The sequence below is a fragment of the Flavobacterium daemonense genome (assembly GCF_007341385.1).
GTDB classification, from domain to species: domain Bacteria; phylum Bacteroidota; class Bacteroidia; order Flavobacteriales; family Flavobacteriaceae; genus Flavobacterium; species Flavobacterium daemonense.
On record NZ_VJYD01000002.1, the window covers coordinates 115343 to 173013 of the forward strand.

A 57671-nucleotide genomic window follows, 5' to 3' on the forward strand; every position below is an offset into this window, starting at 1 on the left:
GACTGGAGGAACTTTCACAATCACTAACGGTGGTGTATTCGGAAGTATGTTATCTACTCCAATCATCAACCCTCCTCAATCAGGAATTTTAGGAATGCACAACATCATCGAACGTCCAATCGCTGTAAACGGTAAAGTGGAAATTCACCCAATGATGTACGTTGCTCTTTCTTACGATCACAGAATCATCGACGGACGTGAGTCTGTTGGTTTCTTGGTTGCTGTTAAAGAAGCTTTAGAAAATCCAGTAGAATTATTGATGAATGGCGACGCTAAACGTGCTTTAGAGTTGTAATTTCAAGTAATTTTTAACCATATAAAAGGCCTGTTCTCTCAAAGGAACAGGTTTTTTTTTGCTTAAAATTAACTTAAGATTGACTTAAGATGTTAATTTTTTGAATTAATCAAAATTTTAACCACTAAAAAATAATTTATTTAGAATAAATAAAAATAGTTTGTATAGCTGGCGATCAAGACATAAATTTGCGTTATTCAAATCAATTCTAAATAAAAATGAAATATAAATTTACCATTTCGCTCTTGGCTTTGTTTTTTGTTTTGTTTTCAAGCACATCAGCTTGGGCACAACAAAAAGCAACAATTAAAGGTCAAATCAACTTAGCTAATAATCAAGCTGCAGACAACGTTTCAATTGTACTAAAAGGAACAAAAATTGGAACCAACACCGACAGCAACGGTAATTACGAAATCAAAAACATAAAACCAGGGAACTATACTCTTAGAGTTTCTTCGGTTGGTCATACTTCAAAAGAAAAAAACATCACACTTAATAGTGGCGATGAAATTATCGAAAACTTCACGATTACTTCAAATTCTGAGCAATTAGACGAAATCGTAATAAGTGGAAACGGTAAAAAAAATCCTTTAGCGCGTAAAGAAACACAACAAGTATCAAGATTGCCACTTAAAAATCTTGAAAATCCGCAAGTTTATACTACAATCACAAGTGAACTTTTAAAAGAGCAAGTTGTTACAAATTTTGACGACGCTCTTAAAAACGCTCCAGGACTAACACCGCTTTGGGCTTCAACTGGACGTGGTGGCGATGGTGCAGGTTATTTCTCTTTAAGAGGATTTGCTGTTCAGCCCACTATGATTAATGGATTGCCAGGATTAACAAACGGAAGCTTAGATCCTGCAAACATCGACAAAATCGAAGTAATCAAAGGACCATCTGGAACTTTATTCGGAAGCAGCCTAATTTCGTACGGTGGTTTAATTAATATCACTACTAAAAAACCTTACGACCACTTTGGTGGCGAGGTAAACTATACTGCCGGAAGCTACGGCTTAAACCGAGTTACTGTTGATGTTAACACTCCATTGGACGAAGAGCACAAAGTAAACTTTCGCTTAAATACGGCTTACCACACTGAAAACAGTTTTCAGGATGCTGGATTCAGAAAATCATTTTTCTTTGCTCCATCTTTATCTTACCAAGTAAGCGATAAACTTTCGTTTTTCATCAATACAGAATTCATGAGCAACGAAGCAACAAATCCTACTATGTTGTTTTTAGACAGAGGCGCACCGCTTAGAGTTCACAATATTGACGAATTAGGTTATGACAACAAACGTTCGTACACTAGCAACGAATTGTCAATCAAAACTCCATCATACAACCTTCAAGGACAAATGATGTATAAATTCAATGATCAATGGACTTCACAAACTGTTGTTTCTAGAGGTTCATCAAAATCAGATGGATATTACTCTTACTTATACGAAGGAACACAATCCTATCCTGGAATTACCGAAGGAATTGTTTTAGGTCGTTATATGAATTACCAAAACTCGACTACGCTTACAACTGATATTCAACAAAACTTTATTGGTGATTTTGTTATCGGAAACATGAGAAACAGAATCGTTGCTGGTCTAGATTATTTCAACAGAGGCGGTATTGATAATGGTTCAAGTTATGTTTCAAATGGAGGAATTTACATTGGAAACCTTGACACAAAAACAGTAAACGAAGAAGTTTTCGGAATTACTGATCCTGCAAAATACATCACAAACGGAGATAGCGGAAAATTAACAAAAGCTGGATCTGATGCACTTTTAGCTGATGCAACTATGACAAACGCTAAAACAAAACAAGAAGTTTATAGCGCGTATTTCTCTGATGTAATCAACTTTACTCCTGCTTTATCTGCAATGGCAAGTTTACGTGTTGACCGTTTTATGACTGCTGGTGATCTTTCTACAAAAGATGATGATTTTAACCAAACTGCATTTTCTCCAAAATTCGGATTGGTTTACCAGCCAATTATCGACAAAGTATCGATTTTTGCCAATTACATGGATGGTTTTGCAAACTCTGCTCCTGTTACAGAAATCTTATCTGATGGAAGCAGACGTCCAAGAACTTTTAAACCAGAGCATGCTAATCAGTTTGAAGTTGGAACTAAATTAAACATATTTAAAGACAAACTTTACGCTACATTCAGCTACTATGATATTCAAGTAAAAGATCAGGTTTATATCGTTTATACAGCTACAACTCAAACAGCGTTTCAAGATGGAGCACAAAGAAACAAAGGTTTTGAAGCAGAATTTATTGCAAATCCAATTGACGGTTTAAACATTGTTGCAGGATACAGCTATGTTGATGCAATTTTAAATGCAGGTGATCCTTCTTTCGTAGGACATAGACCTGAGAGTTCGGGACCAAGAAACTTAGTAAACTTCTGGGCTAGTTATAAATTCCCAGAAGGAGACTTGAACGGTTTTGGTTTAGGTTTTGGAGGAAACTATGCTGACAAGAACTTAATTATGAACAGAAATGTAGTTGGTCAATTTACAATTCCATCTTACACTGTTTTAAATTCTTCGATTTTCTACGGAACAGAAAAATTCACATTGACGCTGAAACTTGACAATATTGCAAACGTTGACACTTATGATGGTTGGTCTACAATCCACCCAAGAAACATGAGAAGCGCAGCAGCAAGTTTCTCTTATAGATTCTAATAAACAAAAAACACCTTTCTGCTAAACCAGAAAGGTGTTTTTAAATTCTATAAATTATGATAACAATAGCCAGCCTTATCGTTTTTTTAGCTTTTTACACCTTGTATTACACTTCAAAAAGAGCCGTTTTATCTTATGATCTTGGGTTTGAAAAATGGATGAAGAAAAATCCAAAACAAACCAAAATCACAGGATTAATCCTGCTTGCATCTGCATATGCAATGTGGCTTTTTACAAAATCTTTGGGTTGTGGCACTTTGATGTTTTTCATTCAGCTGATGACCGTTGGAAGTTTGATAATTATTCTGACTCCATTAAAAAAAGTAAACAGTAAAGCACTTTTAGCACTGCTTGTTTTTATCGCAATTTTGGAATTCTACTACAACTAAACCAGTCTACATTACGCTATGCCAGCAAATCCAAAATATTTGACACCTGCCTTTTGGCCTCGTTTTTCCAAAATTACAGCTGCTATTTTAGGAGGCTATTTTGTAACAATAAGTTTTCATTTGGCTTTAGCCGCTTGGTTCAATCGTGCTGATGTCTTGATTACAATGGCTTTCAGCGGATTTATTCTTTGGACAGCATTAATGATAATAGCTTTTTTAGCAAAAAGCGGCTGGAAAATCTGGGGTATCTACATTTTATTGAGTCTACTTTTTTGTCTTTTTATCTACTTAGGTCAAACCTATAATCAAACGGCGCATTAATTTATGAACAACCGTAATTATAATATCTATTTTCATACGCATACTGTTAGTGGCATTGTCATAAGTGTAGCTCTTTTTGTGATTTTCTTCGCTGGGTCTTTTTCTTTTTTTAGAGATGAAATCATCAATTGGGAAAGAAGTGAATCTACAGCTTTAACAAAAGAAATTCAGCTAGATTACAACAATGCACTACAGCATCTTGACAAAAAATATATTTTACACGGAAGAAATATTACGATCTCAAAACCTTCAATCGAAGATAGAGTTGCCGTTAGTATGGAAGGAACCAAAGATACTTTGGCTCCAGCCAAACAAAAAGAAGGACAGTTTTTTTATCTGAATAACAAAAATTACAAATCATATACTTATGAAGAATCTTATTCATTAGGTGAATTGTTATATCGTCTGCATTTTTTTGCTCAAATTCCATATCCTATTGGCTACTATCTTTCAGGATTTACGGCTTTATTTTTCTTATTTGCCATCATAACAGGAGTTTTGCTCCATTGGAACAAAATTGTATCGAACTTTTATATGTTTCGTCCAAAAGAAAAATTAAAAACACTTTGGACAGATGCACATACGGCTTTAGGAATGATTGATCTTCCTTTTCAATTTGTTTATGCGGTTACGGGAGCTTTTTTTATGATTAAACTTTTGATTGTTGCGCCGGCCGTGATGGCATTGTACGGAGGCGATCAAAACAAATTATATAAGGAACTTGAATATATTGATGCCGACTATAAATTTGAAAACAAAAAACTAGCAAATCCTTTTAATGTAAACGAACTTGTAGCAAAAGCAAAAAGCAATTGGGCCGATTTTGAAATTACACGTGTTTTCATCCAAAATTATGGCGATGCGAATATGCATGTTATGGTCGAAGGCGAAATGCTGAATCACAAAAAATTTACGGAAATAGGAAAAATTGATTTTCGTGTTGCCGATGGAAAAGTAATTGCCAAAAAAGATCCTGTTTCACAAACCAGCTATTTGGATATTGTGAAAAATGTTTTGTACCGAATTCACTTTGGTGATTACGGCGGTTATGCATTAAAAATCATCAGTTTTATTTTAGGAATTATAACTTGTTTTGTCATCATTTCAGGCGTTATGATTTGGTTGGTTGCTAGACAAAAAAACAATCTTCCGGAAAAGAAAAGACGTTTCAATGCAGTCGTTGTCCGAATATATTTGGCCATTTGTTTGAGTATGTATCCTATCACCGCTTTGGCTTTTATTGGAAGCAAAATATTTTATCCTTTAAGTCAATCTAATCTATTTACGCTTTATTTTGGTGGATGGTTGTTGCTTATAATCTTCTTTATCATCAAAAAAGATGATTCTTTTACCAATAAATTCTGCCTAATTTCAGGTAGTATTTTAGGTTTTTTAATTCCTGTTACAAACGGAATTGTAACTGGAAACTGGTTTTGGAATTCGTTCATGCAAAACAAAATTCAGATTTTCTTTATTGATGTTTTCTGGATCTTCCTGGCTTCCATATCGTTATACGTTGCTTATCATTTAAAACCAAAAAATTCGAATTAGCCGTTAAAAAATTCCTTTTTACTTTATTTCATTTTTTTTTAAATAGTCTCAAAATTACAATTGGTCATATAAACTATTAGTCTTACTTTTGCCTAATCAATATTTATTCTAAATAAAAATGAAGGGAAAGTTTGCAATAGCATTAATTAGTTTTTGCTTTATATTTTTTGCACAAACATCAGTTTTCGCACAACAAAAAACAGTTATCAAAGGAACCATTTCGTCTGCAAATGGCGAACCTTTAGAAAATGTTTCAGTACAATTAAGAGGAACTAAAATTGGTGCTCTTACAGACAGCCAAGGTTTATACGAAATAAAAAATATCAGCGAAGGAAGTTATACACTTCGCGTTTCGGCAGTTGGTCATACTTCAAAAGAAAAGAAAATTATTGTTAGTGGTGAACCTGAAATCATTGAAAATTTCACAATTTCTACCAATACTGAAGAACTTGAAGAAGTTTATGTTAAAGGAAATATCAATAAATACAACAAATCTGAGAGCCCTTTTGTAGCTAGAATGCCGATTAATAATCTTGAAAATTCGCAAGTTTATAGCGTTGTTCCTAAAAGTTTGATGAGAGATCAATTGGTTATCAACCAAGATGATGCTTTAAAAAATGTACCTGGATTGTATCAACTTTGGGCTGCGAGCGGAAAAGTTGGTGATGGAGGTTCTTATTTTGCATCGCGCGGATTTGTAACGCAGAGTTTATTAAGAGATGGAATCGCAGGAAAAATCACTAACACTGTTGACGCGGCAAACTTAGAAAGAATCGAAAGTATTAAAGGACCTTCGGCAACGCTTTTTGGAAGTATCTTAACTTCTTATGGTGGATTAATCAATAGAGTTACCAAAAAACCAACAGAAAATTTTGGAGGAGATATCAGTTATCAATCAGGAAGTTATGGTTTAAATCGATTATCAGCCGATTTTAATACTCCTTTAAATGAAGAAAAAACAGCTTTGTTAAGAATTAATGCGGCTTATAACGACGCAAATACGTTTCAGGATTACGGAAAAAACAGAAGCTACTTTTTTGCTCCCTCTTTTTTATATAAAATAAATGACAAACTGACGATTTCGATCGATGCCGAATTATCATCGGTTAATTCATCATCGCCAGCATTTACTTATATTCCGTACGGACAAACTCCAAAAAGCATTAATTTATACAATGCAAATGATATTGCTAGAGACTGGAAAAGATCTTTTACTGGTGGTGAATTCATGATGGATACTAAAACTGCCAATGTTTTTGCGCAAGCGCATTATCAAATCAATGACAACTGGAAATCACAGACTATTTTCAGTTCAAGCGCCAATCAATCAGACGGACCTCAGGCTTGGTTCTATTTGTTAGGAAACAACAAAATGTCAAGAAATGCCTGGAATATGGTTGGGAAAGACAATATTGTTGAGTTCCAGCAAAACTTTAATGGCCAAACAGAACTTTTTGGAATGAAACATCGATTGCTTTTTGGCGGTGATATTTTGAGATCTGAAACTAACAGCAGTATTGGATATCTTGGTGGCGACCCGAATAATCCATTCAAAACAGATTATGATATTGTAGATTATTCTGCTGCAAATTCTAATTATTACAATTTCAACCCAAATAATATTGAGCCATTATTTGTAAATGGTTATCAATACAGAACCATTACTTCTTTGACAACGTACAGTTTGTATGCTGCTGATGTTATCAATATTACTGATCAATTAATTTTATCGGCTGCTTTGCGTTTTGATAATTATAAGAATAACGGAACGTACGATCCTTCTACAAATATTAATTCTGGTGCTTTTTCGCAAAATACTTTTTCACCAAAACTTGGGCTTGTTTATCAAATCATAAAAGACAAAGTTTCTGTTTTTGGAAACTACCAAAATAGTTTTAAAAACATTGGATATCTATTTGCAAACGTAAATGGAAATCCGGAATTAAAACAATTTGATCCTGAAAAAGCAAATCAGTTTGAAGCTGGTTTGAAATTAAATATCCTGAAAGACAAATTGAGCGCGAATTTAAGCTACTATAATATTGATGTAAAAAATATTGTTCGTGCCGGACAAGTGGTCAACACAAACGTTCAAGACGGTAATCAAACAAGCAAAGGTTTTGAAGCTGAAGTTACTGCAAATCCGTTTTCTGGCTTAAACCTTATTTTTGGATATGCTAATAACAACAGCAAACTAAACAACGCAAATGCTGATGTAAATGGTTTAAGACCTGAAACGGCTGGTCCTGAAAATTTAATTAATTATTGGATTAGCTATAGTTTGCAGACTTCTAAATTAAGAGGATTAGGTTTTGGTGTTGGAGGAAATTACGGCAGCGAAACTTTTGTTTACAATAGAAATCCATCAGGTTCAGGAAATCCTGCAGATGTTGAAACTTTCATCTTGCCATCTTATTCAATTGTAAATGCTACATTTTATTACGATCAACCAAAATACAGACTTTCGTTAAAAGTTGACAACCTTACAGATGAACTTTATTTTAATGGTTATACCACTGTAAATGTGCAAGCGCCAAGAACTTTTATGGGAAGTATAACTTATAAATTTTAAGTTTAATCCTTTTGGTGAAATTAATTTAAACACATAGTCCCGAAGCCTCGGGATAGATTTGGAATGCTTAAAAAGGCGTTTCACTTGTTTTAAACAAACATAGTTAGCTATGTGTTAGAAACTAGTTTCTTTTTTAGCATCTTTTCTAGAAATAAAATCTATGTTTCTATGTGTTGAATAAAAAATTTATGAATTACACTCAACGAGCTAAGTTTAATACCTTTTAGTGGTATTTTTGCCGGACAAAAGATTTCTTTTTAAAAATGAGTTTCAAAACGAAAATACGTTTTCTGCATAAATGGCTCGGATTAATTTCCGGGCTTATTGTTTTTATTGTCTGTATTACAGGCTGTATTTTCTGTTTTCACGATGAAATAAAAGATATTACTAGAAAAGAATGGCGATTGGTAGAACCTCAGAATAAGCCATTTTTGCTGCCATCGGTTTTAAAAGAAAAAGCACAAGAAATTGTTCCAAAAAACAAAATAAGCATGATCGCTTATTACGGAAAAAACCGCTCTGCAATTGTTTACACCTATTCTGATACGGAGAATTTATATCTTTATTTTAATCCCTACACAGGTCAATATTTAAAAACCGAAAATCCCAAAACCGATTTTTTCATCATTGTTGAATACATTCATTTGTATTTGCTTTTGCCAGATTATATAGGAAAACATATTATTGGCGGCGCGACAATCATTTTTATTTTACTATTGATTTCCGGAATTATTCAATGGTGGCCAAAAAGAAAAAGTGATATCAGAAGAAGTTTCACCATTAAATGGAATGCCAAATGGCGTCGTGTAAATTATGACTGGCACAATACTTCTGGATTTTATATTGCATTGATTGCGCTGGTTCTTGCCGTTACTGGTTTAACTTTTACCTACGAATGGGTTGGCGACGGAATTTACAAATCTTTCAATTTGGGCGGAGACAAAACAGTCGAAACAAAATTACCTGTAATTGATACCACTAAATTCAAATCAATTTCTGTTAACGCGATTGACAAAGCTTTTGTCCAAACACTGCAACTCCAGCCAAAAGCTGAAATGTATTTTGTCATGGTGCCGCAACAAAAAAATGCCATTGTGAGTACGGGCGCCTATCCGCATACGCTGCGATACGACCAACAGAGTAATTATTACTTTCATCCTTCTGATGGAAAATTAATGAAAAGCCAGCCTTTTGATAAAAAAACCCTTGGATTACAAGTTGTCGAAATGAATTATGGAATTCACACCGGACAAGTTTTAGATTTGCCTGGAAAGATTATCGCTTTTGTAATCAGTTTGCTTGCTTCTGCTTTGCCAGTTACTGGTTTTGTAATTTGGTATGGAAGAAGAAAAAAATCTAAAAAAAAGAAGGCATAAAAAAACCGTCCCCTTTTTTAACGGGACGGTTTTTTTATAATTTGTCGAAATCAATTAATTTCTGTTTGCTAAAGCATTTTTCTGTAAATTTTTCACTGAGCTAACTTTACTGTCAACATAAGCTACTTCTTTTAGACCTTCTTCATTAAAGAAAATCCAATTTCCAGTTTTTACTCCGTCTGTGTATTCTCCAACGGCTTTTTTATTTCCTTTTTCGTCATAAGATACCCAAACACCATCTAGTTTACCATCCTTAAAAAAGCCTTCTTGCTGTACTTTACCATTTTCATAGTAATAAGTAGCTTTTACCTTGTTTCCAACGGCTTCTAATTCAGGTTTAGTTTCTTGCGCAAACATCATTCCAGAGAACAACAACGCAGCTAAAATCACACTCTTTTTCATATCTGTAGGTATTAATGTTAAGAAATCTTTATCAAATATAATCAAATGTTTACATTAAAAAAACTTTTGCTTAACAATTTGGTAACATTGTGTAAAAACTTAACATTGGAAATCTTTTAAAAATAAAAAAACCAGCGCTCAGGCACTGGTTTTATTGACATTTTATAAAAATTCAAATGTTACGATAACGTTATCGATTCTGTAAATAATTTAGTTCAATAATGCATTCAACTGTTTATCCAACTCAGGATCAGAAGGTCTTGGCGCATCCGATTTTACAATATTACCCTTTGGGTCTACAATTATAAATCTCGGAATTCCTGTTACACCATAGTTAACAACAAACTCAGATTCCCGGTCTTTATCAGCAAATAATTGAACTCCTCCCAATTTTTTGTCAGTAACAAATTTCTTCCATTTTTCATTGTCTTTTGCCTTATCAATAGAAATGCTTACAAATTCAATATTTTTTCCGTGATATTTTTCTTCCATCTCTTGGAGATAAGGAATCTCAGCTCTACAAGGTGCACACCAAGTTGCCCAAAGGTCAATGTAAACATATTTTCCTTTTAAATCAGAAAGTTTTGTTTTTCCTCCGTTATAGTTTTCATAGTCAAATTCAGGCGAAGGTTTTCCGTTAAGCTTACTTGCCTTATAGGCACTTTCATAACGCTCAAGGGAGAATTGAGTAAAGTTCTTAAAATTACCAAGCATTGCAGTTACAAAAGCTGGATCAAATCTTCCTTTCTCTAAACTTTCATTATCAGCTTTTTTCTTCGCTTCCAATAACACTTGAAATTCTGCTGGTTCTTTAGAAAAAGCCTCGTTTTCAAAATTTTCATTTCTCAAGGCTTGTTGCGCCAAAAAATTACTTTCATTTACACCTTTTCCACTGTAAACAATCGTTTCATCAAATTCTTTGGCATTCATAGTCAAATTTACCTCCGAATTAGGTTTTAAATACAATCTAGAAGATTCGGTCCCGTCAGAAAAAACATAAAATCCTTGAGGAGCATCAAAAGTTGCAGCAAAAACCTCTTTATTATTAATCGGAATAACTTGTTTAAAATTATCTTTTCCTTTTATAACTAAAGTGTCGCTATTTCTATTGGCGATTTTAGCTGTAAACTTTACTGAATTTTTGCTTTGACCAATGATATTTAAAGCATTAAAAAGTACTAAACCTGCAACAAAAAGTTTCTTCATAATAGCGTAAGATTTGTTTTTAGCATATCAAATCTAAAGAATTAGAACTGCAAAATTTAACAATTAACAAAAAATTTAGCATCATCTATGACTTATTTTAATAAAGTCGCGAGTTGTGATTGAAGTGATAGTGAAGCTGGCTCCCAAGCATCAGTTTCTAAAATATAACCTTTTGGATCTATTAATACGTATTCAGGAACTTCTTTAATATTGCACTTTGTAATAAAATCAGATTTGAATCCGTGATCTGAAAAAAGCTGAATTCCGTCTAATTTCTTCTCATTTATATACTTTTTCCATGAATCATGTTCATACTGTTCGTCTATTGAAACACTCACAAATACAATATTCTTGTCTTTATATTTGTCTACAATTGTTCTTATATACTTATATTCCTCCAAATATTTATCGTTCCAAAATGTCCAAAAAATTATATAGACATATTTTCCTCTAAAATCTGATAGTTTTGTTTTTCCACCTTTATGATTTTCGTATTCAAATTCGCTGGCACCTTTATTATTTAACTCACGTAATTTTGATCCATCTTCATATTCTTTCGATAATTCATTATAAAATGCCTCAAACACCTTTGTCATTGTATCTTTAAAACCTGAATCATAATTTCCGTTATTAATACCTTGTAAATCTGCTTTCTTCTCCTTTTCTACAAGAGATACAAAATCAAGACGTTCTTTTTTTAAAGCTTCGTCTTTAAATTTTTCGTTTTTTAAAGCATATTTTGCCAAGAAGTTATTTTCATTTACCTCTTTTCCTTCATAAAGAATGGTTTTCGAAATATCTTTTCCATCAAATGTTAGATTTATTTCAGCATTTGGTTTCAGATATAAATGCAGATAATTATTCCCATCAAATAAATCATAAAATCCTTTTACTACTTCGAAATTGGCTTCAAAAGATCCTTTTTTATTAATTAAAATCACTTTTTTAAAATTATCTGCTCCAGTCAAAACTAAACTGTCACTATTTCTATTTGAAATATTTGCGGTAAATTTTACTTTACCTTCAGATTGATTGCAACTGCTCAGAATACTAAAAATCATTAAGGCTAAAACAAAGCATTTATTCATATTTATTAATTTTTGGTTTTTGGTAAATTCAAATCTAAAGAAATAACGATTCAAATTTTAACATTTGATAAAATATTTCAAATTTATGAGCAGCAACTTAGCAGTTTACTATATTATTTTATTTTTTGTGTTTACTTTTGCAATCTAAAATTTAGATTATGTATAGAAGTCATAATTGCGGCGAATTAAACGCTTCAAATATCAATACCGAAGTTACGCTTGCGGGCTGGGTTCAAAAATCACGCGATAAAGGATTTATGAATTGGGTCGATTTACGCGACCGTTACGGAATTACACAACTTATTTTCGACGAAAGTCGTACCGATAAAACTGTTTTTGAATTAGCCAAAACTCTTGGTCGTGAATTTGTAATTCAAGTAAAAGGAACTGTTATTGAGCGTGAAGCCAAAAACAAAAATATCCCAACGGGTGAAATCGAAATTTTAGTTTCTGAATTGACGATTCTAAATTCGGCATTAACTCCTCCATTTACAATTGAAGATGAAACGGACGGTGGCGAAGATATCAGAATGAAATATCGTTATTTGGATATCAGAAGAAATCCGGTAAAAAACAGTTTATTGTTCCGTCACAAAGTAGCGATGGAAGTTCGTAAATATCTATCTGATTTAGATTTCTGCGAAGTTGAAACTCCTTATTTAATCAAATCAACTCCAGAAGGAGCAAGAGATTTCGTTGTACCAAGCCGTATGAACGAAGGACAATTTTATGCATTACCACAATCTCCACAAACTTTCAAACAATTATTGATGGTGGGCGGAATGGATAAATATTTCCAAATCGTGAAATGTTTCCGTGACGAAGATTTACGTGCAGATCGTCAGCCAGAGTTTACTCAAATCGACTGCGAAATGGCATTTGTTGAACAAGAAGACATTTTGAATGTTTTTGAAGGTTTGACAAGACACTTATTAAAAGAAATTAAAGGCATTGAAGTAGAGAAATTCCCAAGAATTACCTACGATTATGCTATGAAAACATACGGAAATGACAAACCAGACATTCGTTTTGGGATGAAATTTGGTGAATTAAACGAATTTGCGCAACATAAAGAATTCCCTGTATTTAATGCAGCCGAATTAGTTGTCGGAATCGCAGTCCCTGGAGCTGGAAATTACACTCGTAAAGAAATCGACGGATTGATTGACTGGGTTAAGCGTCCGCAAGTTGGCGCATCTGGAATGGTTTACGTAAAATGCAACGAAGATGGAACATACAAATCATCTGTAGATAAATTCTACGATAATGATGATTTAGCAAACTGGGCAAAAGCAACAGAAGCAAATCCTGGTGATATGATTTTTGTACTTTCTGGTCCGGCAAATAAAACTCGTGCACAATTATCTGCACTTCGTATGGAATTAGCAACTCGTTTAGGATTACGTAATCCTGAAGAATTTGCTCCATTATGGGTTGTTGATTTCCCATTATTAGAGTTAGACGAAGAAAGTGGCCGTTATCACGCAATGCACCACCCGTTTACATCTCCAAAACCAGAAGATATGGCTTTGCTTGAAACAGAGCCAGGAAAAGTTCGCGCAAACGCTTACGACATGGTTTTAAACGGAAACGAAATCGGTGGAGGTTCAATTCGTATTCACGATAAAGCTACGCAACAATTAATGTTCAAATATTTAGGATTTACGGAAGAAGAAGCAAAAGCTCAATTTGGTTTCTTAATGGACGCTTTCCAATTTGGAGCACCACCTCACGGAGGATTAGCTTTTGGTCTAGATAGATTAGTTGCTATCTTAGGAGGTCAGGAAACTATTAGAGATTTTATCGCATTCCCTAAAAACAATTCAGGACGCGATGTAATGATCGATGCTCCTGCAGCAATAGATGATGCACAGTTAAAAGAATTGCACATTAAAATTGATGCTATTTAAGACTTTAAAATTTAAATTATACCAAAAAAGCAACTGAAAATTTCAGTTGCTTTTTTTTATTTTAAAAACTTTAAGAATAATTGCAAATTTCACACTTATAAGAATAAAAAATTCTTACAATTCTACTTTTTCATTTTACTGCATTTAATGATTCTCAAATTATGGTAATCTAGATGAAAATTGATGCAGTAAACCACGTAAAAACACTGTAAATCAATAATTTTTACAAAAAATTAACACGTACATGTCTTTTGTATTAGTTAATATGTTACATTTGCTTTATTATAAATTATTATTACAATTACAATGCGTACAGGTACAGTAAAATTTTTCAATGAATCTAAAGGTTATGGATTCATTACAGACGAAGAAACAGGAAAGGACATCTTCGTTCACGCTTCAGGAATTAACGCGGAAGAATTACGCGAAGGTGACCGTGTAAGCTATGAAGAAGAAGAAGGAAGAAAAGGGAAAGTTGCTGCTAAAGTAGCAGTAATCTAAGAAAAATATAGCAATTTATTTTTTTTGCCTCTGAATGGTTTTAAAAACGTTTCGATTAATTTCGAGACGTTTTTTTTTGTCCAATTCTTAAAAAAATACTAAAAAAACCAATCCTTATTTATAATCAATAAAAATTACACACAAACAAGGTTTCATGGCATACTTATATCCCCCTTTAGTTTGTGATTTACATACCTGAAAGTTATCTTTGTGGCTTATTCTTTAAGTAAAAATCACAAGTTTATGCAATCTGATCAATACAGTTACATTCCTATTTTAATGCAGTTCATTCTGGCTGTTGGTTTTGTGGTAGGAACTATTATAATTTCTGGAAAATTAGGCCCAAGAAGAACCTCTGAAGTTAAAGACAAAAACTTTGAGTGCGGTATCGAATCTGTTGGTAATGCCCGTATTCCTTTTTCTGTAAAATATTTCTTGGTAGCCATTTTGTTTGTATTGTTTGATGTAGAGGTAATTTTCCTTTATCCTTGGGCAGTAAACTTTAAAGATCTTGGCATTGAAGGAATGCTGAAAATGATTGTTTTCATGGCTTTGCTTTTAGTTGGTTTTTTCTATATCATCAAAAAAAGAGCTCTAGACTGGGAATAATCTCGATTTTAGATTTTAGATTTCAGATTACACTTCTGGAATTAAAATTTAAACTCAAATGAATTTAATACTGATTTAAAAAATTGATTTTACTTTTTACGATTTCAAAAAATCTAAAATCTAAAATCAGAAATCTAAAATAAAAATGAGCGATTCAAATGTAAAAATGGTTGCGCCACCTGAGGGAGTTGTAGGAGAAGGTTTCTTTGCTACAAAACTAAATGATGTTGTTGGTCTGGCACGCGCGAATTCTCTTTGGCCATTGCCTTTTGCTACATCTTGCTGCGGAATTGAGTTTATGGCAACAATGGCTTCACATTACGATTTGGCACGATTTGGTTCTGAGCGTGTGAGTTTCTCTCCTCGTCAGGCAGATATGTTGTTAGTAATGGGAACTATTTCTAAAAAAATGGCTCCAATTTTAAGACAAGTTTACGAACAAATGTCTGAGCCACGCTGGGTAATCGCTGTTGGAGCTTGTGCTTCTTCTGGCGGTATTTTCGACACTTACTCGGTTCTTCAAGGAATTGATAAAGTAATCCCTGTTGACGTTTATGTTCCAGGATGTCCTCCAAGACCAGAACAAATCGTAGACGGTGTAATGAGATTACAAGATTTGGTAAAAAGTGAATCTGTTAGACGCAGAAGCTCTCCAGAATACCAAGAATTATTAGCTTCCTATAACATTTCATAAGATGGCTTTAGAAAATACCCTGATTCAAGATAAACTTATTGAAACATTTGATACTAATGTTTTCAATTTCCAGCAAGAAAGAGATATCTTTTCTATAGAAACTACTGCTGATAAAATCACAGCTTTAATTCTGTTTTTAAAAAATGATGCAGATCTGCAATTTAACTTTTTGACAGATTTATGCGGCATTCACTATCCAGATAACGAACTAGATCGTCAATTTGCTGTAGTGTATCACATGCACAACTGGATCGAAAACAAACGCATCAGAATAAAAGTTTATTTAGATGGTGAAAAGCCAGAAATCAAAACTATTTCAAATATTTTCCTGAGTTCAAACTGGATGGAAAGAGAAACATACGACTTCTTCGGAATCAATTTTATTGGCCACCCGCAATTGAAACGTATTTTGAATATGGATGAAATGGTGTCTTTCCCAATGAGAAAAGAATTCCCAATGGAAGACAGCGGAAGAACTGATAAAGACGACAGATTCTTTGGAAGAACAACAACAAATTGCTAAAAAATAATTCAACATTATAAAATGTCAGAACTATTATTACCACCAGAGCATCGTTATGCTAAAATAATTAAAGAGAAACTAAACGAAGACGGAAGCGAGCTTTCGGTACTGAATTTAGGTCCAACTCACCCTGCGACTCACGGTATTTTTCAAAATATCCTATTAATGGATGGTGAAAGAATTCTAGAGGCTGAACCAACTATTGGTTACATCCACAGAGCTTTCGAAAAAATCGCCGAAAATCGTCCTTTCTATCAAATCACACCTCTTACAGACCGTATGAACTATTGCTCCTCTCCTATTAATAATATGGGATGGTGGATGACTTTAGAGAAATTATTAGGTGTTGAAGTTCCAAAAAGAGCACAATATTTAAGAGTTATTGTAATGGAGCTTGCTCGTATTACAGACCACTTGATTTGTAACTCGATTCTTGGGGTTGATACTGGTGCGTATACTGGTTTCTTATACGTTTTTCAATTTAGAGAAAAAATCTACGAAATCTACGAAGAAATTTGTGGAGCTCGTTTGACTACAAATATGGGAAGAATTGGTGGTTTTGAAAGAGACTGGTCTCCAGAGGCTTTCAAAAAACTAGATACTTTCCTTGAAGAATTTCCAGTTGCTTGGAAAGAATTCGAAAACTTATTCGAAAGAAATAGAATTTTCCTTGATAGAACTGTAAACGTGGGTGCAATTTCAGCAGAAAAAGCAATGGCTTACGGATTTACAGGTCCAAACTTGCGTGCTGCCGGAGTCGATTACGACGTTCGTGTTGCACAACCTTACTCATCTTACGAAGATTTTGATTTTATTGTTCCTGTTGGAAAATCAGGTGATACTTATGATCGTTTCTGTGTTCGTAACGCTGAAGTTTGGGAAAGTTTAAGCATCATTCGTCAAGCGTTGGATAAAATGCCTCCAGGAAACGAATACCATGCTGAAGTTCCTGATTATTATCTTCCTCCAAAAGAAGATGTATATAATTCAATGGAATCTCTAATCTATCACTTCAAAATTGTAATGGGAGAAGTTCCTGTTCCAGTTGCCGAAATTTACCATCCTGTTGAAGGAGGAAATGGAGAGATAGGTTTTTATTTGGTTACTGACGGAAGTAGAACTCCATATAGATTACATTTCAGAAGGCCTTGCTTTATTTATTACCAAGCATATCCGGAAATGATTAAAGGTGCGCTTCTTTCTGATGCAATTGTGATTTTATCAAGTTTAAATGTAATTGCAGGAGAATTAGACGCCTAAAAAATTTTAGATTGAAGATTTTAGATTTTAGATTGCAGAATGGCATATCTAAATTTTAGATTGAAAATCTAAACTTATATAGAATTGAAGAATTCAGATTGAAAAATCTAAAACTAAAACAAAGATTGCAGAATACGGATTCTAGATAAAGATTTGAAAAAATCTAAAATCTAAAATCTAAAATCTAAAATAAAAATGGAACGTAAACATTACAAACAAGAAATAAACATGACCGAGGCATTGATGAACCGCATCAATGAATTGATTAGTCATTATCCTGAAGGCAAACAAAAATCGGCTTTATTGCCTGTTTTACATGAGGTTCAGGATGCACACAACAACTGGTTAAGTATTGAACTACAAGATAAAGTTGCCGAAATTCTTCAGATAAAACCAATCGAGGTTTATGAAGTGGTGACTTTTTATACCATGTTCAACCAAAAACCGATTGGTAAATACATGTTTGAGTTTTGCCAGACTTCTTGTTGCTGTTTAAGCGGTGCCGAAAATTTAATGGATTATACTTCTAAAAAATTAGGCATTAAAATGGGTGAAACAACTCCAGACGGAATGTTCACTATTGCTGGAGTAGAATGTTTAGGTGCATGTGGATATGCTCCAATGATGCAGTTGGGAGATTTCTATAAAGAGAAATTGACAGAAGAAAAAATCGATCAGTTAATTGCTGATTGTCGAGATGATAAAATAATATTACACGATAAATAAGATGTCACAAAAAATATTATTAGATAAAATCAATATTCCTGGAATTAAAACCTACGAAGTATATCGCCAAAATGGTGGTTATGCTTCTGTAGAAAAAGCTTTAAAAACACTTACACCAGATGAAGTTACTGAGGAAGTAAAAAAATCAGGTCTTCGTGGTCGTGGTGGCGCGGGTTTCCCTGCCGGAATGAAATGGAGCTTTATTGATAAAAAATCAGGAAAACCAAGACACTTAGTTTGTAACGCCGACGAATCGGAGCCAGGAACTTTCAAAGATCGTTATTTGATGGAATATATTCCTCACTTATTGATCGAGGGAATGATTACTTCAAGCTACGCTTTGGGAGCTAACCTTTCATACATCTACATTCGTGGAGAATATATGTGGGTTTTCAAAATTTTAGAAAGAGCAATCGCCGAGGCTAAAGCTGCTGGATGGTTAGGAAAAAATATATTAGGAACAGGTTACGATTTAGAGCTACACGTTCACTGTGGAGCTGGGGCTTATATTTGTGGAGAAGAAACTGCACTTATTGAGTCTCTAGAAGGCAAAAGAGGAAATCCTCGTATTAAACCACCTTTCCCAGCTGTTTCTGGTCTTTGGGCAAACCCAACCGTAGTAAACAATGTTGAAACTATTGCAACGGTACCATGGATTGTTAACAATTCTGGTGATGATTATGCTAAAATTGGTGTTGGCCGTTCTACTGGAACTAAATTAATTTCTGCTTCAGGAAACATCAAAAATCCTGGCGTTTACGAAATTGAATTAGGTTTAAGTGTAGATGAATTCATGAATTCTGATGAATATTTGGGAGGAATGTCTTCAAGCCGTCCATTAAAAGCATTTGTTCCTGGAGGTTCTTCAGTGCCAATTTTACCAGCTGAATTGATTTTCAAAACAGCAAATGGCGAAGATCGTCTGATGACTTACGAATCTTTAAGTGATGGTGGTTTTGCAACCGGATCTATGCTAGGTTCTGGAGGATTTATCGTTTATGATGACACTGCTTGTATCGTTAGAAACACTTGGAACTTTGCTCGTTTTTACCACCACGAATCTTGCGGACAATGTACACCTTGTCGTGAAGGAACTGGATGGTTGGAAAAAATCTTATGGAGAATCGAAAACGGTCAAGGCCGTGAAGAAGATATCGAATTATTGTGGAGTATTCAAAGTAAAATTGAAGGAAACACAATTTGTCCACTTGGTGACGCCGCTTCTTGGCCAGTAGCTGCTGCGATTCGTCACTTTAGAGACGAATTCGAATATCACGTTCGTTTCCCTGAAAAAATAAAAAATAGAGATCACTTTGTTGCTGAACCTTTTTCACAAGTGAAGCATCTAGTAGGCGGTAAAGTAATCGTATAAAAATAAAAAGCAGAAAGTTATAAAGTTCATAATATTAAAAGGACAGCAATTCTTTAAAATATTCCGACTTTCAACAAAAAAGTTTAAAATAGTTTAAAGTTTCAAGTTTTTTTAGTTTTAATACCGATAGCTATCGGCACTGAAACATGAAACCTGAAACTAAAAAAACAAAATAAAGAGATGAAAGTAACCATAGACGGTCAAAGTATAGACGTAGAGCCAGGAACAACGATCCTGCAGGCTGCACGTATGATTGGTGGAGATTTGGTACCGCCAGCCATGTGCTATTACTCAAAATTAAAAGGCAGCGGCGGAAAATGTCGTTGTTGTTTAGTTGAAGTTTCTAAAGGTAGTGAAGCTGATCCAAGACCAATGCCAAAACTAATGGCATCTTGTGTAACAGGATGCATGGACGGAATGGAAGTAAACAGTAAATCTTCTGACAGAGTAACGGAAGCTCGTAAATCCGTTACAGAATTTTTATTGATCAACCACCCATTAGACTGTCCAATTTGTGATCAAGCTGGTGAATGTGATCTTCAAAATTTAAGTTTTGAGCACGGAAATCCGAAATCACGTTTTATTGAAGAAAAAAGAACATTTGAACCAGAAGATATTGGTCCAAATATTCAACTACATATGAACCGTTGTATTTTATGTCAAAGATGTGTACAAGTTGCAGATCAATTGACAGACAACAGAGTTCACGGAGTATTAGATCGTGGTGATCACGCTAATATTTCAACTGGAATTTCTAAAGCAATCGACAACGAGTTTTCTGGAAACATGATTGACGTTTGTCCAGTTGGAGCTTTAACAGACAAAACTTTCCGTTTTAAATCAAGAGTATGGTTTAATAAACCTTATAACGCACATAGAGAATGTACAACTCCAGGATGTTGCGGTAAAACTACTGTTTGGATGTTTGGTGGAGAAATTCAGCGTGTAACTGGTCGTAAAGACGAGTACCATGAAGTTGAAGAATTCATTTGCAACAGCTGTCGTTTTGATCATAAAAATGTGAATGACTGGGTTATTGAAGGACCGAGAGAATTTGAAAAAGATTCTGTTATCAACCAAAATAACTACACTCAAAAATTAGAGAAAGTACAAATCGATACTGAAAAGAATATTCTTATGGGTAGAGATATTGACCGTAAAAAAATTAGTATGGCTGAAATTCCATTAAACACTAATAACAAAAATTCTTAATGATGGTAGATGGTGCGTTTATTATAGAAAAAAGTGTTGTAATTGTTGTTGTTTTTGCTGTAACTATGATTATGGCGATGTACTCCACTTGGGCAGAACGTAAAGTTGCTGCTTTCCTTCAGGATCGTGTTGGACCAAACCGTGCTGGATGGGGAGGTTTATTGCAACCGCTTGCCGATGGTATGAAATTATTCTCTAAAGAAGAATTTTTCCCAAATACTCCAAACAGATTTTTATTTGTTGTAGGACCGGCAATTGCAATGAGTACTGCTTTAATGACCAGTGCAGTTATTCCGTGGGGGGACAGACTTCATGTTTTTGGAAGAGATGTAATTCTGCAAGCTACTGATGTGAACATTGCTTTATTATATGTTTTTGGAGTTATTTCTGTTGGAGTTTACGGCATCATGATTGGTGGATGGGCTTCTAACAATAAATTCTCATTAATGGGGGCTGTTCGTGCTGCTTCACAAATGGTTTCATATGAGGTTGCTATGGGATTATCAATGATCGCTTTGTTGATGATGACAGGAACTTTAAGCTTAAAAGAAATCTCTGAGCAACAAGCAGGAATGAACTGGAATGTTTTTTATCAGCCTTTATCTTTCCTGATTTTCTTGATTTGTGCCTTTGCTGAAACAAATAGAACTCCTTTTGACTTGGCAGAATGTGAGTCTGAGTTAATTGGTGGTTATCACACCGAATATTCATCAATGAAAATGGGATTCTATTTATTTGCTGAATACGCTAACATGTTTATCTCTGCTACAATTATTTCTGTTTTATTCTTTGGAGGATATAACTATCCAGGAATGCAATGGATGGTTGAAAATATTGGAGTTAACAGCGCTAATCTTTTGGGTATTGCCGTATTGTTTGTAAAAATATGTTTCTTCATATTTTTCTATATGTGGGTACGTTGGACAATACCAAGATTTAGATATGACCAATTAATGAATTTAGGGTGGAGAATTTTGATTCCGCTTTCAATTCTTAATATTATGATTACGGGTGCTGTTATATTAAGACACGATATCGCAGCTTTCTTAGGATTTTAAGAACGATTCATTAGCAATCCTACTATTATTTAGGAAGCTTCAAATAAAAATAAAATAGATTTTGAATTTGATTCACTTTAAATTGAAAATCATAAATCATAGATTAAAAAATGTCAATAGAAACTATATCATTATCGGGTAGAAAAAAAGTGGTGTCAAACAAGGACATGACTTTTTTAGAACGATTGTATCTTGTGGCGATTGTAAAAGGTTTGGCTATTACGCTAAAACACCTTTTCAGAAAAAAAGTTACGATTCATTATCCTGAACAGGTGCGACAAATGAGTCCTGTTTATCGCGGTCAGCATATGCTGAAACGCGACGAACAAGGTCGTGAAAACTGTACTGCATGCGGATTGTGTGCATTATCTTGCCCTGCGGAAGCTATTACTATGAAAGCTGCAGAACGCAAACCAGATGAAAAGCACTTGTACCGCGAAGAGAAATATGCTGAAATATATGAGATCAATATGCTTCGTTGTATTTTCTGCGGTTTGTGTGAAGAGGCTTGTCCAAAAGACGCGATCTACTTGACACAATCTAAAGTTTTAGTTCCTGCAAGTTATGAAAGAGAAGATTTCATTTTTGGAAAGGATAAATTGGTGATGCCTTTAGAAATGGCTATCAAAAACGCTCAACTTAATAACGCTAACTAATGATACATATTCCTGATTTTGCACACGCGACAACTGTACAAGTTATTTTTTGTTTCTTAGCGTTTATCACGGTAATTACCGCTTTCTTGACCATTTTTAGCCGAAACCCAATTCACTCTGCTATTTATTTAGTGATTTGTTTCTTTTCAATTGCTGGTCATTACTTACTATTAAATTCTCAATTTTTAGCAATTGTACATATAATAGTCTACTCCGGAGCCATCATGATTTTGTTCCTGTTTACGATTATGCTTATGAATTTGAATGAACAAAAGGACGTTCACCGACCTAGAATTACTCGTTTGGGAGCCATTGTTTCATTCTGTTTGATTCTAATTGTTTTGATTACAATCTTCATTAACTCTAAACCAATTGTTGGTGAATATGATTCAACGGGTGAAGATTTCCAATCTATTAAAGTATTAGGTAAAATATTATTGAACGAATATATGGTACCATTTGAATTTGCTTCGATTTTACTTTTGGTTGCAATGATTGGAACTGTATTATTGTCTAAAAAAGAAAAATTAAATAAATAATGGGTAATATATTAAATCAAATAGGTATTGAAAATTACATCTTTTTAAGTGTTGTACTTTTTTGTATTGGTGTTTTTGGTGTATTGTACAGAAGAAATGCTATTATCGTTTTCATGTCTATCGAAATCATGCTTAATGCTGTAAACCTTTTATTTGTAGCATTTTCAACTTATCATCAAGATGCTCAAGGACAGGTTTTCGTATTCTTTTCGATGGCTGTAGCTGCTGCAGAAGTAGCAGTTGGATTAGCAATTTTAGTTTCTATTTTTAGAAACATTGGCTCAATTAGTATCGATAACTTAAAAAACTTAAAAGGATAAATAGAAATGGATACCAATTTAGCTTTACTTTTAGTATTAACTCCTTTTTTAGGATTTTTAATCAATGTTTTCTTTGGAAAAAGCTTAGGGAAAACAGTTTCTGGAGCAATCGGAACTGTTGCTGTAGCAATTTCTTTTATAGTTACGCTTGTTCTTTTTAATCAAATTACTTCAACTGGAAAAGCAATTGAAGTTACTTTATTTGATTGGATTCAAATTAGCAATCTAAAAATCAATCTTGGATTTTTATTAGATCAATTGTCTGTTCTTTGGTTGCTTTTCGTAACCGGAATTGGATCTTTGATTCACTTATACTCTATCAGTTATATGCATGATGATGAAAATATGCACAAGTTTTTTGCGTATTTGAATCTGTTTGTATTCTTTATGATTACGCTTGTAATTGGAAGCAACTTATTAGTTCTTTTCATTGGTTGGGAAGGTGTTGGACTATGCTCTTATTTATTAATCGGATTTTGGCACAAAAACCAAGATTACAACGATGCTGCAAAAAAGGCTTTCATTATGAACAGAATTGGAGATTTAGGTCTTTTAATTGGAATGTTCATCATTGGTTCAATGTTCTCAACTTTAGATTATGCAACTTTAAAAACTGCAATTGCTGGAGCTTCAAACTTAAATGTTTCAATGCTTTCGTTAGCAGCTTTATGTTTGTTTATTGGAGCTTGTGGTAAATCTGCACAAATTCCATTGTACACTTGGCTACCAGACGCGATGGCTGGACCAACTCCAGTTTCTGCATTGATTCACGCTGCAACAATGGTTACGGCTGGTATCTTTATGGTAACAAGATTAAACTTTGTTTTTGATTTAGCGGTTGATGTGCAAATGGTAATTGCTATTATTGGAGCAATCACTTCATTAGTAGCAGCTACAATTGGTTTAGTTCAAAACGATATCAAAAAAGTATTGGCTTATTCTACAGTTTCTCAATTAGGATTAATGTTTTTAGCATTAGGATTCGGAGCTTATGAAGTAGCTGTTTTCCACGTAATCACACACGCTTTCTTTAAAGCTTGTTTATTCTTAGGTTCTGGATCTGTAATTCACGGATTGCATGGAGAACAAGACATGCGTAATATGGGCGGATTGCGTAAAGCGATGCCAATTACATTCTGGACAATGTTGATTTCTTCATTAGCAATTTCTGGAGTTCCGTTTTTCTCAGGTTTCTTCTCTAAAGATGAAATTTTATTGACAGCTTTCCACCATAGTATTCCTTTATACGTTGTTGGATCTATTGCTTCAATCATGACGGCTTTCTATATGTTCCGATTAATGTTCTTGACTTTCTTCAAAGAGTTTAGAGGAACTGAAGAACAAAAACATCATTTACACGAAAGTGGTGCCTTAATTACAATTCCGTTAATCATCTTAGCAATTTTAGCAACTTTTGGCGGATTAATCAGTTTGCCAGGAAACAGCTGGTTAAATGAATATTTAGCGCCTCTTTTCACAAAAGTAGCTGGCGAAGAACACCATTTAGGAACTACAGAATATACTTTAATGGGTGTTGCTGTTTTAGGCGGGTTATTAGGAATTCTAATTGCTTACATTAAATATTTCAAACAAGATAATGTTCCTGAAGCAGATGAAAACATTACAGGTGTAGCAAAAGTTTTATATAACAAATATTATGTTGATGAAGCTTACGACGCAATTTTTGTTCGTTCGGTAAACGGATTATCTAGATTCTTTAGAGACTATATTGAAACTGGTTTATCTGCTCTTGTTTTCGGATTAGGAAAAATAACAAATGAATTAGCTTTTCAAGGCAAAAAACTACAAAGTGGAAGTATCGGATTATACCTTTTTGCTTTCGTTATTGGTCTTTGCGCGATTGTTTCTTATATATTTTTAGCTCAATAATTTTATAACTATGAACGTTTCTCTTATATTAATTATTCTTTTAGTTGGTGCATTTGTCACTTATTTTGCTGGTGACAAACTCGCTTCAAAAGTAGCTTTGTTCTTTAGTTTGGCAGCTTTGGGCTGTTCGGTTGTATTGTTGAATCATTTTAATGCTGGTGAAAACATCAGCTTAGTAAATGCTTGGATTAATCAGCCTAAAATTTCATTCGCTTTAAACGCTGATGGATTAGCAATTGCAATGCTTTTATTGACCACAGCTTTGACTCCAATTATTATATTTTCTTCTTTCGGAAATGAATATAAAAATGCTAAAGGTTTTTATGCTTTAATTTTATTTATGGCGTTTGCAATGACAGGAACTTTCCTTGCTGCAGATGGTCTATTATATTATATTTTCTGGGAATTGGCACTTATTCCAATTTACTTTATTGCACTTATCTGGGGTAATGGTGATGCTGAAGAACGCAGAAAAGCAGTTGTAAAATTCTTTATTTACACACTTGCTGGTTCGTTATTCATGTTAACTGCTTTCATTTATTTGTATACAAAAGCACACAGTTTCTTGATTGAAGATTTATACAAATTAAATCTTTCTGCTGATGAACAGCTTTGGATTTTCTTGGCATTCTTCTTGGCTTACGCTATTAAAATTCCAATTATTCCTTTCCATACATGGCAAGCAAATGTGTACCAAAAAGCTCCAACTGTTGGAACAATGCTTTTATCTGGTATCATGTTAAAAATGGGATTGTACAGCGTTATTCGTTGGCAATTGCCAATTGCACCTCTTGCTGCAAAAGAATACATGAATATTTTTATTGCTTTAGGAATTGCTGGGGTTATCTACGGATCAATTGTAGCATTAAGACAAAAAGATTTAAAGAAATTATTAGCATATTCATCTCTAGCTCACGTTGGATTAATTGCAGCTGGAACATATACTTTGACAGTTGATGGTTTCCGCGGAGCAGTTTTACAAATGATCGCTCACGGTTTTGTAGTTGTCGGATTATTCTATACTGCAGAAATCATTTACAGAAGATTTGAAACAAGAGAAATTGCTGCATTAGGAGGAATTCGTACGCAATCTCCAAAATTTACTTCAATGTTTTTAATTTTGGTTCTAGCTTCTGTTGCTTTGCCAACTACTTTTAACTTTGTTGGAGAATTTACAGTATTATATAGTTTATCTCAAATCAACATTTGGTTTGCTGTTTTAGGTGGAACAACTATTATTTTAGGTGCTTACTATATGTTGAAAATGTTCCAAAATGTAATGTTGGGTGAAACGAATTCTAAAACTTTTGCAGATGTTTCTGTTAATGAAGGAATTTCTATGGTAGCGATTATTGCTGTTTTGATTTTCTTTGGATTCTATCCAAAACCAATAACAGATTTGATTACACCAAGTTTAGAAACGATACTAAACGTTATCAATAAAAATTAATATTTTAAATAAAAATAAATTAGGGCGTTTTAGATTTCCTAAATCAAAAAAACAAAAATGAATACATTAATAGCTATAACAGGATTGGGTATTTTTTGCCTATTGTTTGAAATTCTAAATTTTAGAAAAGGCATTGTCCCATTTACCATTTTAGGTTTATTGGGTGTTTTGGCACTTAACTATTATGAATTTGGATCAACGGCAAGTTATTACAATAATATGATTACAGTGAGCAAATTTTCAACTGCTTTTTCATCATTATTTATTATTTTGACCATTTTCCTTGTAGCATTAAGCCACAATTTTTACGAAAATCATCAAACAAAAATCTCTGATTATGTTGCTATAAAAGTATTTTTATTAGCTGGAGCAGTTGCGATGGTTTCTTTTGGAAACTTAGCAATGTTTTTCCTTGGCATCGAAATTCTTTCTATCGCATTATATGTTCTTGCAGCGAGTGATCGTTTGAATATTAAAAGCAACGAGGCTGGTATGAAATATTTCTTGATGGGATCTTTTGCTTCTGGAATTATTTTATTCGGTATTTGTTTGATTTACGGAGCAATGGGAACTTTTGATGTTACCGAAATTTACGAAAGCTCTTTATCTGCCGAATTGCCGATCTGGTTCCCAATCGGAATGATTTTAATGACAATCGGAATGTTTTTCAAAATTGCAGCCGTGCCATTTCATTTCTGGGCTCCAGACGTTTATGAAGGTTCTCCAGCTTTGACAACAGCTTTAATGAGTACATTGGCTAAAATTGTTGCAATGGCAACGCTTTATAAATTAGTTTCAGGCTTAAACTTAATTCCTTCTTTAGAAAATCAAGATCTTTTAGGTACATTTGAACATATTATTGTAATTATTTCGATTGCTTCTATGACAGTTGGTAATATAATGGCTTTGCGTCAGGTAAATGTAAAACGTATGTTGGCTTTTTCTGGAATCTCTCACGCAGGTTTCATGTTAATGACATTCTTGACGATTGCAACTTCAGCAGGTGTTTTATTGTATTATGCTGCTGCTTACGCATTAGCCGGAATCGCTGCATTTAGTGTTATTTTATATGTTTGCAAAAATCAAGACAACGAAGATATCACAAACTTCCACGGTTTAGGAAAAACAAATCCGCTTTTGGCTGCGATTTTAACGGGTTCATTATTATCAATGGCCGGAATTCCGATTTTCTCTGGATTTTTTGCTAAATTATTTTTATTCAACCAAACTATTCAATCAGGTTATATCGCTCTAGTTATTGTTGCGGTTATCAACTCAATCATAAGTGTTGGTTATTATTTCAAACTTATTTTGGCAATGTATTCTAAAGAGCCTAACGAAGTTCGCACAGGAAAACCATTCCTTATTTATGCAGTTGCAATAGTTTCAATCACTTTAAATATTGTTTTAGGTCTATTCCCTTCTTTGGTTTTAGATTTATTGAGCTAAAAAAAAAGAATTATATACAGAAAAACCATTCGTCAATTCGGATGGTTTTTTTGTTTAAATACGTTTTATTTAGAAGAAAAAATCATGTTAAAAATTTAACTCAAATTGTTTCACATCAAAAAAACTCCATATATTTGAGTTCACTAAAAGCATAAAAATTATGGCCTTCAATTCAAAAAATCCATTTTTAAGCAGCAAACGTTTTTCATCAAATGCTGTTTCAAAAGCTGAAGAAGTACACGAAGCGCAAATTATTGATTACAATCAAGAAATGACTTTGTCAGGTACAATCAATAAAGCAGCTATTTTATTTTTAATCTTATCTGCCGGAGCAATGATCACATGGTGGATGGCATTTAACGGAATGAACCCAATTTTACCAGCTTTCGGCGGTGCAATTGTTGGTTTAATTCTTGTTTTGATTGCCTCTTTCAGACCACAGTCTTCTCCATACTTAGCTCCTGGCTATGCCTTTTTTGAAGGTTTGTTTATTGGAGGAATTTCTGCAATATTTGAGATAAAATTCCCAGGAATTGTAATAAATGCTGTTGGAGCAACATTAGTAACTTTTTTAGTATGCCTTAGTTTATACAAATTCAAAATTGTAAAAGTAACTGAACAATTCAGATCAGTTGTTATTGCTGCAACTTTAGCAATTGCAACGTATTATTTAATTTCTTGGTTGTTCTCATTATTTACAAGCTGGACTCCAGTTCATTACGGAAACTCAATGATGAGTATTGGAATCAGTGTTTTTGTAATTATTGTAGCAGCTTTAAACTTATTCTTAGATTTTGATCAAATCGAAAGAGGCGTTCAAGAGAGAATGCCAAAATTCATGGAATGGTTTGGTGCAATGGGATTAATGATCACATTGGTTTGGTTATACATTGAATTCTTAAGATTGTTATCTAAAGTATCAAGCAATAAATAAATCCTTTTCTTAAAATATACATTAGCCTTTCTGATTATTTCAGAAAGGCTTTTTTATTTCTATAAGCCGAAAAAAGCGCTCTAAAAACGTACATAAAGGTTTCACTTACTTTCAAAACTTTCTTCTCAATAAATTAGTCAATTAAAAATCACCATTTTAATTCTTCTCTTAATGCTAAAAAGAAACTAAAAACTAGTTTATTGTAAACAAAAATTCTCAACCTTATTTTTAAAAGTAGTCTATTTCTTATTTAATTGAAAATTGTGAAAAATTTTAAAAATTTCAACAACTTTTAATTTTCTACAGCCACTTTATCAATTTACGAAACTAAAAAACGTAGTAAAAATAAGACTTAACAAATATTTTTTGTATTATGTAATAAATTACAATTTATGCAATTTATTACATAATAACTACTTTTTATCTTATAATTTTAAATAATACATTTTTTATTAATCAAATATTTACGAATATTAAAAATTTATATATTTTTGTGTAATCGATTACAATTAACCAATGTAAAAGATAATTAAAAACCACAATTTACTATTACTAACTTTTTAACCTAAACAATTATGAAAAAAAACCTACTTTTCGTTTTCGTTTTACTTGCGAGTGTTCAAATGTGGGCACAACAAGTTTCAATTACAGAAGCATCGGGCTGGCTTGAGTCTGCTTTTGTAAAATGGCAGCCTGTAAGTGGCGCACAGACTTACAATGTCTATTATTCTGGAAATGGAATAACAGACCAAAAAATTGACGACCAACTTATCAGAAGTTACGGAAGTTATTTTCGTGCTGACATTCCTGGATTAAAAGCTGGATCTTACACGATCAAAGTAAAACCAGTTATTTCCGGAACTGAGGGATCTGGATCAACGACAAGCGCGCTAACAGTTGCAGCACAAGACCGAAACGGATTTGCATTTGAAAGCGGAAGAGTTCCTGGTGGCTATAAAGCAGATGGAACTCCAAAAGACAATGCGGTAATTCTCTACATCACTCAAAATACAAAAAACACTATTTCAATGAATATTACGGGAGCAAGCGCAAATCCATGCGTGGGACTTCAAAATATTTTGTACGCAATCAAAAAAGGAAAAGATACACGTCCGTTTATCATTCGATTAATTGGAAATATTACTGATATGACAGTTATGGAAGGTGGCGATGTCGTTATCGAAAACTCAAATAATGCATCTAGCTATGTTACAATAGAAGGTGTTGGAAACGATGCCGTTGCAAATGGTTGGGGTGTTCGTCTTAAGTCGGCTTCAAATATTGAAGTAAGCAATTTAGGATTTATGAACTGCAACAGTACAGCGGGAGATAATGTTGGAATGCAACAAGATAATGATCACATCTGGGTTCACAACTGCGATTTATTTTATGGAAATGCGGGAAGCGATGCCGACCAAATAAAAGGTGACGGAGCATTAGACAATAAATCTTCAACCTATATTACTTTATCGTACAACCACTTTTGGGACAACGGAAAAGCGAGTCTTTTAGGTTTAAGCGAAGGAACTACAACTGGTTTATATGTTACCTACCACCACAACTGGTTTGATCACTCTGACTCTCGTCATCCACGCGTTCGATACTATTCTGCACATATTTACAACAATTATTACGACGGAAATGCAAAATATGGTGCTGGATCAACAATGGGTTCTTCGCTTTTTGTTGAAGGAAATTATTTCAGAAACAGCAAACATCCAATGTTGACTTCATTACAAGGAACAGATATTTGGGATGAAGCCAATCAAGTTAATAATGCTGGAACTATGGGAACATTTTCTGGCGAAGCGGGCGGATTCATAAAAGCTTACAACAACACTTTTGATGCTTCAAACGGAACAAATAATATGCGTTTTGTAGCCTACAATGATCCAAATCCGTTATACAATATTTCAGGAAAAATAAGTTCAACAACCGATTTTGATGCATATTTGGCAACATCAAGAGGCGAAATTGTAAGCAGTTCCATCAAATCGAAATCGGGCGCGAATTCCTATAACAATTTTGACACAGACGCTTCTTTATACGTAAAAAATCTAGTAATTGATCAGCCTGCAACAGCAAAAACAAAGGTGACTCAATATGCTGGACGTGTTTCTGGAGGAGATTTAAAATGGACATTCGACAATAGTGTTGATGATACTTCGTCACTTGTAATTGCAGCTCTTAAGACAACGCTTACCAATTATACAGGAACTTTAGTTGCTATTCAAGGCGAGGGAAATCCGCCGACAAGTTCTCAGACACTGACTTCAACAGGAAATGAAAACCAAACCGTAGCAAGTGGAACAGCAATTGCTTCGATAGTATTTACTTGGGGCGGAGACGCAACCGATGCAACCGTAACGGGTTTACCTGCATCAGGATTAAGTTTTGTAAAAAATGCAACAGCAAAAACAATAACCATTACAGGAACACCAACTGCAACAGTTTCATATTCAATTGCTACTACTGGAACAGGAACGCCAGCAACAGCTTCAGGAACAATAACTGTTACTCCAGCTGGGTCTCAGACTTTGACTTCAACCGGAAATAACAATCAAACAGTTGCAAGCGGAACAGCGATTAATTCGATTGTTTTCACTTGGGGAGGTACTGCAACAGATGCATCCGTAACTGGCTTGCCAGCATCTGGAATTAGTTTTGTAAAAAATACTACGGCAAAAACAATTACGATTACTGGAACACCGACTGCAACAGTTTCTTATTCTATTGCAACTTCAGGAACAGGCACAGTCGCAACTGGTTCAGGGACTATTACAGTAACAACAGGAACTTCAAGCGGTGATGAAATTCATAATTTTACAACTTCAGGAAAAACAAGTTCGTTTTATACTATTACCGGAAACTTGAATTCTACTGACGGTTCTGTAACATATAACGGACTTACCTTAACGAAACGTTTAAAAATTGAAACGAGCACGACAATAACCTATACCACAACAAGTGCCTCAACATTGACTTTAGTGTTTGATTCCAATTTTACAGGAACAATCAAAGTTGACAATGTTTCGTATACTGCGTCTGCAGGAATTGCAACTGCTTCAATTGCTGCCGGTTCTCATACAATTACAAAAGGTGCAGTTGCAAATTTATTTTACATCAGTACACAATATAATTCGGGAGGTACTTTGAAAATGGCAAAAATCGCTGACGTAGCTGCCGAGCCTGAAACCGCGACAATTCTCTTATATCCAAATCCTGTAACTGATGTTTTATATTTCTCAAAATCAACTCAAACAATAGAAGAAGTTTTAGTTTATAATATGTCCGGAACATTAGTAAAAAGTGCCGGAAAAAATACTGAAAGCATCGATTTGAGTAATTTAATATCTGGAACTTATTTAGTGAAAGTAAAAACTAGCGATGGTTCTTTCAATCAAACTATTCTGAAAAAATAAAATAAACAAACCTAACTCAACTAACTTAATTCTAAATGCAAAAGGCTTCCATTTCTGGAAGCCTTTGCTGTTTGTAATATAATGCAGAAATATTACAAATCGAATTTAATTCCTTGTGCCAATGGCAGATTGGTTGTATAATTAATTGTATTTGTCTGACGTCTCATATAAATTTTCCAAGCATCGGAACCGGATTCACGGCCTCCGCCAGTTTCTTTTTCACCACCAAAAGCTCCACCAATTTCCGCTCCAGAAGTTCCGATATTAACGTTTGCAATTCCGCAGTCAGAACCAGTCACTGATAAAAATCTTTCAGCTTCGCGTAGATTATTTGTCATAATTGCAGAAGATAATCCCTGCGCAACTCCATTTTGAAGTTCGATTGCATTATCAACATCTCCAGAATATTTAATTAAATATAAAACCGGAGCAAATGTTTCGTGCTGTACGATTGCAAATGAGTTTTCGGCCTCGGCAATTGCAGGCTTTACATAACAACCACTTTCATAACCTTCGCCAGAAAGAACACCGCCTTCAACTAAAACTTTTCCGCCTTCGGCAACTACTTTGTTTAAAGCTACAGCGTATTGTTCAACAGCATGCAAGTCAATAAGCGGTCCAACATGATTGTTTTCGTCAAGCGGATTTCCGATTCTTAATTGCTTATATGCAGCAACCAAAGCTTCTTTTACTTTATCATAAATACTCTCATGAATAATTAATCTTCGGGTTGAAGTACAACGCTGTCCAGCAGTTCCAACAGCTCCAAAAACAGCTCCAATCACGGTCATTTTAATATCGGCATCAGGAGTTACAATGATAGCATTATTTCCGCCTAACTCTAATAAAGATTTTCCTAATCTTGCAGCAACTGCTTGCGCCACAATTTTTCCCATTCTTGTAGAACCTGTTGCAGAGATTAACGGAATTCGAGTGTCTTTTGTCAACAACTCTCCTATTTTGTAATCACCATTTAATAGGCATGAAATTCCTTCGGGAAGATTATTTTCTTTGATAACTTGAGCAATTATATTTTGACAGGCAATACCGCAAAGAGGTGTTTTTTCAGAAGGTTTCCATACGCACACATCTCCAGAAATCCATGCTAAAGCCGTGTTCCAAGACCAAACTGCTACCGGAAAATTAAATGCCGAAATAATTCCGACAATTCCTAACGGATGATATTGTTCGTACATTCTATGTCCAGGTCTTTCAGAATGCATTGTTAACCCATGCAACTGGCGCGATAAACCAACGGCAAAGTCACAGATATCAATCATTTCTTGAACTTCTCCATAACCTTCCTGCAACGATTTTCCCATTTCATATGAAACCAATTTCCCTAAAGCTTCTTTATTCTGGCGTAATTTTTCTCCAAACTGACGCACAATTTCGCCACGCTGCGGTGCCGGAATTAGTCTAAAGGTTTTAAAAGCTTCAGTTGCCGAACGCATTACTTTCTCATAATCTTCAAGTGTTGAAGTTTTTACCGAAGCAATTAATTTTCCATCAACAGGAGAAAAACTATCTAAAATTTCACCTGATGAAAAGTTCTCCGTACCAGTTGAAGTTCCATCATTAACCAGCTTAATACCCAGTTTTTCAAGCGCTTCATTCATGCCAAATTGTGATGCTATTGTTGTCATTGTAACTTTTTTAGTTAAAATTGTTATATTTTTTTATGTAAAGATATTCTTTTAGAATTAATTTCAAAACCGAAAACATCATCTTAAGGGAGAGTAAATTTAAGATTATTTAATACTAATAACTGGTTTTAAGCCCTATTTATTGGATTTATTTAATGAAATTTGCATTTCTAATACTCGTAAAATATGATCAAATTTAGTCGGCTATTGTTTTGTTTTGTATTAATTTCATTTAATGCGTTTTCTCAAAAGGAACAAAAATCATCTTTTCAGGTTGTTCCTTTGGGAATAAAAGGTGGGATTGACGAAAAAAATCTTTCGGCTTATTTATTGGCTCCTTCTAACACTAAAGATTTTATTTGCTTGGATGCAGGAACTATAAATGCTGGTATTGAAAAAGCTATTGAAAATAAAGTTTTCAAAGTTTCAACAAATGAAGTTCTAAGAAAATACATTAAAGGATATTTTATATCGCATGCACATCTAGATCACGTTTCTGGATTAATAATCAACTCTCCGGCAGATTCTTCCAAAACAGTTTATGCAACAGAAAAATGCATGGAAATGATGGAAAATCATTATTTCAATGATCAAACCTGGGCAAATTTTGGAGATAAAGGTCCAGGATTTCCGCTGAAAAAATATCACTTTCAAACTTTAAATTTAGGCGAAGAAACTTCTATTTCAAATACAAAAATGACGGTTAAAGCTTTTCCGTTAAGTCATGTGAATCCGTTTGAAAGTACTGCATTTTTAATTAAAAGTGAAGATTCTTATGTTTTGTATTTAGGTGATACTGGCCCAGATTCTGTTGAAAAAAGCGATAAACTTAAAACATTATGGACGGCAGTTGCACCTTTGGTTCAAAGCAAACAATTGAAAGGAATTTTTATTGAAGTTTCATTCCCAAATGAACAGCCAGACAAATTTTTATTTGGGCATTTAACGCCAAATCATTTAATGACAGAACTTCACATTTTAGAAGAATTAGCCGGAAAAGGCTCGCTTAATAATTTCAAAATTATCATTACACATTTAAAACCGCCTGCTAAAAACATTGCCAAAATTAAAGCGCAATTAAAAAGCCAGAATGACTTAGGATTGAAAATTATTTATCCTGAACAAGGTAAGAAAATTGAGTTATAGAAGTATTTTTGTAAGGTAATTTTTATATTTTAGCCAAATAAATTTTATTCCATGAAAATTGTTTGGTCTTCGAGAGCTACATATACGTTTTATACAACAAAGAATTATCTAACAGAATTTAGGAGTAATGAAATTTCGCAAAAATTTGTAAACGAGGTTTTGCACATTATTGATTTGATTGCAATAAATCCACATTTAGGAAAATTTAGACGTGATTTAGAATGTAATGAAATATTAGTGACAAAAAATATTTCGCTCTATTATCTTCTTAATCGGGATTTTATCCACTTGATTGAATTCTACGACAACCGTCAAAAACCTTTAATAATTTTAAATTATTAAATTATATTTTTTCTTTTGAGCTCAAGCAACATTTCCTCATGAGTCATAAATTTGCCCTCTTCATATTCCCGCTTAGCGTTTTCGATTTCTGCCTTTAAATGTAATCTGAAATTTTCTTCTGGAGAAAGAATCTTAGCTATTGAAAGTACTTCATCTGGAGTAAATGATTGAGTTTTCAATTTTCGATAAAATGTCGGACTAGGAATACCAACTTTCTCAATAATATAGTTTTTTTTATATGCTGACTTTTCGATTAAACCCTCAATATTTTCAAGTATATTCTTGTACGCAATAATTTCTTGTATCATTTTTGTTACTTTTTAATAACATTTATGATACAAATATATATCAAAAATGATATAAAATTTTCTTTTTAACATAAAAATAAACCCGACAGTCCTGAAGCTTCGGGACTGTCGGGTTTACTATTTAAAGTCAAAAACTATTTCTTAGCTGTAAATCTAGGATCAGTTTCCATTACAGTGCCACATTGATCGCAAGTTCTTAATTCTTCAGAATTATAAAAATGTTCGAAATGAGGAAGAAAATCTTTCTCAATATTGTGCAATTCAAAATACACTTCGTAAAGTTTGTGATTGCAGTTGTCGCAATGCCACAAAAGTCCGTCAGTATATCCTTTTCCAGCACGTTTGCGTTCAATTACCAAGCCAATTGAGCCCTCGGAACGAACAGGTGAATGGGGAATTTTAGCAGGATGCAAATACATATCTCCAGCATTTAATTCCATTTCTTTGCGCTCTCCGTCTTCTTGAATTACAACTTTTATGCTTCCTTCTAATTGATAAAAAAGTTCTTCGGTTTCGTTATAATGATAATCTTTTCGGGCATTTGGTCCGGCAACAATCATTACAATATAATCGCCAGAATCTACGTAAAGATTTTTATTTCCAACTGGCGGTTTAAGTAAGTGTCGGTTATCTTCAATCCATTGTGTTAGATTGAATGGTTTTGCTATAGCCATTTTTTTCAGAATTTATGAAAAGCTAAGATAGTGAAAAGTATTCAGTAAACGGTCGCAGTCTCAAGTGTTCAGTCTAAAACCGGAGACTGAAAACTGCGGATTATTTTAATTCTCGTATGAGATAAATATAAACCGGAAAATGGTCACTAAAACCTGCTTCGGTCAACGAATTTCTTAATGGATATCCTTTATATTTTCCAGATGCCTGGATCAAATACGGTCTTTTAAAAATACCGGCTTTCCAAAATTCATAGCTTGAAAAATTTGGTTCGATAAAAGATTTCGTCAAAATAATTTGATCAAAAATATCCCAGGAATCTCGAAAAGCTAGTGTTCCCATTCCCTTCTCTGCCATTTCTTCAAACGGATTGTAAACACCAAATTCCAAAACTTCACTTTTTTTGGCTTTTGTTCCCAAAGCGTTTTTTAGGCTCTTATTAAAAGGACCGTCATTTAAATCGCCCATTGTAATAACTTTCGCCATTGGATTAATTTGCTGCAGTGAATCGATAATTTTTCGGTTTAATTTTCCAGCCTCTTCGCGATACAGACTGCTCGCCTTTTCACCACCAGACCGTGACGGCCAGTGATTCACAATAATATGAATTTCTTCATTTTCGAGAAATCCAGTTATCAAAAGCTGATCTCTCGTAAAAATTCGACTTTTGTCTGCTTTGATTTCAACATCACCTAAATCTTCATTAATGTTTTCCTGAGAATTGAGCTTGTTTTTATAAATCAATAAAGGAATATTTGAGAAAGATGTCGGTCTAAAATATTTTTTCTGATACAAAAGCGCGACATCAATTCCGCGTTGATCTGGTGAATCAAATTGGATAATTCCATAATCATAACTCGAGATTTTTTCTTGTTTTATCAAATCTTCAAGAACGCCTCGGTTTTCAATTTCTGAACAACCAATTAAAGTCGGCGCATTTGAATTTTCTGGAGTTCCAATTTCCGAAATAACTCTTGAAAGATTTTTTAATTTTTGCTCGTACTTTTCTTTTGTCCAATGCTGCGTTCCCGGTGGCGTCCATTCATCATCATTTATATTTGGATCATTAATCGTATCGAAAAGATTTTCGAAGTTGTAAAAGGCAACCGTATGAATGTTATATTTTTTTGATTGAGCGTTTGAAATAGAAAATAGAAAAAAAGCAATTAAACAAAAACGAAATTTAATAATTTGCATAACTTTAAAATTTTAAAGAACGAATTTAATAAAATTGTAAGATAATTCAGTTATTTTGGTTTTTTAAAGAATTACATTTGCTTCAATCATTACTAAAAAGGCCAAAAAAACATGAATAGCCTCCTTCATATCAAAAAACGTTTTGCTTTTTGTAAAATCGCATTTCTTATTTTTGCTTTGCAATCATTAACATGTCAATCTCAACAAACCATGATAACACCGCCTTATTTACAAAAAGGAGATACTGTGGCTCTTTTAGCAACAGCAAGAAAAAATATCGACGATAACTTAAAACCAACTCTTGATTTATTGCATAGTTGGGGATTAGAAGCCGTTATTGGCAGTACAATTGGTCTTGATTATCATCAATTGGCTGGAACTGATGAACAACGTGCCGCCGATTTTCAAAAGCAGTTGGACAATCCAAATATTAAAGCAATTTGGTGCGTTAAAGGTGGATACGGAACTGTGAGAATGTTGGATTTATTGGATTTTACCAAATTTAAACAACACCCAAAATGGATTATCGGTTTCAGTGATGTTACCGTATTGCATAATCATTTAAACACAATGGGTTATAAATCAATTCACGGTGTAATGCCAATAACAATTCCGCGCGCAACGCCAGAGGCGATCAGCTCTTTAAAAGCAAGTTTATTTGGCGAATCAATATCTTATACAATTGGTCCATCTCCTATGAATCGTTTTGGAAAAGCGACTGGAGAATTAGTTGGAGGAAATTTATCTATTTTATATAGTTTGCTAGGTTCTCCTTCGGCAATAGACTGTAGAGATAAGATTTTATTTATTGAAGATTTAGATGAATATCTTTATCATATTGATCGTATGATGATGAATTTAAAACGCAACGGTTGTATCGAAAATCTTAAAGGAATAGTTATTGGCGGAATGACAAAAATGAAAGACAATGAAGTTCCGTGGGGGAAAAATGCTTTGGAAATCATTGATGATGTAACCAAAAAATACAATATTCCCGTGATTTTCAACTTTCCAGCCGGCCACGTTAGAGACAATAGAGCTTTAATAATGGGAAATACTGTTACGATTGATGTGAATGCATCTGGAAGCACACTTGTTTTTCAAAAATAACATTTCTGTAAAAGCTTAGAAAATATCGTCTAAGCTCTAAATACCACATAAAAAATCACGCAAAGACGCAAAGTCGCAAAGTTTAAAATATACTTTGCGACTTTGCGTCTTTGCGTGCAAAAAACCTGATCCCGAAACTTCGGGAGAAACCTGAAACATAAAACCAAACAATGGCAGAACATAATGAACTCGGTAAAAAAGGAGAAGAACTTGCAGTAGAATTTCTTCAAAAAAACGATTATAAAATTCTAGATCGAAATTGGACTTTTCAAAAAGCCGAAATAGATATCATTGCACAAAAAGATTCCATTTTAGCAATAGTTGAAGTTAAAACAAGATCGAGTTTGGATTTTGGTTCGCCACAAGATTTCGTGAAACAAAAAAAGATTCAGCTGCTTATAAAAGCAGTAAATGCCTACATAAACGATAGGGAAAAGGATTTTAATGATGATTTAAATATTCGTTTTGACATCATTGCCATCCATAAAACCGAGGAAACATTTGCAATTGAGCATATTACTGATGCTTTTTATCATTTTTAACATATTTTTTTAATGTTATAATTGTAACATTTTGTTTTTTTATTTATATTTGCAGAGATTTATAACATCAAATTAACTAAACCAACACAATTAAGTTACAAAAAAAAAAGAAAAAAAATTATGAAAACCGTTTCTTCAATCGTCGAAAATTACATCAAAACAAAACCATTTTTATTGAATGCATTATCGCTCGGGATCATCAACTTGACTTCTCTTTCTCGGAACATTATGACCGAGCTGGAAAGTGAATTTGGAAAAGAGGTAAAACAAGGTGCTGTTGTAATGTCTCTAAAAAGACTGACTGAAGAATTAGATTTCAAATTAAACCATAAAATCAATAAAGTAATCAAGAATATTGGTGAAATCACAGTTCGTTCTGAATTGACAGATTACACTTTTGCAGCTTCTGAAACTGTTTTGAACAAACAAGCAGATCTTATTTCTGACATCAATGCTTTATCTGATATTTTTTATACCTCATCACGTGGTGTAAACGAAACTAATATTGTTGTGAGCAGCAGTGTTAATCACTTGGTTGAGAAGCATTTTATGCGTGAAAAACTAATTCAGAAATTAGATAATCTAGCTTCAATTACAGTAAAACTTCCAAAAGAAAACATTGTAGTTCCAGGAATTTATTATTTCATTTTCCAACGTTTGGCTTGGGAAGGAATTATCATCAACGAGGTAATTTCGACTTCAAATGAATTTACAATTTTAGTGGGAGAAGATCAAGTTGACGTTGCTTTTAAAGTAATTAAAGACTTGAAAAACTAATGAAATAAAATTTAATTTTTTAAATCTTATTAATATTCAATTTCTAAAAATCCTTTTGTTTTATAAAAAAACAAAAGGATTTTTTTTATTCTTCTTCATTCAAAAATCTGCATTTTATTTGTTTACAAATAAGAATATTCTCAAAAATAAAAATTGAGAATAGTTAATTTTTAAAGTTTTAGCCAAAAAGTTATCAACTTGATAAAAAGCATTTTACCATTGTATTTCCTGAGATTTAATCAACAACAAATTAAAAAAAAGAGAAATAAGTGTAATTTTTGACTTTTATATGCGAATAATATTTTTATATATTTGCTAACCACTCAATACATTAGAGTATCGATTTTGACAGTATCGCAATATAATTAGATTTAAATACAAACTAATTAATTTAATGTTGGAAGCCAGAGATTATAGCGAAAAATTATTGGTAAGCGAACTTAAAAATGGCAGCGAAAAAGCATTTCGCGCCCTTTTTGATTTGTATTACCAAGATATCTATGGTTACAGCATCAGTCTTTTAAAATCGAAAGAAGCTGCAGAAGAAAATGTTCAGGATGTTTTTATGAAAGTATGGCAGCATCGAGAAAATCTAAATCTTGAGCAATCGTTTAAAGCTTACATTTTTACAATTGCAAGAAATCAGGCTTTTAATACGCTAAACAAAGCGGCAAACGACAAGGTTTTGAAAGAAGCTGTTTTTTATGAAAGCCAGAAATCTCATGAATACGGCGATTATTCGATTCGCGAAGAAGATTGTAAAAAACTTCGCAAACAAGCTATAAAACAATTACCACCCAAGCGAAAGCAAATTTTTAAAATGTCCCGAAAGAAAGGCATGAGTTACGAAGAAATAAGCGACGAACTCGGCATCTCTATAAATACTGTCAGGAACCAAATGAGCAAAGCACTGGAATCCATGCGAGTCTTTTTTCAAGTTCATGATGAAATTATCTAAACCAAAAAACCATAAACCATTAAAATCACCTTTTCGGGTGATTTTTTTTTGTTCTGATCACAATATTGTCATTTCGACTGAAGGGAGACTCGAGCGATAGCGAACAGACGAAGTAAATCACACGCGTAACTCGACAACGATTGGCGATTCTCTTTGCGGAATTTCTAGTGTGATTTCTCCCTTCGGTCGAAATGACAAACCGATTTATTAAAAAAAATAAAAAATATTTTTCACACAAAACCTCAACAAAATCAGCACTTCCCGGCTTTTTTCATTCTATAAAAATGTTAAAATTGAAAAATTTACAACGTTTGAGTAGTACTCCACTTTAGTTTAGCTGTATTATATCAGAACCGGACGTAAAAAACAATTCATAATGAATTCAAATTCTGAAATAAAAAGCCTTTTGCAAAAGTTTGTTTTGAATCAGTGTACACCTGAAGAAACAAACGAGGTAATTGCTTATTATAAAAAAAATCAGCTTACTGATGATTTTCCAACTGTGGAAGATATTCAAAATCTATTATCGGAAATGCCAAAAATGGACAAACAAACCGCTGATTCGATTTTCATGAATATTTTATCTGCTTCAAAAGAAGAAGAAAAAGAAAATGCTGTAATCCAAATACCTTCCAGAAAATCTAATTACAGAAAATACATTTCAATTGCGGCTTCGGTGGTTGTTTTATTGGGAATTGGCTTTTTCTACAAACAAAGTCTTTCTACAAAATCTGCTGAAAAAGAATTCGATTTCAAAAGCAATGATATTGTTCTTCAATTAGAAAATGGCGACATTCAAGTAATTTCTGAAAAAAACTCATCGATTGTAAAAGACGCTAAAGGTAATATTGTTGGAAATCAAAATGGAGATAAACTGGTTTATGAAAACAGTTCAAATCCTGAAAAATTAGTTTACAATACAATCAAAATTCCGTACGGAAAAAAATTCCGTCTTCAATTATCTGACGGAACATTTGTACATCTGAATTCGGGAACAACTTTAAAATATCCTATAAAATTTATTGCAGGTGAAAACAGACAAGTATTTCTTGACGGAGAAGCTTTTTTTGATGTTGCCAAAGACAAAAAACATCCGTTTATCGTAAATGCAGATGATTTAAATGTACGCGTTTTGGGAACGCATTTCAACGTTTCAAATTATCCGGAAGATCCTTTGACTGATGTTGTTTTGGTTGAAGGTTCTGTTGGAATGTACCAATCAAATCAAGAATTTGATGCTTTAAAAAATACCATTTTGAAACCTGGATTTAAAGGAAGCTTCAACAAAGAAAATGCAAAAATTTCGACCAAACCAGTAATTACAGATATCTACACATCTTGGATAAACGGCGGTTTGACTTTTAGAAATATGTCGTTCAAAAACATTATTACAAAACTGGAAAGACGCTATAATGTTACCATTGTAAACAAAAACGAAAAACTAGCAAACGAAAAATTCAATGCCAGCTTTAAAGAAGAATCGATTGAAAATGTTATGAGCTATTTCAATGATATTCACGGCATTAATTATACTATCAAAGGCAATCAAATACTAATTAAATAACCACTAAAACCAATTACAATCTATGAAGAACTAACAGTATGGGAATAAAAAAATCGGAAAGAGCTGCGAACAATTTCCGATTAACTAAGTGATTGAATATAACGAATTAACTACAATCAATTAACAAAATTATGAAAAAAAAATCAAAGAATACTGGGTTTCTATACCGAGTGTTCCAAAATGACCTAAAATTGAAACTAACTACATTACTTATTTTGGTCGCCATGTTTAATATTAGAGCGAATACTTATGCCCAAAAGACAAAAGTAACGCTGGAATTAAACAATTCAACAATCGAAAAGGTGATTGAGACCATAGAACAAAAAACAGATTTCAGATTTATTTATAAACTGAATGATATTGACTTAGACAGAACTGTTTCTATTTCTGTAAAAGACCAATCTATTTATGTTGTTCTAGATAAACTTTTTAAAGGAACTCCAACCGAATTTAAGATTCGTGATACACAGATTATCTTAAAAAAGCCGGAGCTTAAAACACAAATGATCGAATTTCAAAAACAAACCGTTTCAGGAATTATTACTGATGAAAAAGGGAGTCCGCTTCCGGGTGCTTCTGTAAATGAAGAAGGAACAAAAAACGGTGTTGCGACTGATTTTGATGGAAAATTTACGATTACTGTTGCAAGTAGTCAATCTATAATTGTGGTGTCATTTGTTGGTTACAAAGACAAAAAAGTAACGGCAAACCAAAGCGTAATTAATATTCAACTTGAACCAGACGCAACAAATCTGCAGGAAGTTGTGTTGATTGGATATGGTTCTTTATCTAAAAAAGATGTAACTGGATCGGTTTCTTCCATTACTTCAAAAGATATGAATCAAGGTGCACTTGTGAATCCTTTGCAATTAATTTCTGGTAAAGCGGCAGGTGTAAATATCAATCAAATTGGTAGTGAACCAGGCTCTGGACCGAGTGTTCGTATTCGTGGAATTTCGTCATTAATTGGAGGAAATGATCCTTTGGTTGTTGTTGATGGTATTCAGGGAGGTTTGGATTTGTTAAACCAAATTCCGCCAACTGAGATCGAAAATATCGACATCTTAAAAGATGCATCGGCTACGGCTATTTACGGTTCTAGAGGTGCTGCAGGTGTAATTATTGTTACGACTAAGAAAAATAAAGCAGGAAGAACTACTATAGAATATATTGGGAATGCGTCTATTGATTTTATTCCGAAAAAATTGGATATGCTAGATGCAAATCAGTGGTGGGCTGCAGCTCAAAAAGTGGGTGTTCCGGCTTCTGCAAATCATGGTTCAGATACTGATTGGTACGGAATTTTAACAAAAACGGGCGTTACTCAAAATCATACTTTGTCGTTTGGCGGTGGTGCTGAAAACTTTAATTATAGAGCTTCGATCAGTGCTATTCTGCAAGATGGAGTTGTAATTAATTCAAACAACAAAAAATACATTGCACGCGTTCAGGCAACTCAAACAGGACTTGATGGAAAATTAAAATTGACGTATAACTTAAACAACGGAACAAGTTATACAGACACTAGTATTCAAAGTATTGGTCGTGTAAACACGGTTTCAAATTTAATTACAAACGCATACTTAATGCGTCCAACAGATCCTGTTTACAATACTGATGGAACGTATTTTACTGATCCTGCAGTCTTTCAATATTTAAACCCATATGCTGCGTCGCAAACTATTACAAATGAAGGTCAGTATGACAACTTATTTGCAAGTTTAAAAGCAGATTTAGATTTATATGACGGATTAACGGCTAGCTGGTTTGGAAGCTGGAGAAAAACTAATAATACAATCGGGTTCTATAATCCTGCAGAATCTACAGATTCACATGCGATTGATCAAAAGGGTTTTGCTAACATTAAAAATGATAGACAAAACGAAAGATTAATGGATATTAGTTTGAACTACAAAAAGACTTTTGGAGCGCACTCGATCAATGTTTTGGCATTGTACGAATGGCAAAAACAAGTTTATCAAGGAGATTATGCACAAGTTCGCGGGTTCATCAATGACATGACGACTTACAATAATCTTGAATTGGGTGACATTTCTAAAGTATTGCCTGGAGATATGAAATCATACAAAAACGACAGGACTTTAGTTTCTTTCTTAAATCGTATCAACTATTCTTATATGGATCGTTATATGTTGACGGCAAGTATCAGAAAAGACGGTTCATCTGTATTTGGAGCAAATAACAAATGGGGGTACTTTCCATCTGCATCTGTTGCATGGCAAATTACGAAAGAAAATTTCATGTCAAAACAAACTTTGTTCAGTGACTTAAAATTACGTGTTGGTTATGGTGAAACAGGTAATCAGCAAGGTCTTGGTCCGCAGAGTTCATTATCATTAGTTGGAGTAGTCCCTACAGCACCAACAACCTATTTTGGAGGTTCGCCAATTACCAATTTCAACATTTCACAAAATGCAAATCCTGATTTGAAATGGGAAACTAAAAAACAAACCAACATTGGTCTTGATTTTGCCTTATTACAAAACAGATTAAGAGGAACAATCGATTTATATACTTCAACAACTGACGATTTATTATTCGATTACACAGTACCTCAGCCTCCTTACCCATATGACAAAATCAAAGCAAACGTAGGAAGCATCAGAAACAAAGGTATTGAAGTTGCGTTGGGCTACGATGTGATCAAAAACGAAAACACTACTCTTACGTTAGCCGGAAACGTTTCGTTAATTAAAAACGAAGTGCTTAATTTAAGCGGAAGCATCAACGGAGTTCCTTTAAATACTGATTATGTGGCTTGGGGAGCAAGTGGTTCAAATTCTTATTTGATAAAAGGACAGCCAGTTGGAACTTACAATATTTTACATCACACAGGTGTAGATGCTGCAGGTATTGAAACGGTTGAAGATCGTGACGGAAATGGCATTATTGATCAAGGTGATAGAAGTCCGGACAGAGTTATCAGCGGATCTGCATTGCCAAAATATACGTATGCTTTCAATCCAACATTTACACACAAAAACTTTGATGCTTCAATGTTGTGGAGAGGTTCTGGTGGAAATAAAATCTACAATCAGGTACGTGCAAACATAAGCCGCCTTGAAAACATTGGTAAATCTAACATTTTAGCAAGTGCTGTAGATGAAGGAATTTATTCGTCTCCATATGCATCCGATATGTATTTAGAAGATGGTTCATTCTTGCGTCTTGAAAATGTTACTGCCGGATATAATTTTCGTTTCAAAGATGTTAAATACATCGAGTCTGTTAGATTATCGCTTACTGGAAACAATCTTCTGCTTATTACCAACTATTCTGGTATAGACCCTGAGGTAACTTTAAGCGGAAGTGGAAAACCGGAAGATAATTTTGGCGCAGATAGAGGAATTTATCCTCGTACAAGAAGCTTCGCTATAGGTTTAAATGTAAAATTTAAATAGTAAAAAGAAATGAAAATCAAAAATATAGTATTATTAGGAACCTTAACTTTCCTATCTCTTGTTGGCTGTACCAATGTCGATGAGAATGTTTACGATAAATATCCAGCTGAAGACTTTTATGGTACGCCAGAAGGTGCAGATGTTGCCCTTGCAAGTGTTTACGCGCAAATTGGCGGAAACTGGAACGGTGTCGGTTATGCTGGAGCAGATAACGGTTGGTACGACTTAAACTGTATGTCAGCAGATGAACAGGTTATTCCGCATAGAAATACGGGTGACTGGCAATTGGATTTCGCACGTGTTTATACACACAAATGGCTTCCAACAGATTTAATGGTAAACAATACCTGGAACTGGCTTTACAAATCTATTTTTAATGCCAACCTTGCGGTTACTCAATTAGAAACTGCAAAAGCTGATGCCTCAAAAATTGCCGAAGCTAAAGTTTTACGTGCTTTTTTCTATTATTTATTAATGGATGATTACGGAAACGTTCCTTTTTATACAGACAATAACACCACTGTAGATAAAATTCCGCAGGCAAACCGCAAACAAGTTTATGATTTTGTTGTAAAAGAATTGACTGAAAATGTTGATTTGCTTTCTGGAGAAAAAGGAGGAAATTATTACGGAAGATTCAACAAATGGGCTGGATATACTTTATTAGCAAAAGTTTATTTGAATGCTCAGGTTTATACTGGCGATGCAAAATGGGCAGAATGTCTTGCTGCTTGCAACAAAGTAAGTGAAGGCGGTTTCAGTTTGCACCCAGCAAATTCAAATGCTGCAAGCGCACTTGGAAATACATATTACGAATTATTTGGAGATGTACTTCCTACTGATGAAACAATCTTATCAATTTATACTACGGTAGATGTCGTTTCACGTAACATTTTTACAGTTCGTAGTTTGTTTGGTCCTCATTGTCAAGCTTTATTTGGCTACAGCGGATGGAACGGTACGATTGTTCCTAAAGATTTTTACCAAAAATATACAGACGGTGATATTCGTAAAAAACAATTCTTAGTTGGCGAACAGCCTGGCGGAACTAACTACACACTTGATATTAGTTCTTTGGACAATCCGGGAGCTGGAGCGCAAGAAGGTGTTCGTAATGTGAAATTTTATCCTGTAATTCCAAGAAACGGTGGAGGTGCATCAAACGATTTTCCAATTTACAGATACGCTGACGTTCTTTTAATGATTGCTGAATGTGATGTTCGCTTAAATAATGCTGCTGCTGCAAAAACTTTTGTAGATCAAGTACGAACTCGTGCTGGTGTTGGAGCTTTGGCAGGAAATCCTACTCTTGAAGATATTTATACTGAAAGAGGTCTTGAATTAAACTGGGAAGGACACAGAAGACAAGATATGATTCGTTTTGATAAATTTTTGCTTCCAAAACAATTCAAAGAAACTTCAGAAGATTATAGAAAATTATTCCCTATTCCTACTTCTGCTTTGAATGCAAATCTAAGTCTTAAACAAAATCCAGGTTATTAAAAAGATAATGAGTATGAAATCGTCATTACTTCTAAACAAAAATGATGGTTTCATATTCTAAAAAAACAAATAATAAATACATATGAAAAAATATATAAGTACATTATTTGCGCTTGGCTCCCTGCTTTTTTTGGGCGTATCTTGCGATAGTGAGGCCGAATTGACTTACTTGAAAGAAGTTAATTTTCCGACAGACATTAAAATTGCACCTAGCAGTACCATCGTTTTACTTGAAGATAATGCTGATCAAAATGCATTAACCGTTTCATGGGATGCCGTTACTTTTCCTATAGCCGCACCTGTAACTTATGCTGTTCAGTTTGATGTTCCATCTGATATTACAGGCGCAAACGCATGGCTGAAAGCAACTCGTTTTGAAGTTGGCCAAGATGTTTTAACCAAATCTTTCTCGGTAAGAGATTTAAATAAAATCGCAACAGATTTAGGAATTCCGCCAAGCAAAGCCGGCAAACTTGTTGTTCGCGTCGAAGCTCAAATGGACAGAAAAGTGTTTTCTAACAATGTTGAACTGACTGTTACGCCATATGAAAAAGCAATCGTTTTTGGCGAAATTTACATGCCTGGTGATTATCAAGGTTGGGCAGTTGAGACTGCTGCAGCTTTAACTGCAATTGAAAAAGGAGTTTATCAAGGATACATGACTGCCGACGGTACTGCATTAGCATTCAAATTAAATACTGCCAGAACATGGGCTGAATTTTATGGTGCTGGCGCTACTAACGAAGATTTAGTCAGAATGGATGATGATAATTTATTTCTTCCAGGTGCAGGTTCATACCAAATTAAAGCAAATCTTAATACTTTAAAATGGTCTGCAATTCCATATGCATGGGGAATTGTTGGTACGGCTCAAACAGGTGGCTGGGATAACAGTACTGCAATGAAGTATGACCATCAAACAAAAACTTGGAAAGTGACAGCCGATTTAGTTCCGGGAGCGTTAAAATTCAGATTAAACAACAAATGGGACGTTAATTACGGACCAAAAGATGCAACAACAAATACAATTAACCGTGACGATCAAGGTGCTTACACAATTACTGAAGCAGGTACTTATGATGTTACTTTCACTATAGATGAAACTGATCCGGCGACAAAAGGTTATCCGGCAACAGCAACTTGCACTATAGTTAAAAAATAATCTAACATATTTCATATAAGCTAGATTAGTTTGAGTGATACCTGCCTTTTTTGAGCGAAAGGCAGGTTATCTAAAAAAATAAAAAACTGCATTTCTAGTCTTGTAAAATTTAATTCCTATAATCATGAAGTCTAAAACCAACATCGTTTTTATTTTGCTGTTTGCGTTGGCATTTATTTCCTGCAGTTCATCAGATGATAGTCCTAAAACTGATCCAAAACCGGATCCTGGAACGGGATATCAGCAATACGGAACCGCTTTTGACAAAGTACCTGCAAATGAAGATGCGGTTATTTATCAGGTAAATCTGCGCGCTTTTAGTCCGGAAGGAAATCTAAAAGGAGTTCAGAAACGTCTTGATTCGATTCAGAAATTAGGTGCGAATGTAATTTACTTGATGCCAATTTATCCGGTTGGACAAATCAAAATGGCTGGTAAATTAGGTTCTCCTTATTCTGTAAAAGATTATAAAGCCGTAAATTCTGATTTTGGAACACTTGATGACCTGCGTTCTTTAGTTACGGAAGCACATAGCAAAAACATGGCGGTTATTTTAGACTGGGTTGCGAATCATACTTCATGGGACAATCAATGGATTACGGCTCATCCTGACTGGTATCAAAAAGATGCGAACGGAAATATTATAATTCCGCCGGGAACAAACTGGCAAGATGTAGCACAATTAAATTACACCAACAATGACATGAAAAAAGCCATGATCGACGCAATGTCGTATTGGGTTTACAATGCCAATATTGATGGTTTCAGATGCGATGCTGCCGATCTTGTTCCACAAGCTTTTTGGACGCAAGCTATCACTGAAATCCGTAAAATAAAAAATCAAAAAATGATTATGATGGCCGAAGGAACGAGAGCCAATCATTATGATGCTGGTTTTGATTATACTTTTGGTTTTGCTTATTTCGATGCACTAAAAAAAGTATTTTCTGAAGCACAGCCTGCTTCTTATCTGCAATCTGAAAGTACTAAAGAATATGGCCAGTTAGACAGTTCAAAACGTATTGTTCGTTACACAACAAATCATGATGTGAATCTTTCTGACGGAACTCCTCTAGAGCTTTTTGGAGGGAAAAATGGTTCTTTGGCTGCTTTTGTAATTGCATCAAGCATGAAATCTGTTCCAATGATTTATGGCGGACAGGAAATTGGCTACTCAAAACGCATTGATTATTTTGACAAAACGCCAATCGATTGGTCCACTACCGATTTTGCAATGCTGAAAGAATATAAAAAGATAATTGCTTTCAGAAATACCAGTGAAGCACTTAGAAAAGGAAAAATTACAGGATACAGCAGCAACGAAGCGACCGTTTTTACTATGGAAACTACTGCTGATAAAGTTTTAATTGTAGCAAATGTTAAAAACAAAGCAGTTAAATACACGACTTCAACCGCATTGGCAAATACAAATTGGGTTGATGCCTTAACCGGAAATCAAGTAACAATTGGAGCTGAAATAAACTTAGCGGCTTATCAATATTTAATACTAAAAAAACAATAAAAGCCTCTAATAAAACTAGATTTGCACAAAACCAAATAACATGAATTTTCAATCCAAAAAAATCATGCTCCAAATTTATTGGGGCAAAAAAACTGCGCTTTTATTTTTTGTATTTGCAAGCACATTTTGGCTTCAAGCACAAGAAATAACTTCGCCAGACAAAAATCTTTCTTTAAAATTTGAATTAAAAGACGGCGGAATTCCATCTTATCAATTAACATACAAACAAAAACCGGTCATAAAACCAAGTTCTTTAGGGTTAGAACTTCAAAATATGAACTCGTTTATGGATGGTTTTACGGTTTCAAATACAGCACAATCAACTTTTGACGAAAACTGGTATCCGGTTTTAGGCGAAGAAAAAACGATTCGAAATCATTATAACGAATTGGTTGTCACTTTGGCTCAGCCAAAAAATAACAACAGATTTATTAGAATCCGTTTTCGTTTATTCAATGATGGCTTAGGATTTCGATATGAATTTCCGAAGCAAAACGACTTGAGTTATTTTGTAATTAAAGAAGAACGCACCGAATTTCAATTGGCTGGAAATCATAAAATTTTCTGGATTCCGGGAGATTATGATACCAATGAATATGCCTACACAACGTCAAAGATTTCAGAGATTCCTTCGCTGATGAAAAAAGCGACTATTGAAATCAATGCACAATGTCCTTTAAAAGAATTGTCTGTTCAGACTCCATCTATGATGAAATCAGATGATGGTTTGTACATCAACATTCACGAAGCGGGATTAATCAATTATCCAGCAATGTATCTTGAAGTCGATGCTAAGACCAACAAAATGATGAGTCATTTAGCGCCTGATGCATTGGGAGCAAAAGGTTATATGCAAACTGATGCGCAAACTCCTTGGAGAACAATTGTAGTAAGCGACAAAGCAACTGATATTTTAGCTTCAAAATTAATTCTGAATCTGAACGAACCTACAAGCTACAAAGATGTTTCTTGGATCAAACCAGTAAAATTTATCGGAATTTGGTGGGAATATTTTGTTGCCGGAAGAAGCACTTGGGCTTTCGGAAAAGAAAACAATGTAAAACTGACGGATGATTTCACAAAACTAACTCCAAACGGAAAACACGGAGCCACAACAGAACGCGCCAAAGAATATATTGATTTTGCGTCTAAAAATGGTTTCGATGCCATCTTGATCGAAGGTTGGAATATTGGCTGGGAAGACTGGATTGGAAACTGGAAAGAAGAGGTTTTTGATTACGTTACGCCTTACCCAGATTTTGATGTAAAAGCGGTTCACGAATATGCAGCTTCAAAAGGCGTGAAAATTATCATGCACCACGAAACTTCAGGATCTGCAACTAATTATGAAAGACGTTTGGATCGTGCTTTTGAGTATATGAATGATAATGGATATGATGCTGTAAAAACAGGTTATGTTGGAAAAATTATTCCGCGTGGCGAACACCATGACGGACAATGGATGGTGAATCATTACATCAACGTTGCCAAACGTGCCGCCGATTATAAAATTATGATTGACAGCCACGAAGCAGTTCGTCCAACGGGTTTAAACAGAACTTTCCCGAACTGGATTGCACAAGAATCCGCTCGCGGAACAGAATTTGAATCGATGGGAGGTTTAGCGCCAGATCATACTACTATTTTACCTTTTACAAGATTAATGGGCGGACCAATGGATTACACGCCAGGGATTTTCCAAACTGATCTTTCGTATTACGGAACAGGAAGTACACAACGTGTGAATACAACTTTGGTAAAACAATTGGCTTATTACGTAACGATGTACAGCCCGTTGCAAATGGCCGCTGATATTCCAGGAAATTACGAACGTTTTCCAGATGCATTTCAGTTCATTAAAGACGTTGCTGTAGATTGGGACAACAGTTATATTCTAGAAGCAGAACCGGGAGATTATATCACAATTGCCCGAAAAGCAAAAGGCAAAAACGAATGGTTCCTTGGCGGAATTACAGATGAAAACTCAAGAACTGCCAATATTTCTTTTGATTATTTACCTGCAGGAAAAAGTTTCATTGCTACGATTTATGCTGATGCGAAAGAAGCGAACTGGAAGGAAAACCCACAGAAATATACGGTTACTAAGTTTATCGTAAACTCAAAAACCAAATTGAAACAATACTTAGCTCCAGGCGGAGGTGTTGCAATTAGTATTAAAGAAGCAAATTCTTCTGAATTAAAAGGATTAAAGAAACTATAAAATTTGGTTAGTTAGTAGTAAGTAAAAATGGCGCATGAAATTTTCGTGCGCCATTTTTCATACAGAAAAATAAGCCATAAATGAGGTTTACCGTATAGATTCCTCCATATAATTTCATTTTTTTACAGGAGAAAATCTAATTCCTAAATAATGAAAAGAAAATTACTTTTAATTCCGATGTTTTTTGTCGGCAGTCTATTTGTTTCCTGCTCAAGCGACGAAACCGAGAAAAAACCAGAACCTCCTGTAGTTGTTGCGCCTCTACCGATATCAATCACAGCGACTACTCCTGAATTGATAACAGCTGGGGAGAATTTAGAGGTTACAGGAACTAACTTTACTAATAAAAATTATCCAACTAAAGTTTTTGTGAATGAAATCGAAGTAACGCCAAAAGAAATCACAGATACCAAGGTTATACTATCCAGCCCAAATATCAAATCTGGAGAAAACACTGTACGAGTACAAATTCAAGGTGTTAACAGTACACTATTTGGTTTTTACGCAATGGCAAAAGGATGGAATAAATTAACTACTTTAGGAAATTTAGACATTCAATCTTCTACTGTTTTTGACAACAGTAAAACTATATTTTCGTTTGCAGACAATGACGCTAATGATAATAGTTTTTGGGGAGCTCCAAAAAAATTAGAACCAAAATCTACTGGTTATGCTTCAGCCTATATACCTCAGTCGGGTAGTTACGGCGACTTTAAAATGATTGATGAAAAAACTGGAGTATTAACAAATACTGGTGCAGGTTTTTTTACGGACAATGGCTTTGAAACAAAAAAAACAATTGCTGTTACTATTGCCTTTAGTCCAGCCATTAACGGCTTAAAAGTTGGCTATTTTGATGATAACATTTGTATTCTTACAACATTGCTGAGTGGTCAAATCTATACAAAAGACAAAGGGGCTACTATTGTTAAAAATGACCCTCCAGCCTGGGCTGCAAAGATCACTGCAGGCGGAGGCGTTTCTAGTAGATTAGGAGCTTCTGCTTATGGAAAATCAGTATCTGATAATAAATTTTATCAACTTGGAATACTTTATGACCCCAAAAAGTACGGCTCTAATAATTATAAGAACGTTGTTTTACAATCTGAAACAGGATATGATAATTGGATTGTTAAAGACACTATATCAAATTTCGATTCAAAAAATTCTTCTTATTACAAGTTTGTAAACATCAACAAAATATTTACAATGACTAGAACTGATAAAACTTTAGTTGCCTCTACAGACATGCTACAAACTTGGAATGTCATAAAAACAGATGTAACAGCTTTTTTTCTTAGATCAGAAACACAATGGTATATTCAATCTGGCGATAAATTGTACGTAACTAAAAATTCAGGTACTTCATGGGAATTAGAATTAGAATTACCAACTGGTTCAGTTGTAAATGATATTTCTTTTTCAAAATCCAAAATCATAGTTTCTGGAAACAAAGGATTGCATTACCTAAAACTGGAATAATTATAAAACGGTATTTTTTTTGCCACGAATTCACGAATTATTTTTGAAAATCTGCTTAAAATAAATTCGTGAATTCGTGGCTATTCTTTTTTACTCCTCAAACAACTCCATCAATTCCAAAGCACGTTTTATCGACTTCACATTTTCAAAAGTCAATAACAAACGTAATCCATTAACGGTTTGTTTTTCTTTCATTTTGCAGATATTGCTATGTTTTTGAACAAAATTCAAGACGTTTCTAAACTTCACCGATTGGTAATAATCTGACTGTTGATCGGATACGAAATAACCAATCATTTTGCCTTGTTTTAAAACTAATTTCTCAATTCCGACTTTCGTTGCAATCCATTTTATTCGGATACTGTTCAATAAAGAAACTGCTTGTTTTGGCAATGGCCCGAAACGGTCAATAAGTTTTCTTTCAAATTCCTGTAATCCGGCTTCATCTTTTATGGCGCCTAATTCGTTGTATAAAACCAAACGTTCAGAAACGTTATTGATGTATTCATCCGGAAATAATAATTCGAAATCGGCGTCGATCTGAATATCTTTTACATATTCTTTGGTATCGATATCATTTTCTTCCGGATACAAATCTTTGAATTCGTTTTCTTTCAATTCTTCAATCGCTTCGTTCATGATTTTTTGGTACGTATCAAAACCAATTTCATTAATGAAACCGCTTTGTTCACCACCTAATAAATCTCCTGCACCACGAATTTCAAGATCTTTCATCGCAATGTTGAAACCGCTTCCCAATTCGCTGAATTGTTCCAACGCTTGAATACGTTTTCTCGCATCTTCAGTCATTGACGAATACGGCGGACAAATAAAATAACAGAAAGCTTTTTTATTGCTTCGACCAACACGCCCACGCATTTGGTGCAAATCTGATAATCCAAAATTATTCGCATTGTTGATGAAAATCGTATTGGCATTTGGAACGTCCAATCCACTTTCGATGATTGTAGTTGCTACCAAAACATCAAAATCTCCGTTCATGAAACCTAACATCAATTCTTCAAGTTTGGCGCCGTCCATTTGTCCGTGACCAATTCCGACTCTTGCATTTGGAACCAAACGCTGAATCATTCCGGCCACTTCTTTTATATTTTCAATTCGGTTATTGATAAAGAAAACCTGTCCGTTACGCTGAATTTCATACGAAATCGCATCCCGAATAATTTCTTCATTAAAACCAACCACATTCGTTTCAATTGGATAACGATTTGGCGGAGGTGTTGTAATCACCGATAAATCTCGCGCTGCCATCAATGAAAACTGAAGCGTTCTCGGAATTGGCGTTGCGGTCAATGTCAACGTATCAACATTTGCTGCAATGGTTTTTAATTTATCTTTTACGTTTACTCCAAACTTTTGTTCCTCATCAACAATCAATAAACCTAAGTCTTTAAAAACGACATTTTTATTTACTAATTGGTGCGTTCCAATTACGATATCGAGTTTTCCTTCGGCTAAATCTTTTAAGGTTTGCGTTTTTTGTTTTGCAGTTCTGAATCGGTTTAAGTAGCCAATTGTAACCGGCATATCTTTCAAACGTTCTGAAAAAGTTCTGAAATGTTGGTACGCCAAAATAGTCGTGGGAACTAAAACAGCCACTTGTTTACTATTATCAACCGCTTTAAAAGCTGCACGAATCGCAACTTCCGTTTTTCCAAAACCAACATCACCACAAACCAAACGGTCCATTGGGCGATCGCTTTCCATATCGGCTTTTACTTCTGCCGTCGATTTCATTTGGTCTGGCGTATCTTCGTAAATAAACGAACTTTCCAATTCATTTTGAAGATAACTGTCAGGCGCAAATTGAAAACCTTTCTCTAAACGTCGTTTTGCATAAAGCTGAATCAAATTGAATGCAATATGTTTAACGCGCGCTTTGGTTTTCTGTTTTAAAACCTTCCAAGCATTCGAACCAAGTTTATAGATTTTTGGAGGCGTTCCGTCTTTTCCGTTGTATTTCGAAATTTTATGAAGCGAGTGAATGCTTACATACACAATATCATTATCGGCATAAACCAATTTTATGGCTTCCTGCGTTTTGCCTTCAACCTGAATTTTCTGTAATCCGCCAAATTTTCCAATTCCGTGATCGATATGCGTTACATAATCACCAACAGAAAGTGCGGTCAATTCTTTTAGCGTAATATTCTGCTTTTTCGAATAACCATTTTTAATGTTGAATTTATGATAACGCTCAAAAATCTGATGATCGGTATACGCCGTTATCTGATTTTCTTCATCAATAAACCCTTGATATAAAGGTAATACAATAGTATGATATTGTTTACGGATATTCTCTGAATTAGCTTCGTCTAAACTTTCAAAAATATCATGAAAACGTTTTGCCTGAGTGTCATTCGAACAAAACAGATAATTTATATATCCGTTAAAATGATTTTCGCTTAAATTATTCAACAATAAATCAAATTGTTTATTGAACGACGGTTGTGGCTGAATATGAAATTCGAATTTCTTAGTTGTTTTATAAACTGGTCTTGAAGCCAATTCTACAACTGAAAAATCCAAAGATCTTTTTATAAATGACGCCTGATTTAAAAACAATTGTTCCGGCGTTGCATGTTTTATTTCTCCCGAAAGTTTCTCAAAAGCTTCTTCTGCTCTTGCAAATTGTTTGTCCAGCTGACTAAAAAGCCCTTCGGTATTTTGAATAAAAAGAACTGTTTTTTCTGCAATATAATCTAAGAAACTTTCACGATTTTCCTGAAAAAGTTTGTTTTCAACATTCGGGATAATTGTGATTTTTTTATGTGTTTCGACAGACAATTGTGTCTCAACATCAAAAGTTCTGATGCTGTCGACTTCGTTTCCAAAAAACTCAATTCGGTACGGATGATCATTTGAAAAAGAAAAAACATCGACAATTCCACCACGAACCGAAAATTCTCCGGGTTCTGTAATAAAATCGACTCTTTTGAATTCGTATTCAAATAAAACTTCGTTAATAAAATCAATTGAAATTTTATCGTTCAAAGCGACTTTTAAAGTGTTTTTGTCAAGTTCTCTTCTTGTTACAACTTTTTCAAAAAGCGCTTCAGGATAGGTAACAATTACGGCCGGTTTTTTACGAGAATTGATTCTATTTAAAACCTCAGCGCGAAGTAAAACATTCGCGTTATCTGTTTCATCAATTTGATACGGACGACGAAATGACGCAGGATAAAACAATACGTCCTGCTCGCCAATCATTTGCTCCAAATCGTTCAAGTAATACGCCGCTTCTTCCTTGTTGTCTAAAACAATCAAAAAAGGCAGCTCAGTTTTCTTGAAAACAGAACGAATTATAAAAGAAACAGCAGATCCCAACAATCCGCTGATATTCATTTTTACTTGATTTCCTTCCAGTAAACTTTTAGCAATCTGCTCGGCTTTGGGCAGATTATCATATGTAGTATATAATGCGTTTTTACTCAACTTTTGGTAAATTTGGATCTAATGGCGTTGCCGAATTCGGGATCGCGCGCGTTGTGTCTAACATTCTAAGGAAATCTTCTTCTCCCTGCTCTTTTGGAATTTTGCTTTTTTCAACAATTTTATCCATTTGTCTTTCTAGCGAAATAATTTCTTTGTTGATTTCGCCAATCAAAAAAGTTACTTTATCATCTGGAACAGTACTCAGATTGATAAATAA

47 protein-coding genes (2 of these 47 running past the window's edge) are annotated in these 57671 nt (G+C 34.1%); 38 read left to right on the forward strand and 9 right to left on the reverse strand.

The genetic code is table 11. The annotated features are described in order from the left end of the window. The 7 genes from odhB to FND99_RS02855 form a co-directional block, all read left to right on the forward strand. Nucleotides 1–295 carry the end of a 2-oxoglutarate dehydrogenase complex dihydrolipoyllysine-residue succinyltransferase gene (odhB, locus tag FND99_RS02825; protein ID WP_144336485.1) on the forward strand. Its footprint begins 947 nt before the window's first position, so only the last 295 of its 1242 coding nucleotides appear in the window; the start codon falls outside the window, past its left edge; it ends in the stop codon at nt 293–295. Between the two features lie 218 nt (nt 296–513). Further along, on the forward strand, nt 514–2994 hold the full coding sequence (locus FND99_RS02830) for a TonB-dependent receptor (protein ID WP_144336486.1): 2481 nt from the start codon (nt 514–516) through the stop codon (nt 2992–2994). A gap of 56 nt (nt 2995–3050) precedes the next feature. Continuing rightward, nucleotides 3051–3383 carry a hypothetical protein gene (locus tag FND99_RS02835; protein ID WP_144336487.1) on the forward strand — a complete coding sequence of 111 codons (333 nt, stop codon included), beginning with the start codon at nt 3051–3053 and terminating at the stop codon, nt 3381–3383. 18 nt (nt 3384–3401) lie between these two features. Continuing rightward, entirely contained in the window at nt 3402–3704 is a 303-nt protein-coding gene (locus FND99_RS02840) for a hypothetical protein (RefSeq protein WP_144336488.1), read from the forward strand. Nucleotides 3705–3707: 3 nt separating this feature from the next. Further along, entirely contained in the window at nt 3708–5255 is a 1548-nt protein-coding gene (locus FND99_RS02845) for a PepSY-associated TM helix domain-containing protein (protein ID WP_144336489.1), read from the forward strand. A gap of 118 nt (nt 5256–5373) precedes the next feature. After that, nucleotides 5374–7827, forward strand: coding sequence for a TonB-dependent receptor (locus FND99_RS02850; protein WP_144336490.1), 2454 nt, complete (start codon nt 5374–5376; stop codon nt 7825–7827). Between the two features lie 263 nt (nt 7828–8090). Beyond that, complete coding sequence (locus FND99_RS02855) at nt 8091–9203, forward strand: PepSY-associated TM helix domain-containing protein (RefSeq protein WP_144336491.1); 1113 nt, start codon at nt 8091–8093, stop codon at nt 9201–9203. 54 nt (nt 9204–9257) lie between these two features. Here the strand turns inward: FND99_RS02855 and FND99_RS02860 are convergent, their stop codons facing one another. From FND99_RS02860 to FND99_RS02870, 3 genes are all read right to left on the reverse strand, one after another. Next, nucleotides 9258–9605 carry a toxin-antitoxin system YwqK family antitoxin gene (locus tag FND99_RS02860; RefSeq protein ID WP_144336492.1) on the reverse strand — a complete coding sequence of 116 codons (348 nt, stop codon included), beginning with the start codon at nt 9603–9605 and terminating at the stop codon, nt 9258–9260. 210 nt (nt 9606–9815) lie between these two features. Further along, entirely contained in the window at nt 9816–10811 is a 996-nt protein-coding gene (locus FND99_RS02865; protein ID WP_144336493.1) for a TlpA family protein disulfide reductase, read from the reverse strand. 92 nt (nt 10812–10903) lie between these two features. Then, nucleotides 10904–11899, reverse strand: coding sequence for a TlpA family protein disulfide reductase (locus tag FND99_RS02870; RefSeq protein WP_144336494.1), 996 nt, complete (start codon nt 11897–11899; stop codon nt 10904–10906). Between the two features lie 158 nt (nt 11900–12057). Here FND99_RS02870 and aspS point away from each other — a divergent pair, with 158 nt between their 5' ends. The 18 genes from aspS to FND99_RS02960 all read left to right on the forward strand — a co-directional run bounded on the left by aspS (nt 12058) and on the right by FND99_RS02960 (nt 32424). Then, complete coding sequence (gene aspS / locus FND99_RS02875) at nt 12058–13809, forward strand: aspartate--tRNA ligase (protein WP_144336495.1); 1752 nt, start codon at nt 12058–12060, stop codon at nt 13807–13809. 306 nt (nt 13810–14115) lie between these two features. After that, complete coding sequence (locus tag FND99_RS02880; RefSeq protein WP_007137066.1) at nt 14116–14310, forward strand: cold-shock protein; 195 nt, start codon at nt 14116–14118, stop codon at nt 14308–14310. Nucleotides 14311–14553: 243 nt separating this feature from the next. Next, complete coding sequence (locus tag FND99_RS02885) at nt 14554–14919, forward strand: NADH-quinone oxidoreductase subunit A (RefSeq protein ID WP_144336496.1); 366 nt, start codon at nt 14554–14556, stop codon at nt 14917–14919. Between the two features lie 145 nt (nt 14920–15064). Next, entirely contained in the window at nt 15065–15613 is a 549-nt protein-coding gene (locus FND99_RS02890) for an NADH-quinone oxidoreductase subunit B (protein ID WP_144336497.1), read from the forward strand. Between the two features lies 1 nt (nt 15614). Then, the gene (locus FND99_RS02895) at nt 15615–16136 is read left to right on the forward strand and encodes an NADH-quinone oxidoreductase subunit C (RefSeq protein WP_144336498.1); all 522 of its coding nucleotides are present in this window, start codon (nt 15615–15617) and stop codon (nt 16134–16136) included. A 21-nt stretch (nt 16137–16157) separates the two neighbouring features. Then, nucleotides 16158–17396 carry an NADH-quinone oxidoreductase subunit D gene (locus FND99_RS02900; RefSeq protein ID WP_144336499.1) on the forward strand — a complete coding sequence of 413 codons (1239 nt, stop codon included), beginning with the start codon at nt 16158–16160 and terminating at the stop codon, nt 17394–17396. A 195-nt stretch (nt 17397–17591) separates the two neighbouring features. After that, nucleotides 17592–18122 (forward strand): complex I 24 kDa subunit family protein, encoded by a 531-nt coding sequence (locus FND99_RS02905; RefSeq protein WP_144336500.1) that lies wholly within the window; start codon nt 17592–17594, stop codon nt 18120–18122. Between the two features lies 1 nt (nt 18123). Then, a complete protein-coding gene (nuoF, locus tag FND99_RS02910) occupies nt 18124–19494 on the forward strand; it encodes an NADH-quinone oxidoreductase subunit NuoF (RefSeq protein ID WP_144336501.1) in 1371 nt (456 codons plus the stop codon). Between the two features lie 180 nt (nt 19495–19674). Further along, on the forward strand, nt 19675–20706 hold the full coding sequence (locus tag FND99_RS02915) for a 2Fe-2S iron-sulfur cluster-binding protein (RefSeq protein WP_144336502.1): 1032 nt from the start codon (nt 19675–19677) through the stop codon (nt 20704–20706). Beyond that, entirely contained in the window at nt 20706–21764 is a 1059-nt protein-coding gene (gene nuoH, locus FND99_RS02920) for an NADH-quinone oxidoreductase subunit NuoH (protein WP_211356616.1), read from the forward strand. Before FND99_RS02915 ends, nuoH begins: the two co-directional genes overlap by 1 nt. Nucleotides 21765–21874: 110 nt before the next feature. Next, nucleotides 21875–22420 carry a NuoI/complex I 23 kDa subunit family protein gene (locus tag FND99_RS02925; protein WP_144336503.1) on the forward strand — a complete coding sequence of 182 codons (546 nt, stop codon included), beginning with the start codon at nt 21875–21877 and terminating at the stop codon, nt 22418–22420. Continuing rightward, nucleotides 22420–22959, forward strand: coding sequence for an NADH-quinone oxidoreductase subunit J family protein (locus FND99_RS02930; RefSeq protein ID WP_144336504.1), 540 nt, complete (start codon nt 22420–22422; stop codon nt 22957–22959). Before FND99_RS02925 ends, FND99_RS02930 begins: the two co-directional genes overlap by 1 nt. Continuing rightward, on the forward strand, nt 22959–23279 hold the full coding sequence (nuoK, locus tag FND99_RS02935; RefSeq protein ID WP_133523522.1) for an NADH-quinone oxidoreductase subunit NuoK: 321 nt from the start codon (nt 22959–22961) through the stop codon (nt 23277–23279). Before FND99_RS02930 ends, nuoK begins: the two co-directional genes overlap by 1 nt. A 6-nt stretch (nt 23280–23285) precedes the next feature. Beyond that, entirely contained in the window at nt 23286–25169 is a 1884-nt protein-coding gene (gene nuoL / locus FND99_RS02940) for an NADH-quinone oxidoreductase subunit L (protein WP_144336505.1), read from the forward strand. Between the two features lie 10 nt (nt 25170–25179). Then, a complete protein-coding gene (locus FND99_RS02945; protein WP_144336506.1) occupies nt 25180–26619 on the forward strand; it encodes a complex I subunit 4 family protein in 1440 nt (479 codons plus the stop codon). 57 nt (nt 26620–26676) lie between these two features. Beyond that, nucleotides 26677–28068 carry an NADH-quinone oxidoreductase subunit N gene (locus FND99_RS02950; RefSeq protein ID WP_144336507.1) on the forward strand — a complete coding sequence of 464 codons (1392 nt, stop codon included), beginning with the start codon at nt 26677–26679 and terminating at the stop codon, nt 28066–28068. A gap of 160 nt (nt 28069–28228) precedes the next feature. After that, entirely contained in the window at nt 28229–29002 is a 774-nt protein-coding gene (locus tag FND99_RS02955; protein ID WP_144336508.1) for a Bax inhibitor-1/YccA family protein, read from the forward strand. 575 nt (nt 29003–29577) lie between these two features. Then, complete coding sequence (locus tag FND99_RS02960; RefSeq protein WP_144336509.1) at nt 29578–32424, forward strand: pectate lyase family protein; 2847 nt, start codon at nt 29578–29580, stop codon at nt 32422–32424. Nucleotides 32425–32516: 92 nt separating this feature from the next. Here FND99_RS02960 and amaB read toward each other — a convergent pair whose 3' ends face one another. After that, a complete protein-coding gene (gene amaB, locus FND99_RS02965; protein ID WP_144336510.1) occupies nt 32517–34070 on the reverse strand; it encodes an L-piperidine-6-carboxylate dehydrogenase in 1554 nt (517 codons plus the stop codon). A 186-nt stretch (nt 34071–34256) separates the two neighbouring features. On the opposite strand from amaB, the gene FND99_RS02970 reads away from it, so the two are divergent. Together FND99_RS02970 and FND99_RS02975 are read left to right on the forward strand one after the other, a co-directional pair. Then, entirely contained in the window at nt 34257–35216 is a 960-nt protein-coding gene (locus tag FND99_RS02970; RefSeq protein WP_144336511.1) for an MBL fold metallo-hydrolase, read from the forward strand. A 51-nt stretch (nt 35217–35267) separates the two neighbouring features. Further along, complete coding sequence (locus tag FND99_RS02975; RefSeq protein WP_144336512.1) at nt 35268–35558, forward strand: type II toxin-antitoxin system RelE/ParE family toxin; 291 nt, start codon at nt 35268–35270, stop codon at nt 35556–35558. Here the strand turns inward: FND99_RS02975 and FND99_RS02980 are convergent. The 3 genes from FND99_RS02980 to FND99_RS02990 form a co-directional block, all read right to left on the reverse strand. Continuing rightward, nucleotides 35555–35866, reverse strand: coding sequence for a hypothetical protein (locus FND99_RS02980; RefSeq protein WP_144336513.1), 312 nt, complete (start codon nt 35864–35866; stop codon nt 35555–35557). The two genes, FND99_RS02975 and FND99_RS02980, sit on opposite strands and share 4 nt — an antisense overlap. A 134-nt stretch (nt 35867–36000) precedes the next feature. Continuing rightward, nucleotides 36001–36540 carry a 3-hydroxyanthranilate 3,4-dioxygenase gene (locus FND99_RS02985; protein ID WP_144336514.1) on the reverse strand — a complete coding sequence of 180 codons (540 nt, stop codon included), beginning with the start codon at nt 36538–36540 and terminating at the stop codon, nt 36001–36003. Between the two features lie 100 nt (nt 36541–36640). Further along, nucleotides 36641–37735: an endonuclease/exonuclease/phosphatase family protein gene (locus tag FND99_RS02990; RefSeq protein ID WP_144336515.1), complete on the reverse strand. Its 1095-nt coding sequence runs from the start codon at nt 37733–37735 to the stop codon at nt 36641–36643. 210 nt (nt 37736–37945) lie between these two features. On the opposite strand from FND99_RS02990, the gene FND99_RS02995 reads away from it, so the two are divergent. From FND99_RS02995 to FND99_RS03045, 11 genes are all read left to right on the forward strand, one after another. After that, complete coding sequence (locus FND99_RS02995) at nt 37946–38845, forward strand: S66 peptidase family protein (protein WP_144336516.1); 900 nt, start codon at nt 37946–37948, stop codon at nt 38843–38845. A gap of 170 nt (nt 38846–39015) precedes the next feature. Then, a complete protein-coding gene (locus FND99_RS03000; RefSeq protein ID WP_144336517.1) occupies nt 39016–39387 on the forward strand; it encodes a YraN family protein in 372 nt (123 codons plus the stop codon). A 120-nt stretch (nt 39388–39507) separates the two neighbouring features. After that, nucleotides 39508–40164, forward strand: coding sequence for a hypothetical protein (locus FND99_RS03005; protein ID WP_008466087.1), 657 nt, complete (start codon nt 39508–39510; stop codon nt 40162–40164). 394 nt (nt 40165–40558) lie between these two features. After that, on the forward strand, nt 40559–41122 hold the full coding sequence (locus FND99_RS03010; RefSeq protein ID WP_144336518.1) for an RNA polymerase sigma factor: 564 nt from the start codon (nt 40559–40561) through the stop codon (nt 41120–41122). Between the two features lie 376 nt (nt 41123–41498). Then, nucleotides 41499–42686, forward strand: a complete 1188-nt coding sequence (locus FND99_RS03015; protein WP_144336519.1) for a FecR family protein — start codon at nt 41499–41501, stop codon at nt 42684–42686. Between the two features lie 191 nt (nt 42687–42877). Continuing rightward, the gene (locus FND99_RS03020) at nt 42878–46108 is read left to right on the forward strand and encodes a TonB-dependent receptor (RefSeq protein WP_246074160.1); all 3231 of its coding nucleotides are present in this window, start codon (nt 42878–42880) and stop codon (nt 46106–46108) included. 9 nt (nt 46109–46117) lie between these two features. Beyond that, nucleotides 46118–47611: a RagB/SusD family nutrient uptake outer membrane protein gene (locus FND99_RS03025; protein ID WP_144336521.1), complete on the forward strand. Its 1494-nt coding sequence runs from the start codon at nt 46118–46120 to the stop codon at nt 47609–47611. Nucleotides 47612–47693: 82 nt separating this feature from the next. Next, nucleotides 47694–48773: a SusE domain-containing protein gene (locus FND99_RS03030; RefSeq protein WP_144336522.1), complete on the forward strand. Its 1080-nt coding sequence runs from the start codon at nt 47694–47696 to the stop codon at nt 48771–48773. Nucleotides 48774–48897: 124 nt separating this feature from the next. After that, nucleotides 48898–50295, forward strand: coding sequence for an alpha-amylase family glycosyl hydrolase (locus FND99_RS03035; RefSeq protein ID WP_144336523.1), 1398 nt, complete (start codon nt 48898–48900; stop codon nt 50293–50295). 40 nt (nt 50296–50335) lie between these two features. Next, nucleotides 50336–52516 carry a glycoside hydrolase family 97 protein gene (locus tag FND99_RS03040; RefSeq protein ID WP_246074161.1) on the forward strand — a complete coding sequence of 727 codons (2181 nt, stop codon included), beginning with the start codon at nt 50336–50338 and terminating at the stop codon, nt 52514–52516. Nucleotides 52517–52666: 150 nt separating this feature from the next. After that, nucleotides 52667–53998, forward strand: a complete 1332-nt coding sequence (locus FND99_RS03045; RefSeq protein WP_144336524.1) for an IPT/TIG domain-containing protein — start codon at nt 52667–52669, stop codon at nt 53996–53998. A gap of 90 nt (nt 53999–54088) precedes the next feature. Here the strand turns inward: FND99_RS03045 and mfd are convergent, their stop codons facing one another. Next, complete coding sequence (gene mfd, locus FND99_RS03050) at nt 54089–57454, reverse strand: transcription-repair coupling factor (RefSeq protein ID WP_144336525.1); 3366 nt, start codon at nt 57452–57454, stop codon at nt 54089–54091. Further along, nucleotides 57447–57671: the end of a hypothetical protein gene (locus FND99_RS03055; protein WP_144336526.1), read on the reverse strand. It continues 384 nt past the right edge of the window; 225 of the gene's 609 nt are visible here — the last part of the coding sequence; its start codon lies beyond the right edge, outside the window; its stop codon occupies nt 57447–57449. Before FND99_RS03055 ends, mfd begins: the two co-directional genes overlap by 8 nt.

Coding starts and splice junctions, on each gene's coding strand:
- FND99_RS02865 (WP_144336493.1), bottom strand. CDS start 10,811: ATGAAGAAACTTTTTGTTGCAGGTTTAGTACTTTTTAATGCTTTAAAT.
- nuoK (WP_133523522.1), top strand. CDS start 22,959: ATGGGTAATATATTAAATCAAATAGGTATTGAAAATTACATCTTTTTA.
- FND99_RS02980 (WP_144336513.1), bottom strand. CDS start 35,866: ATGATACAAGAAATTATTGCGTACAAGAATATACTTGAAAATATTGAG.
- FND99_RS03045 (WP_144336524.1), top strand. CDS start 52,667: ATGAAAAGAAAATTACTTTTAATTCCGATGTTTTTTGTCGGCAGTCTA.
- FND99_RS02845 (WP_144336489.1), top strand. CDS start 3,708: ATGAACAACCGTAATTATAATATCTATTTTCATACGCATACTGTTAGT.
- FND99_RS02855 (WP_144336491.1), top strand. CDS start 8,091: ATGAGTTTCAAAACGAAAATACGTTTTCTGCATAAATGGCTCGGATTA.
- FND99_RS03000 (WP_144336517.1), top strand. CDS start 39,016: ATGGCAGAACATAATGAACTCGGTAAAAAAGGAGAAGAACTTGCAGTA.
- aspS (WP_144336495.1), top strand. CDS start 12,058: ATGTATAGAAGTCATAATTGCGGCGAATTAAACGCTTCAAATATCAAT.
- FND99_RS02915 (WP_144336502.1), top strand. CDS start 19,675: ATGAAAGTAACCATAGACGGTCAAAGTATAGACGTAGAGCCAGGAACA.
- FND99_RS02840 (WP_144336488.1), top strand. CDS start 3,402: ATGCCAGCAAATCCAAAATATTTGACACCTGCCTTTTGGCCTCGTTTT.
- FND99_RS02895 (WP_144336498.1), top strand. CDS start 15,615: ATGGCTTTAGAAAATACCCTGATTCAAGATAAACTTATTGAAACATTT.
- amaB (WP_144336510.1), bottom strand. CDS start 34,070: ATGACAACAATAGCATCACAATTTGGCATGAATGAAGCGCTTGAAAAA.
- FND99_RS03025 (WP_144336521.1), top strand. CDS start 46,118: ATGAAAATCAAAAATATAGTATTATTAGGAACCTTAACTTTCCTATCT.
- FND99_RS03035 (WP_144336523.1), top strand. CDS start 48,898: ATGAAGTCTAAAACCAACATCGTTTTTATTTTGCTGTTTGCGTTGGCA.
- FND99_RS02890 (WP_144336497.1), top strand. CDS start 15,065: ATGAGCGATTCAAATGTAAAAATGGTTGCGCCACCTGAGGGAGTTGTA.
- FND99_RS03010 (WP_144336518.1), top strand. CDS start 40,559: ATGTTGGAAGCCAGAGATTATAGCGAAAAATTATTGGTAAGCGAACTT.
- nuoL (WP_144336505.1), top strand. CDS start 23,286: ATGGATACCAATTTAGCTTTACTTTTAGTATTAACTCCTTTTTTAGGA.
- FND99_RS02950 (WP_144336507.1), top strand. CDS start 26,677: ATGAATACATTAATAGCTATAACAGGATTGGGTATTTTTTGCCTATTG.
- FND99_RS02905 (WP_144336500.1), top strand. CDS start 17,592: ATGGAACGTAAACATTACAAACAAGAAATAAACATGACCGAGGCATTG.
- FND99_RS02880 (WP_007137066.1), top strand. CDS start 14,116: ATGCGTACAGGTACAGTAAAATTTTTCAATGAATCTAAAGGTTATGGA.
- FND99_RS03030 (WP_144336522.1), top strand. CDS start 47,694: ATGAAAAAATATATAAGTACATTATTTGCGCTTGGCTCCCTGCTTTTT.
- FND99_RS02945 (WP_144336506.1), top strand. CDS start 25,180: ATGAACGTTTCTCTTATATTAATTATTCTTTTAGTTGGTGCATTTGTC.
- FND99_RS02985 (WP_144336514.1), bottom strand. CDS start 36,540: ATGGCTATAGCAAAACCATTCAATCTAACACAATGGATTGAAGATAAC.
- FND99_RS02835 (WP_144336487.1), top strand. CDS start 3,051: ATGATAACAATAGCCAGCCTTATCGTTTTTTTAGCTTTTTACACCTTG.
- FND99_RS03005 (WP_008466087.1), top strand. CDS start 39,508: ATGAAAACCGTTTCTTCAATCGTCGAAAATTACATCAAAACAAAACCA.
- FND99_RS02860 (WP_144336492.1), bottom strand. CDS start 9,605: ATGAAAAAGAGTGTGATTTTAGCTGCGTTGTTGTTCTCTGGAATGATG.
- FND99_RS02975 (WP_144336512.1), top strand. CDS start 35,268: ATGAAAATTGTTTGGTCTTCGAGAGCTACATATACGTTTTATACAACA.
- FND99_RS03040 (WP_246074161.1), top strand. CDS start 50,336: ATGAATTTTCAATCCAAAAAAATCATGCTCCAAATTTATTGGGGCAAA.
- nuoH (WP_211356616.1), top strand. CDS start 20,706: ATGATGGTAGATGGTGCGTTTATTATAGAAAAAAGTGTTGTAATTGTT.
- nuoF (WP_144336501.1), top strand. CDS start 18,124: ATGTCACAAAAAATATTATTAGATAAAATCAATATTCCTGGAATTAAA.
- FND99_RS02955 (WP_144336508.1), top strand. CDS start 28,229: ATGGCCTTCAATTCAAAAAATCCATTTTTAAGCAGCAAACGTTTTTCA.
- FND99_RS02850 (WP_144336490.1), top strand. CDS start 5,374: ATGAAGGGAAAGTTTGCAATAGCATTAATTAGTTTTTGCTTTATATTT.
- FND99_RS02930 (WP_144336504.1), top strand. CDS start 22,420: ATGATACATATTCCTGATTTTGCACACGCGACAACTGTACAAGTTATT.
- FND99_RS02990 (WP_144336515.1), bottom strand. CDS start 37,735: ATGCAAATTATTAAATTTCGTTTTTGTTTAATTGCTTTTTTTCTATTT.
- FND99_RS02900 (WP_144336499.1), top strand. CDS start 16,158: ATGTCAGAACTATTATTACCACCAGAGCATCGTTATGCTAAAATAATT.
- FND99_RS02870 (WP_144336494.1), bottom strand. CDS start 11,899: ATGAATAAATGCTTTGTTTTAGCCTTAATGATTTTTAGTATTCTGAGC.
- FND99_RS03015 (WP_144336519.1), top strand. CDS start 41,499: ATGAATTCAAATTCTGAAATAAAAAGCCTTTTGCAAAAGTTTGTTTTG.
- FND99_RS02885 (WP_144336496.1), top strand. CDS start 14,554: ATGCAATCTGATCAATACAGTTACATTCCTATTTTAATGCAGTTCATT.
- FND99_RS02970 (WP_144336511.1), top strand. CDS start 34,257: ATGATCAAATTTAGTCGGCTATTGTTTTGTTTTGTATTAATTTCATTT.
- FND99_RS02960 (WP_144336509.1), top strand. CDS start 29,578: ATGAAAAAAAACCTACTTTTCGTTTTCGTTTTACTTGCGAGTGTTCAA.
- FND99_RS02925 (WP_144336503.1), top strand. CDS start 21,875: ATGTCAATAGAAACTATATCATTATCGGGTAGAAAAAAAGTGGTGTCA.
- FND99_RS02830 (WP_144336486.1), top strand. CDS start 514: ATGAAATATAAATTTACCATTTCGCTCTTGGCTTTGTTTTTTGTTTTG.
- FND99_RS02995 (WP_144336516.1), top strand. CDS start 37,946: ATGATAACACCGCCTTATTTACAAAAAGGAGATACTGTGGCTCTTTTA.